General features: G+C 56.1%; 61 protein-coding genes and 2 pseudogenes (1 of these 63 cut by a window edge). 26 read left to right on the top strand and 37 right to left on the bottom strand.

The features are described from left to right. Both QMX91_RS01175 and QMX91_RS01170 read right to left on the bottom strand, forming a co-directional pair. A protein-coding gene (locus QMX91_RS01175; protein WP_047338274.1) for a heavy metal sensor histidine kinase crosses the window boundary here: on the bottom strand, nucleotides 1–484 show its 5' portion. It extends 899 nt beyond the left edge of the window; 484 of the gene's 1,383 nt are visible here — the first part of the coding sequence; the start codon lies at nucleotides 482–484; its stop codon lies beyond the left edge, outside the window. After that, complete coding sequence (locus QMX91_RS01170) at nucleotides 481–1,164, bottom strand: heavy metal response regulator transcription factor (RefSeq protein WP_032894827.1); 684 nt, start codon at nucleotides 1,162–1,164, stop codon at nucleotides 481–483. Before QMX91_RS01170 ends, QMX91_RS01175 begins: the two co-directional genes overlap by 4 nt. A gap of 288 nt (nucleotides 1,165–1,452) precedes the next feature. Between QMX91_RS01170 and QMX91_RS01165 the strand changes: the two genes are divergently transcribed. Continuing rightward, a complete protein-coding gene (locus QMX91_RS01165) occupies nucleotides 1,453–1,899 on the top strand; it encodes a DUF411 domain-containing protein (protein ID WP_205476290.1) in 447 nt (148 codons plus the stop codon). Between the two features lie 51 nt (nucleotides 1,900–1,950). On the opposite strand, the gene copD is transcribed toward QMX91_RS01165, so the two are convergent. The 5 genes from copD to QMX91_RS01140 form a co-directional block, all read right to left on the bottom strand. Further along, nucleotides 1,951–2,886 carry a copper homeostasis membrane protein CopD gene (copD, locus tag QMX91_RS01160; protein WP_205476289.1) on the bottom strand — a complete coding sequence of 312 codons (936 nt, stop codon included), beginning with the start codon at nucleotides 2,884–2,886 and terminating at the stop codon, nucleotides 1,951–1,953. 2 nt (nucleotides 2,887–2,888) lie between these two features. Continuing rightward, nucleotides 2,889–3,272, bottom strand: a complete 384-nt coding sequence (gene copC / locus QMX91_RS01155) for a copper homeostasis periplasmic binding protein CopC (RefSeq protein WP_205476288.1) — start codon at nucleotides 3,270–3,272, stop codon at nucleotides 2,889–2,891. Between the two features lie 68 nt (nucleotides 3,273–3,340). After that, complete coding sequence (locus QMX91_RS01150) at nucleotides 3,341–4,228, bottom strand: copper resistance protein B (RefSeq protein WP_240344225.1); 888 nt, start codon at nucleotides 4,226–4,228, stop codon at nucleotides 3,341–3,343. Between the two features lie 37 nt (nucleotides 4,229–4,265). Beyond that, nucleotides 4,266–6,128, bottom strand: a complete 1,863-nt coding sequence (locus QMX91_RS01145; protein ID WP_205476286.1) for a copper resistance system multicopper oxidase — start codon at nucleotides 6,126–6,128, stop codon at nucleotides 4,266–4,268. A 148-nt stretch (nucleotides 6,129–6,276) separates the two neighbouring features. Beyond that, nucleotides 6,277–6,486 carry a co-regulatory protein PtrA N-terminal domain-containing protein gene (locus QMX91_RS01140; RefSeq protein ID WP_205476285.1) on the bottom strand — a complete coding sequence of 70 codons (210 nt, stop codon included), beginning with the start codon at nucleotides 6,484–6,486 and terminating at the stop codon, nucleotides 6,277–6,279. A 285-nt stretch (nucleotides 6,487–6,771) separates the two neighbouring features. On the opposite strand from QMX91_RS01140, the gene QMX91_RS01135 reads away from it, so the two are divergent. The 6 genes and pseudogenes from QMX91_RS01135 to QMX91_RS01110 all read left to right on the top strand — a co-directional run. Further along, nucleotides 6,772–7,167, top strand: coding sequence for a hypothetical protein (locus tag QMX91_RS01135; protein ID WP_205476284.1), 396 nt, complete (start codon nucleotides 6,772–6,774; stop codon nucleotides 7,165–7,167). Nucleotides 7,168–7,266: 99 nt separating this feature from the next. Beyond that, a complete protein-coding gene (locus tag QMX91_RS01130; protein WP_205476283.1) occupies nucleotides 7,267–7,662 on the top strand; it encodes a hypothetical protein in 396 nt (131 codons plus the stop codon). A 122-nt stretch (nucleotides 7,663–7,784) separates the two neighbouring features. Continuing rightward, a complete protein-coding gene (locus QMX91_RS01125; protein ID WP_106117683.1) occupies nucleotides 7,785–8,036 on the top strand; it encodes a DUF2933 domain-containing protein in 252 nt (83 codons plus the stop codon). 3 nt (nucleotides 8,037–8,039) lie between these two features. After that, nucleotides 8,040–10,397, top strand: a complete 2,358-nt coding sequence (locus tag QMX91_RS01120) for a heavy metal translocating P-type ATPase (protein ID WP_258191650.1) — start codon at nucleotides 8,040–8,042, stop codon at nucleotides 10,395–10,397. 114 nt (nucleotides 10,398–10,511) lie between these two features. After that, nucleotides 10,512–10,784, top strand: a complete 273-nt coding sequence (locus tag QMX91_RS01115) for a heavy-metal-associated domain-containing protein (RefSeq protein ID WP_096143224.1) — start codon at nucleotides 10,512–10,514, stop codon at nucleotides 10,782–10,784. Between the two features lie 27 nt (nucleotides 10,785–10,811). Then, nucleotides 10,812–10,934, top strand: a pseudogene (locus tag QMX91_RS01110) (DUF411 domain-containing protein); the annotation flags it as partial. 97 nt (nucleotides 10,935–11,031) lie between these two features. Here the strand turns inward: QMX91_RS01110 and QMX91_RS01105 are convergent. The 4 genes from QMX91_RS01105 to QMX91_RS01090 all read right to left on the bottom strand — a co-directional run bounded on the left by QMX91_RS01105 (nucleotide 11,032) and on the right by QMX91_RS01090 (nucleotide 12,676). Continuing rightward, nucleotides 11,032–11,265 (bottom strand): hypothetical protein, encoded by a 234-nt coding sequence (locus tag QMX91_RS01105; RefSeq protein WP_096143223.1) that lies wholly within the window; start codon nucleotides 11,263–11,265, stop codon nucleotides 11,032–11,034. A 55-nt stretch (nucleotides 11,266–11,320) separates the two neighbouring features. Continuing rightward, entirely contained in the window at nucleotides 11,321–11,704 is a 384-nt protein-coding gene (locus QMX91_RS01100; protein ID WP_032894847.1) for a hypothetical protein, read from the bottom strand. A gap of 90 nt (nucleotides 11,705–11,794) precedes the next feature. Further along, nucleotides 11,795–12,241 (bottom strand): hypothetical protein, encoded by a 447-nt coding sequence (locus tag QMX91_RS01095; RefSeq protein WP_096143578.1) that lies wholly within the window; start codon nucleotides 12,239–12,241, stop codon nucleotides 11,795–11,797. A gap of 42 nt (nucleotides 12,242–12,283) precedes the next feature. Then, a complete protein-coding gene (locus QMX91_RS01090; protein WP_233101200.1) occupies nucleotides 12,284–12,676 on the bottom strand; it encodes a hypothetical protein in 393 nt (130 codons plus the stop codon). Nucleotides 12,677–12,869: 193 nt separating this feature from the next. On the opposite strand from QMX91_RS01090, the gene QMX91_RS01085 reads away from it, so the two are divergent. Then, nucleotides 12,870–13,388 (top strand): transcriptional regulator, encoded by a 519-nt coding sequence (locus QMX91_RS01085; protein ID WP_311136225.1) that lies wholly within the window; start codon nucleotides 12,870–12,872, stop codon nucleotides 13,386–13,388. 108 nt (nucleotides 13,389–13,496) lie between these two features. On the opposite strand, the gene QMX91_RS01080 is transcribed toward QMX91_RS01085, so the two are convergent. From QMX91_RS01080 to QMX91_RS01070, 3 genes are all read right to left on the bottom strand, one after another. Continuing rightward, complete coding sequence (locus tag QMX91_RS01080) at nucleotides 13,497–14,003, bottom strand: hypothetical protein (RefSeq protein ID WP_096143576.1); 507 nt, start codon at nucleotides 14,001–14,003, stop codon at nucleotides 13,497–13,499. Between the two features lie 35 nt (nucleotides 14,004–14,038). Further along, nucleotides 14,039–15,076, bottom strand: coding sequence for a hypothetical protein (locus tag QMX91_RS01075; RefSeq protein ID WP_096143575.1), 1,038 nt, complete (start codon nucleotides 15,074–15,076; stop codon nucleotides 14,039–14,041). A gap of 389 nt (nucleotides 15,077–15,465) precedes the next feature. After that, on the bottom strand, nucleotides 15,466–15,906 hold the full coding sequence (locus QMX91_RS01070) for a 3'-5' exoribonuclease (protein WP_096143218.1): 441 nt from the start codon (nucleotides 15,904–15,906) through the stop codon (nucleotides 15,466–15,468). Nucleotides 15,907–16,375: 469 nt separating this feature from the next. Between QMX91_RS01070 and QMX91_RS01065 the strand changes: the two genes are divergently transcribed. Both QMX91_RS01065 and QMX91_RS01060 read left to right on the top strand, forming a co-directional pair. Continuing rightward, nucleotides 16,376–16,711: a hypothetical protein gene (locus QMX91_RS01065; protein ID WP_096143216.1), complete on the top strand. Its 336-nt coding sequence runs from the start codon at nucleotides 16,376–16,378 to the stop codon at nucleotides 16,709–16,711. 117 nt (nucleotides 16,712–16,828) lie between these two features. After that, nucleotides 16,829–17,380: an arsinothricin resistance N-acetyltransferase ArsN1 family B gene (locus tag QMX91_RS01060; protein WP_096143215.1), complete on the top strand. Its 552-nt coding sequence runs from the start codon at nucleotides 16,829–16,831 to the stop codon at nucleotides 17,378–17,380. Nucleotides 17,381–17,406: 26 nt separating this feature from the next. Here QMX91_RS01060 and QMX91_RS01055 read toward each other — a convergent pair whose 3' ends face one another. The 11 genes and pseudogenes from QMX91_RS01055 to QMX91_RS01005 form a co-directional block, all read right to left on the bottom strand. Next, entirely contained in the window at nucleotides 17,407–18,480 is a 1,074-nt protein-coding gene (locus QMX91_RS01055) for an ArsO family NAD(P)H-dependent flavin-containing monooxygenase (protein WP_096143214.1), read from the bottom strand. Nucleotides 18,481–18,619: 139 nt separating this feature from the next. Continuing rightward, entirely contained in the window at nucleotides 18,620–18,802 is a 183-nt protein-coding gene (locus QMX91_RS01050) for a DUF1289 domain-containing protein (protein WP_096143213.1), read from the bottom strand. A gap of 2 nt (nucleotides 18,803–18,804) precedes the next feature. Beyond that, complete coding sequence (locus QMX91_RS01045; protein ID WP_096143212.1) at nucleotides 18,805–19,176, bottom strand: hypothetical protein; 372 nt, start codon at nucleotides 19,174–19,176, stop codon at nucleotides 18,805–18,807. Between the two features lie 39 nt (nucleotides 19,177–19,215). Then, a complete protein-coding gene (gene dmeF / locus QMX91_RS01040; protein WP_205476282.1) occupies nucleotides 19,216–20,139 on the bottom strand; it encodes a CDF family Co(II)/Ni(II) efflux transporter DmeF in 924 nt (307 codons plus the stop codon). A gap of 19 nt (nucleotides 20,140–20,158) precedes the next feature. Beyond that, complete coding sequence (locus QMX91_RS01035; RefSeq protein WP_084570950.1) at nucleotides 20,159–20,434, bottom strand: metal/formaldehyde-sensitive transcriptional repressor; 276 nt, start codon at nucleotides 20,432–20,434, stop codon at nucleotides 20,159–20,161. 286 nt (nucleotides 20,435–20,720) lie between these two features. After that, nucleotides 20,721–21,143 carry an arsenate reductase (glutaredoxin) gene (gene arsC / locus QMX91_RS01030; protein ID WP_096143210.1) on the bottom strand — a complete coding sequence of 141 codons (423 nt, stop codon included), beginning with the start codon at nucleotides 21,141–21,143 and terminating at the stop codon, nucleotides 20,721–20,723. Nucleotides 21,144–21,163: 20 nt separating this feature from the next. Further along, complete coding sequence (arsH, locus tag QMX91_RS01025) at nucleotides 21,164–21,877, bottom strand: arsenical resistance protein ArsH (RefSeq protein WP_096143209.1); 714 nt, start codon at nucleotides 21,875–21,877, stop codon at nucleotides 21,164–21,166. A gap of 47 nt (nucleotides 21,878–21,924) precedes the next feature. Continuing rightward, nucleotides 21,925–22,395, bottom strand: a complete 471-nt coding sequence (locus QMX91_RS01020; protein ID WP_096143208.1) for an arsenate reductase ArsC — start codon at nucleotides 22,393–22,395, stop codon at nucleotides 21,925–21,927. 16 nt (nucleotides 22,396–22,411) lie between these two features. After that, the gene (locus QMX91_RS01015) at nucleotides 22,412–23,695 is read right to left on the bottom strand and encodes an arsenic transporter (RefSeq protein ID WP_096143207.1); all 1,284 of its coding nucleotides are present in this window, start codon (nucleotides 23,693–23,695) and stop codon (nucleotides 22,412–22,414) included. Nucleotides 23,696–23,719: 24 nt separating this feature from the next. Next, entirely contained in the window at nucleotides 23,720–24,076 is a 357-nt protein-coding gene (locus QMX91_RS01010; RefSeq protein ID WP_096143206.1) for a metalloregulator ArsR/SmtB family transcription factor, read from the bottom strand. Continuing rightward, nucleotides 24,073–24,162 (bottom strand): annotated as a pseudogene (locus QMX91_RS01005) (arsenate reductase ArsC); the annotation flags it as partial. The pseudogene QMX91_RS01005 and the gene QMX91_RS01010, both read right to left, overlap by 4 nt. Nucleotides 24,163–24,780: 618 nt before the next feature. Here QMX91_RS01005 and QMX91_RS01000 point away from each other — a divergent pair. Next, nucleotides 24,781–25,533, top strand: a complete 753-nt coding sequence (locus QMX91_RS01000) for a hypothetical protein (RefSeq protein ID WP_096143205.1) — start codon at nucleotides 24,781–24,783, stop codon at nucleotides 25,531–25,533. 14 nt (nucleotides 25,534–25,547) lie between these two features. On the opposite strand, the gene QMX91_RS00995 is transcribed toward QMX91_RS01000, so the two are convergent. Then, nucleotides 25,548–25,817: a hypothetical protein gene (locus QMX91_RS00995; protein WP_096143204.1), complete on the bottom strand. Its 270-nt coding sequence runs from the start codon at nucleotides 25,815–25,817 to the stop codon at nucleotides 25,548–25,550. Then, nucleotides 25,795–26,616, bottom strand: coding sequence for a hypothetical protein (locus tag QMX91_RS00990; RefSeq protein WP_096143203.1), 822 nt, complete (start codon nucleotides 26,614–26,616; stop codon nucleotides 25,795–25,797). Before QMX91_RS00990 ends, QMX91_RS00995 begins: the two co-directional genes overlap by 23 nt. Before the next feature lie 773 nt (nucleotides 26,617–27,389). Between QMX91_RS00990 and QMX91_RS00985 the strand changes: the two genes are divergently transcribed. From QMX91_RS00985 to QMX91_RS00920, 14 genes are all read left to right on the top strand, one after another. Continuing rightward, nucleotides 27,390–27,644 carry a hypothetical protein gene (locus QMX91_RS00985; RefSeq protein WP_106117639.1) on the top strand — a complete coding sequence of 85 codons (255 nt, stop codon included), beginning with the start codon at nucleotides 27,390–27,392 and terminating at the stop codon, nucleotides 27,642–27,644. Between the two features lie 309 nt (nucleotides 27,645–27,953). Further along, nucleotides 27,954–28,598 (top strand): hypothetical protein, encoded by a 645-nt coding sequence (locus tag QMX91_RS00980; RefSeq protein ID WP_080394783.1) that lies wholly within the window; start codon nucleotides 27,954–27,956, stop codon nucleotides 28,596–28,598. Beyond that, entirely contained in the window at nucleotides 28,582–29,709 is a 1,128-nt protein-coding gene (locus QMX91_RS00975) for a hypothetical protein (RefSeq protein ID WP_096144790.1), read from the top strand. Before QMX91_RS00980 ends, QMX91_RS00975 begins: the two co-directional genes overlap by 17 nt. A 627-nt stretch (nucleotides 29,710–30,336) precedes the next feature. Continuing rightward, nucleotides 30,337–31,077, top strand: coding sequence for a hypothetical protein (locus tag QMX91_RS00970; RefSeq protein WP_134787475.1), 741 nt, complete (start codon nucleotides 30,337–30,339; stop codon nucleotides 31,075–31,077). Nucleotides 31,078–31,234: 157 nt separating this feature from the next. Beyond that, a complete protein-coding gene (locus QMX91_RS00965; protein ID WP_025108603.1) occupies nucleotides 31,235–31,696 on the top strand; it encodes an Lrp/AsnC family transcriptional regulator in 462 nt (153 codons plus the stop codon). 207 nt (nucleotides 31,697–31,903) lie between these two features. After that, the gene (locus tag QMX91_RS00960; RefSeq protein WP_282412134.1) at nucleotides 31,904–33,586 is read left to right on the top strand and encodes an NAD(P)/FAD-dependent oxidoreductase; all 1,683 of its coding nucleotides are present in this window, start codon (nucleotides 31,904–31,906) and stop codon (nucleotides 33,584–33,586) included. A gap of 12 nt (nucleotides 33,587–33,598) precedes the next feature. Next, nucleotides 33,599–34,393, top strand: a complete 795-nt coding sequence (locus QMX91_RS00955) for a carbon-nitrogen hydrolase family protein (RefSeq protein ID WP_282412133.1) — start codon at nucleotides 33,599–33,601, stop codon at nucleotides 34,391–34,393. A 48-nt stretch (nucleotides 34,394–34,441) separates the two neighbouring features. After that, nucleotides 34,442–36,859: a pyrroloquinoline quinone biosynthesis protein PqqF gene (pqqF, locus tag QMX91_RS00950; RefSeq protein ID WP_282412132.1), complete on the top strand. Its 2,418-nt coding sequence runs from the start codon at nucleotides 34,442–34,444 to the stop codon at nucleotides 36,857–36,859. Nucleotides 36,860–37,017: 158 nt separating this feature from the next. Further along, on the top strand, nucleotides 37,018–37,092 hold the full coding sequence (pqqA, locus tag QMX91_RS00945) for a pyrroloquinoline quinone precursor peptide PqqA (RefSeq protein WP_003422658.1): 75 nt from the start codon (nucleotides 37,018–37,020) through the stop codon (nucleotides 37,090–37,092). 81 nt (nucleotides 37,093–37,173) lie between these two features. Continuing rightward, nucleotides 37,174–38,085 carry a pyrroloquinoline quinone biosynthesis protein PqqB gene (gene pqqB / locus QMX91_RS00940; RefSeq protein ID WP_282412131.1) on the top strand — a complete coding sequence of 304 codons (912 nt, stop codon included), beginning with the start codon at nucleotides 37,174–37,176 and terminating at the stop codon, nucleotides 38,083–38,085. Nucleotides 38,086–38,222: 137 nt separating this feature from the next. Further along, nucleotides 38,223–38,975 carry a pyrroloquinoline-quinone synthase PqqC gene (gene pqqC, locus QMX91_RS00935; protein ID WP_096796665.1) on the top strand — a complete coding sequence of 251 codons (753 nt, stop codon included), beginning with the start codon at nucleotides 38,223–38,225 and terminating at the stop codon, nucleotides 38,973–38,975. After that, the gene (gene pqqD, locus QMX91_RS00930) at nucleotides 38,972–39,247 is read left to right on the top strand and encodes a pyrroloquinoline quinone biosynthesis peptide chaperone PqqD (protein WP_003228880.1); all 276 of its coding nucleotides are present in this window, start codon (nucleotides 38,972–38,974) and stop codon (nucleotides 39,245–39,247) included. Before pqqC ends, pqqD begins: the two co-directional genes overlap by 4 nt. Continuing rightward, on the top strand, nucleotides 39,219–40,391 hold the full coding sequence (gene pqqE, locus QMX91_RS00925; RefSeq protein ID WP_097089108.1) for a pyrroloquinoline quinone biosynthesis protein PqqE: 1,173 nt from the start codon (nucleotides 39,219–39,221) through the stop codon (nucleotides 40,389–40,391). The genes pqqD and pqqE overlap by 29 nt, the downstream gene beginning before the upstream one ends. Then, nucleotides 40,357–42,168: a S9 family peptidase gene (locus QMX91_RS00920; protein ID WP_282412130.1), complete on the top strand. Its 1,812-nt coding sequence runs from the start codon at nucleotides 40,357–40,359 to the stop codon at nucleotides 42,166–42,168. The genes pqqE and QMX91_RS00920 overlap by 35 nt, the downstream gene beginning before the upstream one ends. A 136-nt stretch (nucleotides 42,169–42,304) precedes the next feature. Here QMX91_RS00920 and QMX91_RS00915 read toward each other — a convergent pair whose 3' ends face one another. Next, complete coding sequence (locus QMX91_RS00915) at nucleotides 42,305–42,463, bottom strand: YqaE/Pmp3 family membrane protein (RefSeq protein ID WP_003228885.1); 159 nt, start codon at nucleotides 42,461–42,463, stop codon at nucleotides 42,305–42,307. Between the two features lie 196 nt (nucleotides 42,464–42,659). After that, nucleotides 42,660–43,943, bottom strand: a complete 1,284-nt coding sequence (locus QMX91_RS00910; protein ID WP_223006917.1) for an aminotransferase class III-fold pyridoxal phosphate-dependent enzyme — start codon at nucleotides 43,941–43,943, stop codon at nucleotides 42,660–42,662. A 169-nt stretch (nucleotides 43,944–44,112) separates the two neighbouring features. Between QMX91_RS00910 and QMX91_RS00905 the strand changes: the two genes are divergently transcribed. Further along, entirely contained in the window at nucleotides 44,113–45,042 is a 930-nt protein-coding gene (locus tag QMX91_RS00905; RefSeq protein WP_282412129.1) for a LysR family transcriptional regulator, read from the top strand. Between the two features lie 227 nt (nucleotides 45,043–45,269). Here the strand turns inward: QMX91_RS00905 and QMX91_RS00900 are convergent, their stop codons facing one another. From QMX91_RS00900 to bioF, 8 genes are all read right to left on the bottom strand, one after another. Beyond that, complete coding sequence (locus tag QMX91_RS00900) at nucleotides 45,270–47,048, bottom strand: acyl-CoA dehydrogenase C-terminal domain-containing protein (RefSeq protein ID WP_282412128.1); 1,779 nt, start codon at nucleotides 47,046–47,048, stop codon at nucleotides 45,270–45,272. Nucleotides 47,049–47,237: 189 nt separating this feature from the next. Further along, on the bottom strand, nucleotides 47,238–48,527 hold the full coding sequence (locus QMX91_RS00895; RefSeq protein WP_098965935.1) for a GGDEF domain-containing protein: 1,290 nt from the start codon (nucleotides 48,525–48,527) through the stop codon (nucleotides 47,238–47,240). 193 nt (nucleotides 48,528–48,720) lie between these two features. After that, the gene (locus QMX91_RS00890; RefSeq protein ID WP_027610694.1) at nucleotides 48,721–50,526 is read right to left on the bottom strand and encodes a phenylacyl-CoA dehydrogenase; all 1,806 of its coding nucleotides are present in this window, start codon (nucleotides 50,524–50,526) and stop codon (nucleotides 48,721–48,723) included. 276 nt (nucleotides 50,527–50,802) lie between these two features. Further along, nucleotides 50,803–51,099 carry a hypothetical protein gene (locus tag QMX91_RS00885; RefSeq protein ID WP_003228898.1) on the bottom strand — a complete coding sequence of 99 codons (297 nt, stop codon included), beginning with the start codon at nucleotides 51,097–51,099 and terminating at the stop codon, nucleotides 50,803–50,805. Between the two features lie 109 nt (nucleotides 51,100–51,208). Further along, the gene (bioD, locus tag QMX91_RS00880; protein WP_282412127.1) at nucleotides 51,209–51,889 is read right to left on the bottom strand and encodes a dethiobiotin synthase; all 681 of its coding nucleotides are present in this window, start codon (nucleotides 51,887–51,889) and stop codon (nucleotides 51,209–51,211) included. Next, entirely contained in the window at nucleotides 51,886–52,698 is an 813-nt protein-coding gene (gene bioC, locus QMX91_RS00875) for a malonyl-ACP O-methyltransferase BioC (protein ID WP_282412126.1), read from the bottom strand. Before bioC ends, bioD begins: the two co-directional genes overlap by 4 nt. Then, a complete protein-coding gene (locus QMX91_RS00870) occupies nucleotides 52,691–53,422 on the bottom strand; it encodes an alpha/beta fold hydrolase (protein ID WP_282412125.1) in 732 nt (243 codons plus the stop codon). The genes bioC and QMX91_RS00870 overlap by 8 nt, the downstream gene beginning before the upstream one ends. Further along, nucleotides 53,415–54,593: an 8-amino-7-oxononanoate synthase gene (gene bioF, locus QMX91_RS00865; protein WP_098968458.1), complete on the bottom strand. Its 1,179-nt coding sequence runs from the start codon at nucleotides 54,591–54,593 to the stop codon at nucleotides 53,415–53,417. The genes QMX91_RS00870 and bioF overlap by 8 nt, the downstream gene beginning before the upstream one ends. Nucleotides 54,594–54,706 lie beyond the last annotated feature (113 nt).

The following is a 54,706-nucleotide window of genomic DNA, read 5'->3' as shown; positions in this document are numbered from 1 at the left end:
ACCAACGCAAAGTTTCAACGAAGTGCATGTGACTGGTGATATCCATACTTAACCATGCGGTTAGTGGCTCAGCTTCATTCACTAAATGAACTTGGGCCTTCATGCCTCTATACGTATGGCCGCCAGCCGTCCACTCCAACAAACCTTCCCCAGCCTCATGAACCGCAGCGGTAGGCTGTGCAGTTCCGTTGGGAGTAGCGAAGATCGTCCTCCCTCCGTTGGTGACAATCGATGCTGAAAGCTCCTGATGGGCGCCCAGCAGGGCTTGCAGTTGTAACACCACTTCTGAAGAGTCTACGGAGCCGGCCTCGCCATCCATGATTTGCCGAATGGATACGAGCTTTTCCGTCATCGCTTGACGGTCGAGCGCTTTGAAGTGATGTCTACTAAAAGCATCGAAGGTAAAGCCTGCTACAACCAGCACGGCTACCACGGCACAGACAAACATCATGCTCAAACGGAAGGTAAGAGATACACGCTTCATTCAGTATCCGGCGCATCTAGCATGTAGCCCATTCCCCTGGTGGTCTGAATCAGCTTAGTGTCGAAATCATCATCGATTTTGGCCCGGAGCCGGCGAATTGCTACTTCGATCACGTTGGTATCACTGTCGAAGTTCATATCCCAAACCTGCGATGCGATCAGTGATTTTGGCAGGACTTCCCCTCTACGGCGCATAAGGAGTTCTAGGAGGGAGAATTCTTTGGCGGTGAGGTCAATGCGTCGACCTGAGCGGGAGGCACGTCGTTTCAGAAGATCGACCTCCAGATCGCCGATTTTGATAGATGTTTGGTTGGGTACGGCGGAACCACGGCGGAGCAAGCTTCTGACGCGAGCAAGCAATTCGGAAAATGCAAAGGGTTTGACTAGGTAATCGTCCGCTCCTAGTTCCAACCCTTTGACCCGGTCATCAACCCCGTCCCTGGCTGTCAGAAACAAAACAGGAACTGAGTTCCCGGCTATGCGGACAGATTGAATGACCTCCCAGCCGTCCAGGCCGGGCATCATTACGTCCAGGATCAGAAGGTCATAGGTCTCATTTAACGCATGGTGCAACGCCTCTGTTCCCGTAACAACTCGGTCGACAGTGAAGCCAGCCTCCACAAGACCCTGCTGTAGGTACATTCCGATTTTGGGTTCGTCTTCTGCGACCAAGAGTTTCATGCACGGGCTCCGGTTTGCGGTGTTCTAGTGTGCTACCAATCTGACATCTGTGCGCAAGCTTACGTAAATGTAATTGCCTCAACAGCCCACGGATCGCCCGATGCCACGACAGGTCGGTGTGTGATGGGTTGGATGGAGTGAATTGGCAGGCGGCTTACAAAAATGTAATCAGCGATTTGAGCTTTTTGCGCTTAACCTAATTCCAACCACTGTGGAAGCATGACGGCTGGCCCAAGGCTAGGGGGCTTGCAGAGCAACCGCATACTAAAACGCTACGAGGTGCATCGAATGTTCAAACGAAAGCTATCGCTCGCCGTGGGCTTGATGATTTGTGCTGTCGCGCAGGCGGCTGAGCCGCTCACAATCGATGTGCATCGTGACGCGAACTGCGGATGCTGCAAGGAGTGGGTCAAGCACCTTGAATCGAATGGATTCAAGGTGGTCGACCATGTTGAAAGCAATATGAGCGCTATTAAGCAGAGCTTAGGAGTGCCGCAGGGACTCGCGTCATGCCATACGGCTGTTATTGACGGCAAGTTCGTAGAGGGGCATGTCCCAGCCGAAGAAATCAAGAAGCTGAGTAGTCGCTCCGACCTCGCAGGAATTGCAGTACCGGGCATGCCCGCAGGCTCTCCCGGCATGGACTACGGCCAGAGCCATCAGTCTTATCAAGTGCTGGGCCTCACCAAGGCAGGTGCGCAAGAAAAAGTCGCTCAGTACCCTGCGAGCCAATAGTTGTTACCTAGCTCTGAGCACCCATATGGACGCTCAGATTTGGCTACTGGATCAACCTTGAGCCATCTCGATTGAAGGGCTCAGTGTTCCTAGCCACGCCACCAAACAGACGATGACAACAGCACAGGTTGACTCAATCACTATGCTTTTTCTCAAAACCGAGGCTGCAAGGGAATAATCACCGGCTTTCACAGAGCGCTCGAGTGAAGGACTCAGGTAAAAACGATTGAGACTAGCAAGCCCGATCATGCATGCAAAAAGCAGGATTTTCACGAGAAGAAGCACGCCATAGGTGCTGGTTACAACTTCTAGCAACGTCGGCCCGACAATGAAGAGATAATTAGCGACGCCTGTGACTATGATCGTACCCACAATGAATGCGCCTGCTGTCTCGAAGCCAGTGAGTGCTCGTGACAGCACTCGTACGAGTTGCTCCGAATTAGACCTCCTGATACTCAACATCAAACCAAACGCCGCGAGAGCTCCGATCCAGCCGCCAGCGGCAAGTAGGTGCAGAATATCAGCCGCAAAGTGCCAGAACCGCTGAGTGCCTTCATCCATCGCTCCATGACCTGTCCACGCGAGCGTGGATAAGGCGATACAGCCTGCCAAGGTAGCAACCCAGAGACTTCCTGTTGGCCATCGCTTGCTCTGACTTGCGACAGAAATCACCACTACTAATGAAATCATGCGCGTCACCCAGCTATAGCCCACCTCAGTTTCGTACACCATCATTTCCAGATGGGGTAGCAGCTCCGCCCAGTCGGATGCGCCGCTCATATTTTTTGCCATGACGACGAAGGAGGCTATCGACAAAAACACACCAAAGGCAGCGATGCCAGGTAGCAGCGACTCAAAATGCAACATTGCGCCTGATACGCGCTCTTTTCCCCGAAAGCTGTAAAGCCCGAAGACTGCTAGGCCGAACAGGAGCATCAGATCTAAGTAGAGCGCGAATCGCAGCACTACATTTAAAGAGTCGCTCATACTTATTTCACTTTGAAAGTGACGCTACCGGTAATCGGATGAGTATCTGACGATACCGCTCGCCACTCTATTTTATAAGTTCCTGTTGTAAGTGGCGATGTCGGAGTTATAATCATTGTTTTTGGATCACTTCCGCCCGCCACGCTGGCCTTAACACCCATGGGTGAGTTCGGCATGCCAGGCATGTCAGTCATAATTAACTTAGCTCCGGAAAATTGAGTAACTAAGCTCTCTGAAAAATACAGCTCAATTTTTGCCGGGGCTTGGCCGTTCTCACCTTCAGCAGGAGTTGAAGACAGCAGCTTCGGGTGGGCTTGGGCAACTGCACTGAGCAGTAAGCTGGATGAAAGAGCAACGGCCACGACACAGGATTTGAAAACGGACATGCAAGGCTCCTCACAGCACGAAGCTGTTGTAATGAGGTGAGATAATTATTGGGTGACGCTAACTTCGATTAGAACCAAACTCGGACGCCGACCACTAGGCGTGCTTCGCTATTGTCTTCACCTTCCTCGCGGGCATAGTCTGCGGTTTTTCCATAAGACCGATTCCAAGTTACACCTACGTAAGGTGCAAACTCTCGACGGACTTCGTACCGAAGCCGCAAACCAACCTCACTTTCAGACAGCCCTGAACCAACCCCGCGTTGAGGATCGTTTTTGCCATAGAAATTGAATTCTGCCGTCGGTTGCAGAATCAGCTTATTAGTTAAGAGAATGTCGTAATTCCCTTCTAAACGCGCTGCGGTCTGGCCATCTTCACCCAAATAAGCAGTAGCTTGGGCCTCGAAATTGTAGAGCGCCAAGCCTTGGATACCGAAAGCCGCCCACGTCTGAGGGTCGCCTGGCTTGAAATCTTGACGCACCCCACTGACTAGATCCCACCAAGGGCTAATGGCGTGTCCCCATAAAGCTTGAACTTCAGCCTTTTTAGTCTTCCCATTAGTGCGCTCGCCTTCGGAACGTAGCCATAGACGGTCAACATCTCCCCCTATCCAACCTTGTGCTTCCCAGTTAAGCGCGCTTCCATCGTCCGCATCCTGCCATTCCAACTTCTCAAATATAAAAAGTGAGTTGAGAGCACTGTCATGGACTTCGTGACCACCAGGGGCATTATAAACTGCGGCTCTGTCAGCATCGGTAAGTGGTGGTATCGGAGTCCGACTTTGAGTTTGTGGCTGCTTGGCGGGCTGCATACCCTCCATTTTGCTATGATCCATGCCCTGCATCTGGCTGTGATCCATACCCTGCATTTGGCTGTGATCCATGCCCTGGCTAGACTCAGCAGCTGCCGGCAAGGCAACACCAGCAGTGAGAGCGACCGTGAGTACAGCTGAGTGCATGCGAGTCCCGCTTAAGAAATTACTCATAGCCATCTCCTTATTCCTCCACGCGCACTTCACGGAACATGCCCATTTCCATGTGGTATAGGAGATGGCAGTGATAGGCCCAGCGTCCCAACGCATCAGCAGTCACTCGGTAGCTACGCTTTGATCCTGGCGGCATATCGATGGTGTGTTTGCGAACGAGGAATTGCCCGTTTTCATCTTCAAGGTCGCTCCACATCCCATGCAGGTGGATGGGGTGAGTCATCATGGTGTCGTTCACGAGAACGAACCGAACTCGCTCGCCGTACTTCAGTTTTACCGGCTCGGCGTCTGAAAATTTTACGCCGTTGAAAGACCAGGAAAATTTCTCCATATGACCGGTCAAGTGCAGTTCAATAGTGCGACTTGGCTCACGGCCATCTGGATCCTCAAACGTGCTTTTTAGATCAGAGTACGTCAGCACCTTTCGACCATTGTCGCGAAGGCCCATGCCAGGATCATCGAGCTTCGCAGAGGTCGACATTGCTTGCATGTCGACGAGGGGATTGTTGGACTCTGTGGCTGGGTGCGACTGCATTTCTCCCATACCACTAATGCCGCCCATGGACATATTGCTGTGATCCATTCCCTGCATGCTGTTCATACCGGACATGCCTTGCATAGAGCCAGAGCTATCTTTCATGGCTCCGCCGTCCATACCCGACATACCCTGCATCGAGTCGTCTCCCATACCGGCCATTTTGCTGTGATCCATTCCAGCCATATCGCCCATACCAGGCATCGCACCGTGATCCATACCGGCCATACCCATGTCTGCCATGGTGACTAGAGGACGAGGATCTAGCGCTGGGACTGGAGCAGTCATGCCTGACCGGACGGCCAAGGTGCCTCGGGCGTATCCCGACCGATCCATCGACTGAGCAAACAGCGTGTAGGCATCCTGAGTTGGCTCGACAATCACATCGAAGGTCTCAGCAGTGGCGATCCTGAACTCGTCTACGCTCACCGGCTTAACATATTGGCCATCAGCAGCCACAACAGTCATTTTCAAACCCGGAATACGGACATCAAAATAGCTCATGGCTGAACCATTGATGAACCTCAATCTGAGCTTTTCGCCGGGTTTGAATGTGCCTGTCCAGTTGGAGTTCGGAGCATGGCCGTTCATCAGGTAGGTGTATGTCGCACCACTGACGTCTGCAATGTCAGTGGGATTCATCTTCATTTCTGCCCACATTTTGCGATCAGCGACGGTTGCTGACCAACCCTTGTCAGCAACGTCATTGATAAAGTCACTGACTGTTCGCTTGTGGGTGTTGTAGTAATCAGACTGCTTCTTCAGCGTTTTCATCAGCGAAGCAGGATCTTCATCCGTCCAATCGGTGAGCATCACCACATAGTCACGGTCATACTCAAAAGGCTCGGGCTCTTTTGCGTCGATTACCAGCGGGCCGTACACACCAACCTGTTCTTGGAAGCCGGAGTGGCTGTGATACCAGTACGTTCCGTTCTGCTTGACCTTGAATTGATAGACGTACGTGCCATCAGGCTCAATTCCATGGAAGCTAAGGCCTGGCACACCGTCCATGTTCGCCGGAAGGATAATTCCGTGCCAGTGGATAGAAGTCATATCCTTGAGGCGGTTCTTGACCCGCAAGGTCACGGTATCGCCCTCACGCCAGCGCAGCTGGGGCCCAGGAATCCCGCCATTTATGGTCATGGCCGTCCGGGAGTTCCCAGTGATATTTACCGGTGTTTCTCCGATGAAGAGGTCAAACTCTGTACCTGACAAGACATTGGTCTCACCCACTTTAGGGGCGGCCCAGATAGGGGTTTGCCAGAGGCCTAGACAACCGAGAATCCCGCCTGCGGTGAGTCCTTTCACAAAGGTGCGCCGAGAGGTTTTGGCTTGCATACCGATTCATGTCCCGTCAGGCGGATGTTAGATGTGCGCACTGGGCGTGCCCCCGAGGGCTAACGCTAGACGAGCTAGTGCGCTTGATGTATCGGAAGATGCCATAAGCTAGCAAACGGGGTGATTACATTTCAGTAAGCTGGGCGGCTCAGCATTGATGCTTCTGCTCTTCAGCCGTGGGCTTTTCCTGTGCAATATCCTCTTGCGCTTTCGCTTGTGGGACGGGCTTGGTGGTGACCATTGCCGTCTCGCGAGCTCGTTCCATGCGCTCAACCGCACGGTCGCCACCACCTTCGGCAAAGGCCAGCGACGATATAGCCAAACTGAGCGTAAGAATCACAACGTTGGTTGCTTTCATAATGCATCTCCTCCAAGGAATTGACTCTCGTTGAAACCAGAGAGTTTGAGCGTCAGCTCGATGAGGATGATGAGGGGACGCACCTGTCAGCACGCTTAGCCGGTGATTACACTTTCGACAGCACACGGAGAAACTCAACATCTGAAAGATCGGCGGGTGTTGTAAAATTTGACCGAACCACAGAACCGACAGCCGGTTGCATAAATTGATGTAGATCAACCGTGGCACTTCAATGTGGCGTATGTTGGAAAATCAAAATCCGCTAATCAGTACCGGAGATTCTCCATGTTCTGGTTTCGCCATCGTCAACCAACGTTCATACGCCTCGCCATCGTGCTGTGGGTGTTAGCGTTTGGTCTGGCAGCGACCCAGGGATGCCTGGCACAGCCCAGCCACAATCCGGCTATAACTCATGTCTCGCTGATCACTACGCAAGATCACGATAGCCATGACGCCCATGCCCTCGGTTGCCTTCAGCACTGCGCCGATGCGGCAATAGCTGTAAGTCCTTCGCTCCATCTTCAAATATTTGACCTGTTCAGTTGGACGCTTCTGCTCCTTATCCCAGCGTTGCTGATTTTGTATCCCGCCAATCCCTCCGCTTTTGCCTTTCTTGCATTACGGCGCCCTGTACCGGCCAGACCTCCTGCCCGCCTGATTTTCGTCCGTTTCAACGATTAATCCGACCTTCTGCGCGCCGAGCTTCGGCGCACTGTCCGACTGCGCCAACCTGGCGCGGCTTGGTATTACCTGAGCTGTACTCACCCTTTGGAGATTGCCATGAATATTTCATTGAAACTTATTCTCGCAGCCCTGCTCATGAGCAGCCCATTCGTCGCTTCGGCAGTCGATGAGCACCACCCGGAGGGGCAGACGGCGCCAGCCCAGACAAGCGCTGCAGCCACGTCGATGCAAAACAACGTCATGACCGAGCAAATGCAAAAAATGCAGGCTGCACACGACAAGGCAGCCGCCGCCAAGACCCCTGCCGAGCGACACGCCGCCATGCAGGAGAGCATGAAGACGATGAAGGACAGCATGGCCTTGATGCACAAGAACTGTCATGGCATGGGCATGGGCGGCAACAAAGACGGCACGGAGATGGGAATGATGAACATGATGATGAAAATGATGGATCAGCAATCGAGCATGATGAACATGCCGATGAGCAAGTGACGCGCACAAGCCTTTAGGTAATGCAGCGACGGTTTTACCTTAGCCAATATGCCAAAGGTAAAACTGCCGTTCGCCGCAACTATATGACGTATCACTAAACAGCTCCCTCAGGAGTACAGACCATGACGAATTCACCACATTCCGCTAACACCTCTCCAACATTTTTGAGGAGCAAACCCGGCATAGCGCTGGGCATGTTGCTGGTGATCGTGCTGTTCTATCTAGCAAGAGAACACTACGGCCATATGCTGGGCTTACTGCCTTATATGATTTTGCTGTTGTGCCCGCTGATGCATTTTTTCGGGCACCACCACGGTGGTCACAGGCATCACGGCGAAACCTCAGTCTCAACCAAGAATGCGAATAGGATTTAGCTCATGCACAACCCTGAGGTTCGTCAAGAGCACGGCCTAATACAGAAGTCTGAACCCCAACTTACCGGCTCCCATGACCCGGTATGTGGCATGATCGTCAGTAACGACAGCCAGTTCAGCACGGAGTACGAGGGGCAAAACTACCGGTTCTGCAGCCAGAAATGCCAAACGACCTTCAGGGCAGCACCCGAGCGTTATCGAATATCTCAACTGAAAATCGAACAAGTCCATCAGAAAACAGCAGAACCGGTAACGGGTGCCGCTGTATACACATGTCCCATGCATCCGGAAATTCGCCAGATCGGCCCCGGCGTCTGCCCTAAGTGCGGCATGACCTTAGAGCCGGTGATTCCCGAATTAGAGGAGGATGAGAATCCCGAACTTAAGGACTTCACACGGCGCTTCTGGTGGACATTGCCACTGACAGTGATCGTAACCGTGCTGGCTATGGGGGGACATGCCCTGGTGCTGTTCCATGGCACCACGCAAAATTGGGTCGAGCTGGGATTGGCTACGCCCGTCGTGCTGTGGGCTGGCTGGCCGTTTTATGTGCGTGGTGTGCGTTCGGTGATTCAGCGAAGTCCGAACATGTGGACGCTAATCGGCCTCGGCACGGCGGCGGCCTTCCTTTACAGCGTCGTGGCCACCCTGACCCCCGATGTATTCCCCAGCAACTTCATGATGGAGGGCCGCATCGGTGTGTACTTCGAAGCGGCGGCTGTAATCATCTCACTGACCCTTCTCGGCCAGATGCTTGAACTCAAGGCTCGCTCGCAAACCTCGGCTGCCATCAAGTCGCTGCTTGGACTGGCACCCAAAACTGCCCGACGGATCAATGCCGATGGCACGGAAGAAGACATCCCTCTGACACACGTACACAGCGGCGACACGTTACGTGTGCGACCGGGCGAAAAAGTGCCTGTCGACGGTCAGGTGTTGCAAGGCGAAAGCGCTGTAGATGAGTCGATGCTCACCGGCGAACCGATACCGATCATGAAGAGAGCCGGCGACGCGCTGATTGGCGCCACTCTCAACATCCACGGCAGTCTGGTGATGCAAGCGCAGAAGATAGGGTCGGCGACCCTGCTCGCACAGATTGTGCAGATGGTTGTGCAGGCACAACGCTCAAAAGCGCCGATGCAACGGCTGGCAGACGTGATTGCCAGTTACTTCGTGGTTGTGGTGATTACTATCGCCGCGCTTACTCTACTCGGCTGGGGGCTGTGGGGGCCCGAGCCAAGTTGGGTGTTCGGACTCATCAACGCTGTTGCGGTCATGATCATCGCCTGTCCCTGTGCCCTTGGCCTAGCGACACCGATGTCAGTCATGGTTGCCACCGGCAAGGCTGCTGGCAGCGGCGTATTGTTTCGCGATGCCGCCGCCATCGAAAACCTGCGCAAGATAGACATCTTGATAGTCGACAAAACTGGCACCCTCACTGAAGGTCGACCAGCGTTCCATAGCGTCGAGGCCGTACTCGGTTTTACTCAGGATGAAGTGTTGCGCCTGGCCGCAAGTCTCGATCAGGGCAGTGAGCATCCATTGGCCCGCGCCATCGTCGAGCAGGCTCGTGCCGCAGGGCTAAAACTGGTGACACCTGAAACCTTTGAGTCAGCCTCAGGTATTGGTGTAAGCGGGCAGGTCGAGGGTCGCCGCCTGATGCTAGGCAATACCGCGTTGATGCAGGAGGCCGGCGTTTCCACAGAGAGCTTGCAAGAACATGCCGAGAAGCTACGCGGCGACGGTACGAGCATCATGTACCTGGCAGTCGATGGCGCCCTGGCGGGTTTGCTGGCTGTTGCCGACCCCATCAAACCCACCACGAAGCTGGCCGTCGAGCGTCTGCAGGCGGATGGCGTCAAGGTCATCATGGCCACTGGCGATGGCCTTACGACTGCTCGCTCGGTAGCTCGCCAATTGGGCATCGAGGAGGTTCACGGCGAGGTCAAACCGCAAGATAAAGAACGTCTGGTGGCATCTCTGCAACAAGCCGGACACCGGGTGGCGATGGCCGGCGACGGCATTAATGATGCCCCCGCACTGGCTCGCGCTGATGTAGGTATCGCCATGGGCACTGGCACTGACGTGGCGATGAACAGCGCTCAGGTCACCCTGGTCAAGGGGGATCTCCTCGGTATCCTGCGTGCTCGCAGCCTGTCAGTCGCAACGGTGAGAAATATGCACCAGAACCTGACCTTCGCCTTCCTTTACAACGCCATGGGTATCCCACTGGCTGCCGGCTTGTTCTTTCCACTTACCGGTCACCTTCTGTCACCGCTCATTGCCGCACTGGCCATGAGCGTGAGCTCGGCGTCGGTGGTATTCAACGCCTTGCGTCTGCGCCAGGCTTCCATTGATTGAGTGAAAACGACCGCTTGACCTTGCCATGGCAGCAAGGTTGAGGATAAGCCAACGCCGCAAAAAAGCCTCATGCGTCAGTCTTTCCATGATCAACTTTGTTGTGAGGAGTCACCAATGAAAACTGTTGAACTGCAAGTCCAAGGCATGAGCTGTGGTTCATGTGTCAAACATGTCACCGAAGCGCTGCGCCCAGTTGAAGGCGTGAGTGACGTAGCAGTGGATTTACAAGCCGGACGGGTGAAGGTCAGCGGCGATTCGGACAGCCATGCGCTGCTTGCAGCCCTGGAGAACGCGGGCTATCCAGCACAGCTGGCGACAGTGGAAAGCGTAGAAAGTAAGAAATCCTCCGGTTGTGGCGGGAACGGCGGCGGTTGCTGCTGTCGGTAAGCCTTATTTATAAACAGGAGAACTTCCATGAATGCCAGTCTGCGAATCGCTGCGTTCACGACACTACTCATGACCGGAGCGGCACAAGCCGCTGAAGTCATCGACGTTTACCGCGATCCTAACTGCGGCTACTGCAAGGCAAACCATCTCAGCTCTATCGCTACCATCATGACGCTTTAGTAAAATGCTTGAAGCGTCGTCATCAAAGGTCATCCTGCTCTTCCCGAATGTCGACTTCGCCCATCGCTCATAGGTAAATTTTGCGACAAGGAAGCTTGGTGATAAGCCCGTTTTCGAAAAGCACCCTGGGTATATCGCCAAACAAACTCGACACTTCCCATTTCTCTGTGAGCGGCTTCACTGCCTCTGCTATTAATGAATCGAGGTCGAAGTCCTGCGTTGCAACAAAGGGCCCAGCGCGGTCGTAATTCTCAAAAATGCCCGAGGCAATGCAGATGACTTCGCCTGCCTTGACGATCATGACACCACCTCGAAGCCATTCAGGAGGGTTCGCCAGTGGAAGAAGACCACGACCATTACTGTAACCCTCGCGGGGTGAAGTGGTGCATCCCCCGTGAAAGCCGCAGAAACTCACGCAGGCTTGCACGTCCATTACCCCTCTGGAACGTCGCCAAGACGTAACGACTATTCTCCGTCGTCATCACCCAAAACCTGCCTTCACGCTCGACTTTGATCACATCAGAAGTGCGGATCAAATGGCCGTCGCCGAACCGCCCATACTGGTCTTTACGGTTGTGACCAAACACTACGCCTATGCCCGTTCGGGCTTTGATGGAGGCGCTGCAAAGATACGCTGTGATCGGTCTATCGAAGCCTTGCGCCTGGGCTTTTTTGATTCGTATTAGGTCGAATTCTGTGTGGCGCTTCCCATAAAAATCCAAGCCAATCATGTTCAGCATTGTTGCACTCCGTTGGCGGTATATACGGCCTAACCAGGAATTCCACACGCAACCATCTGTGCTGGTATCGTGCAGAAATCTTGGTAAATCTCAGGCTGTACGAATCATGTTTGCGTGATAGATCGGACGAAGGTTGCTCAGCACATCAGTGTTGAAGCTAGGTTGGTGAGAGCTGTGGTATTTGGAGCCGGTCTCCACCTCTAGCAGGCACACAACACACTCGTTTTGGTCTTCACCAAGCGTCACTTTGGTCAGTTTCTCCATTCGCCAAACTCCCGTCCCATTCATGTGGGCAGGTGTGACTACTTGCACCTCTGTGATGATCGTCTCAGCGTCTTGGGAAATCAGGAGTTGCTGAAGCCGAGGTTCGCTGCCGACCATCAGAACCGCCTCTGAAATTCGACCCTTGGTCTTGGCCTGAACTGTTACGTGATACCAGTGATTACGAAGCACTTTGGATACCTGATGCCATTGGTACTGACCCTCACCGAACATGCCCGGTAGGCCCAGCATGTCGGCGTCGTGTGTTCTAAACATCGTGTGTCCTTGGCCTGAAGGGGCTCCGATATAGAGCGCAGGTTAGAAGAGGGAGAAAACGTCTTTCAGGCTCGCGAGCTGTTCATGACCAGGGCCAATCAACACGTAAACCGTGTTTCTGGTTTCGAATGCAACACCGTCGTGGAAACCGGTGCACATGCTTGAACGAGCCCAATCGCCCCGTTCGAAACGGCCTTGGCTGTCCTCGGCCACGTTGTGAGCAAACAGGATCATCGGGAGCTGGCCCGCTGCATGGCATTTGAAGAGTTCGTCGCGAGTGACTTCAATGCGAAATATTGTCCAATCTCGAACCAAGCAGTAAGGCTTTTCGGGAAAACGTTGGTTCGCTAGCGCTCGTGCATCAGAGCTGCTGGACAGGCCTTCCAGTGGTGTACGTGGCCCTTTCATGAAATCGGGTTCTTCGATGCTAGCCATACGGCTTCCTTTTTCATTAATAACCAGGAAATTGACAATTCAATCTCTGGACTTGTCGCTCGTCTTGGCCTGAATTTCCCGATCCAGTGCACCCTTTGCGCAGCTCTGCCTGAGGACGCGCCGGCATCGAAATCATGCCGAGAATTCAAACCAGTCACAATGAGGATGATAAGGCGTGTTATGACGGAGCGCAATGTGGCCTTATCCTCGATTTGCTGGAGGGAAATCGATGGAGGCAGCAGAAGCGCTAGCTGTGGTGGTACGAGCAGTGCGCAGAGGACAAGGTCTGTCTCAGGAGGACTTGAACAGCATTGACCGATCCCATCTCAGTCGGATTGAGCGGGGAGAAGTAAGCATCACCATTGATATGCTGGTAAGACTGGCATCCATCTTGGAGCTTGATGCCGCTGCGTTGATTCTCATGGCGACCTCCTTGCAGGCGAGTGAGCCCTTTGGAGAGGGTCTAAGACGTGTTTCGAGGCAATTGAACAGGATCAGAAAGGACGGCATTGATATCGAAATTGAGTCGTTAGCACGGACTGGGAAGTTGTTTCCTGGTAGACCCTCCAGATCTGGGGCGGCACATAAGACGATAGAGGCTCAACGACTGAGGAAAGAAGGAGTGCCTGTTGTCGAGATTGCGGAAGCGTTAGAACTCTCTGAAGCCACTGTACGTAGATATCTGAAAACAACGGCTCCTTCACAGGAGTGACTTCTTCAAAACTTGTGCCGCGTCACTCGATCTATAGTCCCGCTAGCGGCACTTAGGTGCAGATTTTATGGTGCTTTTCATCATCAGCAAGGCAAGAGAAAGTCAAAATCAAGATTTGCTTTTTGGTTTCGGCCTTTCTACGTATTCGGCGGGTTTGCTGCGAACCAGAGGAGGGTTATGATCTTTGCAGATTCGGATATTTTTATCTAGTTCCTTTCTCTGCTTCCTCTTCAAGTACCAAAATTTTCCAAGCGAATCTTTTGCAAATAAGTCTTTTATTTTGTAATTGTACTCCATGATAGGAGTTGGACAGATAATGAATTCAGAGGGCTCCAGTTTCTTTGGCAATGTATCGTCATCCATAAACTTAACAACCTTTTTTTCACCGTCTTCAAAAAGCAGCCCGCCCGAAACTATCCATATCGGCTTTTCGCCTTTGTTAGTTATGCAAAGATAGATAAAATGTATATTTCCATTTTCTGTTCTTAGATTAGTGTCGAGGACAACCTTGCGCCTGTTTAAAAATGGTTGATAGAACAGGGCGACTAGAACTGCCAGAAATGTAGATATAGCGCTAATGGCATTCCAGTCAATCTTCGATAACTCAAAAGACATAGATTTCTCCATGGGTAAAATAAGAAACTTAATTATTAGCGGGCGGTAGGATCATGCTGGTCAAACATCCATTGATATTGGTCGCATCGCTCACACGATGTTCCGTGCTCGGCCTCATGAGACTCAAGAATAGTATGGCAGTGCTCACACCGCTTATATTCAGTTTTGGTTTCACACCAATGGCAAATATCATGATGGGTGTGGAACATGTGAACGAAACATACAGGACACTCCTCTACAACCTGCTCTGTATCAAAGGCAGATTCATATTTGAGCAGGAATTCCGCTTCCAACACGTCGAGCATACCGGCCCGGTGATGACAGACTAAGCATTCATACCTGAATTCAGGCGTATCAACAGGAAGACTCGCTGCAGCATCTTCTTCAAAAGGCTGCAGAAGAGGAGACCCACAACTCCCGCGCTGGCAGCCTTTAAGAAGTTTCAGGGCGTTGGCGGGCAAACCTATTTTTTTCCATTCAGCTCGTGCCCTCAGTCTGTTTTTTTCGAAGAAGTCGTGTGTTTGGAGCATAGTTTCCCAGGCTTTTCCTAAAAGTGCGCCTGGGCTGTCGAATAATTCGCTACTTATGAAGTTCTGAAGAAGTGGGAAAAGAGCGGCTAGGAATTTTTGTATTTCACTTGTTTGATGAGTAGGATGGAGATGCTCGAGGTTATTGCGGCAGTCCCTCAGCGTTTTAACCACCTCCCAATCATGCTCTACATTTAAACTATCTAGTCGAGCGTGGATCGCGTCGGTATCGATTGAGCGAGGATTTTTCTGTTCGAAAATGGGACGCCATTCGATCCCGCCTTCCTCAGTCAAGTAAGGGAGTATGACTTTAGGCTCATAAAGGAGCTGCTCGGCCTCCTCCGGAGTTTTCGCGAGGGACGCAAGCTTGTATTTGAACAGCAAAATCACACCGGCGAATAGGTTGCGCGATGATGAAATGGCTCTGGTCGTGTCTCCGCCTGGTGCTGTACTGATCGCGTAGTCTTCAATCCCTAGTTGTATTGAGAAAATGGCGTTCTGAAGGATTTTGCCAAGCTCAAACTGCTGCCGCTTATTTGCAGACATCACGATTCTCCATTCCGAACACATTCAAGCGGATTCTATGCTGCCTAAAATGATTGTATGTGCGATTGCCCACAATCTGATAGGCGCTTTTTCTGCGGCAGCTGAGGCTGCCGACTTTGAGCTCGGTAGACGAGGTTTTTTGCAGAACTTCCGCGACACAGAATCGACGCATGGGGCGTCGTGGACAGTTTCACTATCGGCATCCCTAAAAAAGCGACCAGATTCGGGCTTGGGGTAGTGGAAAGAGCCTTCAGGGTTGTCACCACAGCTCAACTCCGCGAGTGGCTCCTACGTGCGGGCCTTCCAGTTCATACTTAGCTCCACCTGATTGGCCAATATAGAATACTGATCCATACGCCTTCTCAGGGTAGCCCTTTCTTCGGATTGCTTTAGGTGAACATGCTGGCGATGATACGGGCATCAAGGAGAGCGTGATGCGGAAGCGGAACTCCGTCACTTGTGGCATCAAGAGTGGTGGCGTCAGTGGGGTAATTCCGGACGTTCCTTGGCCATTTACCATCGTCATATGCGAGTTCGCAGAAAAGCTCCCAGTCGTACTGTGGAGCGTCTGTGACAATCTCCAGAACTTCGTCGAACGAGGCTAGGAAATCGAGCAGTGCAGTTCTTGCCCCGATAATAGGTTGTGCATTGCCACCACCCCAGAGCTGCGGAAGAACGATCTCTAAGACGAAGTCGCTGCAATCTTCCTCTCGCCATGTGTCGATCAATTCCACGTAGAATTCGCGTCCATCCTCAGCTACCAGTGCGAGTGATATCAGCTCCGCTGTGGCTGAGAGCCGGGTGAACTCGCAATCAAGAAAGAGCCTCATGTTGCAGGAACTCCGTTATGACTAGGGCTCGCCTGGATATGGCGCAGGAGGGTGAGTTATGGGAGATGGCCCTCGAGCATCTCGGCTCAGACGGACTCCTCCAAGCGGTCATAGAAATGTGGAGCCGCGCCGGGTGCCCGCCCAGACCAGTCGTTGAGCATCTATCCCACGACAAGGTTAGCCAAGAAGTCTTGAATATACTGAAAATTGCCCAGGAACGAGTCGGTGCCTTCGTACCGGGTCGAATTCGGGCTGCAGGCACAGTCACCTTATACGCTCGTCACGCCAGCAGCTTGGTTGATGGGCTCATCACATTGCTACCAAAGGCGCAGCTTTCGCGTGCCCTGCGAGGCTCATGTATTGAAATCGAACTGGGGATTTAACGTCCAAGCAGTTTCCCGATGGACGCCGGTCAGCAGCAATCCTTGTAGAATTTCACCAGTGAAGTGCCACCCCTTTGAGATGCTCTATGAACTCTGAATTAACCGAAGAAGAAATGCGTCGTGCCCTTTTTGGTGCGCCTCAGCCAGAGGAGCAAGTTTCTACTCCGCTAGTGCAGGAGCCTGTGCCAGAGATCGTTTTCACGAAGCCCGCAGAGGCTCGACTAGCCAAGAAGAAAGTGACGAAAGCGTTCACGCCCAGGCTGCGGGTCACGCTCCGGGTTGGGAACGAGTTTGAGGGGAAAATGACCGAGTTGATTCACGAGGCCGACACGTTGAGCTCGTTGCTTGCCGAGCAAGACGCCGTTAGGGCTGCAAGGAAGAAGTACAAATATGTTGAGGTCGTATCAGTCAGATCGATGTAGAGGCCTAGTTGAACTACTCAGGCGAATAGTAGAGCTCATAACATCTTCATATTTCGACCATGTCCAAGGCTGATCTAAAAAGGGTAATGTTCAGCTTTCGAATCAAGGACGACTTGCATGGCTTTGAAAATCCGTACGGCGACGGTAGCAGATGCTGTAGCCATCCAGCGCATTTACGCCCCCATCGTTTCAACAACGGCCATCTCGTTCGAAGAGATTCCGCCGAGCGCTGAGGAAATAGCTCAGCGGATAGCGACGACACTTCAGACATATCCCTACCTGGTGGCCGAAGAAGGTGGGGAGATCAAGGGCTACGCCTATGCCAGCCAGCACCGCGCACGTGCGGCCTACCGGTGGGCGGTGGACGTGACGGTGTACATAGCTGAATCTGCTCGCCGTCAGGGAGTTGGCCGTGAACTCTATGAGACCTTGCTTCCGATTCTTGAAAAGCAAAGGTTTCGTGCAGCTTATGCCGGAATCGCGCAGCCCAATGAAGGAAGCGTGGGCTTGCATGAGTCTCTGGGGTTCGTCCACATCGGCACATATCCGGAGGTAGGCTTCAAGCTTGGAAAATGGCACGACGTCGGTTACTGGCGGCTAGGGCTGTGCCAGGCAACCCCTCCGTTGGAACCTATTCTTTTCCCCAAGCTTGAGGTCGCATCGCAGTAGGTTCACTCGATTTGCGTCGCGAGCCATCAGGATTCGCTAGTGAGATAGCTTTGGACTTGGTTGACTACATCTCGAGCGGTGCGGGTTACTCCGATCAATGTTGCAGAGGCAAGCCCCGTCCAATCGCCGTAACCCACCAGCCACAGATTAGGTGAAGCAACACTCCGGTTTTTATTCACGGCGACTTTACCGCCATCGTCAACGATAGCTAGGTTGCCCAGGTGGTTGAGCGCTGGAGAAAATCCAGTACACCAGATGACGGCATCGATCTTCGTCTCGGCCCCCGATGGCCACACAACGCCCGTTGAGGTGAAATGCGTAAATGGCCGCACCGTGTTAAGCACGCCGCGTTCGCGAGCTTCCTTTACCGATGGCACCATCACAATGTCTCCCAGCCCTCCAACGGGCTGTTGAGGCTCCATCCCATCTTGTTGCGCCTTCAATCTAGCAGTGGCTCGTTCGAACAGGACGCGCCCATCAACTTCATCAGGTAAAAACTTTGGGGCATCTTGAGTTACCCAGGTTGCCTGAGCCACTTTGGAAACCTCGGCGTAAATCTGGGCTCCCGAGTTTCCACCACCCACGACAAGGACGGTTTTCCCCTCAAACTCGTTCGGCCCAACGTAATGAGCGGAATGAAGCTGCTGCCCTACAAATAACTCCTGTCCGGGAGAGCTCGGGGTAAATGGGCGGCTCCAGGTGCCTGTTGCACTGATAACCGCTTTGGCATCCCAGCGTCTATCCCCGGAGATAACCCGTAATCCATCTTCGGTTTTCTCGACACGGGTCACCCGCGTGGAGCGGACAATGGGAAAATCATATCTGCGCTCGTATTGAGTCAGATAGTCGATAACATCGTCCCGTCCAGGAGTCCCCTCGGAGACAGCTGGCATGGGCCAGCCGGCGATTGAGCTCCAAGCAGACGGCGAGAATAGTCGGAGAGAATCCCATCCATGCCGCCAGGCTCCTCCCGGTGCCGACTCGGCGTCGAGCAATACGTAGGAATGACCCGAGCGCTTTAGAAAATAGGCGACGGTGAGCGCGGATTGACCACCGCCAATGACCACTACATCAAGTTTCGAATTTTGATTCACCATCATCCCTCCAGGTGAGTAATTGCACGGACTTGCCCACCCGTTTGCATTCGACCTAGCAAGTCATTTGCGTCGAATTTGACCAGCAAAATTCGTGGACATGATCGGCAAAGAACGACTCGCAGCCGTCATCCAATGCAAGTTGCTATCCGTACGCTTTCTTGAGCCCTTTCAATCGCACATTCGCCCGTTTTACAGCGGCCATTTTTTCAGGCCGCTTCATGCGTTTCCACTTTCTGATGTCTTCCTTACTTCTCCCGCAACTCACACACAGATCACCATTCAGCTGGCAAGTCGAGATACAGGGATTTTCGATTTCTTTAGCCATTGTCAGCCCCTTTTGGTCGCGGCTGATTGAACCAGACGATTTTTCCAGTTTCCGCCATGCGTGCGCTGGCACTCCTCCTCAGAGTCGAAGCAGACATTGTGATCTGAAAGGTTCAGATCGATGTCGGCCTCGTTCAACGCGATGGTAGTCAACTCAACAATGCGTGCCTTCGCTTTAGCCTGGGCGAGCTTCTTGTCAGCCAGTGTTTCGAACACCCAGACAACCTTGAGGGTTTCACTCAGCGCATTCAGGTCGGCGATGTGAGTGAGCCACGTAAATCCTTCGATCTCCCCTTTTGCTGTTTCGCACGCTTTGGTGAGGGTGGTAATTAATCGACGCTCGATACGCGCAAGCTCACGTTTCCCTAGTGGCATTCGGAGTTCCCATGAAGTCGAGGTTAGGGAGCCGGTAAATCAAACTAATCGAAACTCGACCGTAAGGTGGCTGACTTCGTGGACAGGCTTCAGTCGTTCACGAATGCTTTCAGCGTTCACGGTGGATTCGCCGATGACGCTGACAATAGCCGCATGCGCTTCTGGCCCCACCCTCCAGACATGTAGGTCTGTAATGGTTGCATCCCCCGGCGTCTCAACCAGCTCTCGAATTTCCTCTGCAACGTGCTCATCAGTTTGATCCAGCAGTACAGCAGAGGTTACACCCATCAAACTCCATGCCCAACGCGCAATAACTATGGCACCTACAATGCCCATTACCGGATCCAGCCACACCCACCCCAGATATCGGCCAGCGAGCAGTGCTGCAATTGCCAGGACGGAAGTCAGAGCGTCCGCTATCACATGGACATAAGCTGATTTCAGGTTGTTATCGCCATGCCCATGCCCATGCCCATGATGATCATCGTGCCCATGACTGTGACCGTGGCCAAGCAGAAGCGCGCTCACAATGTTTACGATCAAACCCACAATCGCAATGAGCGTAGCGGTTCCGAATTGAACCTCCGTTGGCTGCAAAAGGCGCATGACCGACTCTACGGCGATTACCAAGGACACCATGCCGAGAATGAGCGCCGATGCAAATCCACCTAGGTCTCCAACCTTGCCCGTACCGAAGCTATAACGACTGCTGGAAGCGTGGCGTTTTGCGTAACCGTAGGCAGCTGCAGCGATGCCCAAAGCGCCTGCATGGGTTGCCATGTGAAAGCCGTCGGCAAGTAAAGCCATTGAGCCAGTGAGATAGCCGGCGACGATTTCGCCAACCATCATCACCACCGTAAGCGCCACAACCCAAAGGGTACGCTTGGCATTTTCTTCGCGTGCTGACCCAAGGAACACATGGTCATGTATGTGGCTAATCTCGATATTGGGGCTGCTACTCATGGACATGTACCTGGATTCTTCACTTGGAGTAGCGGCGAATGGCTTCAAGAAGCTCTTCGACACCCTTGTTGCGCTCTTCATCGCTAAGCGTTGGGCTCGCTACATGTTCTCTGGCGTGATCCTCAATAATTTCGTCCATCAAGCCGTTGATAGCTCCACGTGTGGCAGCTACGAGATGCAATGTTTTCGCGCAATCGGCATCCGACTCCAGTGCACGCTCAACGGCCTGGATTTGCCCCGCGATGCGTTTCACGCGTTTGAGAAGATCGTCTTTGTTTGAAGCTGTATGGCCCATGAGAGAAACCTTTTTAACTGTGAATACACGCATCATAGGTATACCCCCTATACCTATACAAGCGCCGTTTGACGGAAAACTCATAAACAGCTCTTTGCTGAAACTGAGGCTTCAAATAGGAGGAAGGGCGGAACAGGATGACCAGAACTCTGCTATTGGCCGCTCGTTGCTATGATGTTGACAACGCGAGCAGGTCAAACGAGATGCAATTGCTGGTTAGGTCGAATGCAAACGGTGGCCAAGTGGAGTGCGAATGGCACTCCAAGGCCACGTACTTCGGGTGGGATCAAACCCTGTTGCCATTCTCATCAATGACGACTTGTCCGTCTTCCTTGACGAAACTCCCACGCTGCTCTTGCGGTAACAAATCGAGCACAGCTTCTGATGGACGACACAAACGCGTCCCCAAAGGCGTCACGACGATGGGGCGATTGATCAGGATAGGATGGGCCATCATGGCATCGATGAGCTGTTCGTCCGTCAGCGATGCATCGCCCAATCTCAGCTCCTCGTATGGAGTGCCTTTGATACGCAAAAGAGCCCGTACCCCGATACCCATATCCCCAATGAGTCTGACAAGTGTGGTGCGATCAGGCGGGGTCTTCAGATACTCGATAACCGTCGGTTCTTCCCCGCTGTTACGGATCAACTCCAAGGTGTTGCGAGAGGTGCCGCATTCGGGATTGTGGTAGATCGTGATCTGGCTCATATCGCTTCCTCGTGCTGACGTTAGATGGAGCGCTGGTTGACGCGTTTGGACAGTTCTTCGGCGGACTCTTTACGCTCGGAGTACCGATCAACCAAATAATCCTGGCGATCCCGCAACAGCAACGTGAACTTCATCAACTCCTCCATCACGTCCACCAGTCGGTCGTAGTACGAGGACGGTTTCATACGACCTGCCTCGTCGAACTCGGTGAACGCCTTTGCCACCGAAGATTGGTTTGGGATGGTGAACATCCGCATCCATCGACCCAGTACGCGCAGCTGATTGACCACGTTGAAAGATTGCGAGCCGCCGCAGACCTGCATCACAGCAAGGGTTTTGCCTTGCGTAGGTCGTACAGCGCCAATCGCCAGCGGAACCCAGTCGATCTGGGCCTTGAAAACTGCGCTCATGGAGCCGTGCCGCTCAGGCGAACACCACACCTGTCCTTCAGACCATTGCATGAGTTCGCGTAATTCCGCGACCTTGGGGTGTGTATCCGGAGCGTCGTCCGGCAACGGCAAACCCGAGGGGTCGAATATCTTGGTCTCAGCGCCGAACTCATTCAGCAGGCGCGCCGCCTCTTGCGTGACTAACCGGCTGAATGAGCGCTCTCGCGTTGATCCATATAGCAGAAGAATGCGAGGTTTATGGAGCGAAGGCGTACGAGGCGACAGCTGCTCCAACGAAGGAATGTCGATCAGGTCGGCGTGTACGTTCGGCAGTGTGTCTTGCATATAAACTCCTTCGCCGGCACCAGCTGGGGCGCCGCCTCGGTTGATCTTTAAAGCGAACCGATCCGGTTCAGTTCAACTTTCAGTTGGTCAGCGCTCATGGTCTTCAGCGGCAGGGCCAAAAACGCACTCACGCGTTCGTGAATTTTGGCCAGTGTCGTTTCGAACGCTGCGCTAATGTCTGCTTCCGACCCGATGGCTTCGGACGGATCAGCCAGCCCCCAATGCGCCTTTAAGGCTGGGCCGAAGAAGATGGGGCATGCTTCTCCTGCAGCCCGATCACAGACGGTAATCACGATGTCAGGAGGCGAACCCTCAAACGCATCTGAGGCCTTGCTGCTCAAGCCCGCCGTGGAGATACGCGCCGCCTCCAGCGTTTGCAATGCGCGTTGATTCACCCGGCCACTGGGAAAGCTTCCTGAGCTGACGGCTTCTACACCCTCGGGCGCCAGGTGGTTGAAAAGCGCCTCGGACAGAATGCTGCGGCAGCTATTGTGGGTGCACATGAACAAGACTTTCATCAGACGATTCCTTGATTCAGAAACTGAGGCGCAGTGCCAGGGCTGACAATGTGGCGACGAGGATGGGCACGGTCAGCACGATCCCGGTCTTGAAGTAGTAACCCCAGCTGATCGTTATGTTTTTCCGGGCGAGCACGTGCAGCCACAACAGAGTTGCCAAGCTCCCAATTGGGGTGATCTTCGGGCCCAAGTCGCAGCCGATGATGTTTGCGTAAACCATCGCTTGCTGGACTACACCATCGACTTCAGCAGCATGAATGGATAAGGCGCCTACCAGAACGGTGGGCATGTTGTTCATGATCGATGACAGCAACGCTGTTAGCAGCCCTGTACCTAGGGACGCACCCCAAACGCCATAACCGGCGAACACGTTCAGGATCTGCGCGATGTGGTCGGTCAGGCCGGCGTTCTTCAGGCCATAAACAACCAGATACATACCCAAAGAAAAAATCACCACCTGCCATGGCGCCTCTTTGAGCACCTTGCTTGTGTTGATGGCATGACCACGAGCCGCGATGACATAGAGGATGAATGCACAGACCGCTGCAATGGCGCTGATTGGCACACCCAACGGCTCAATGACAAAGAAGCCGATCAGGAGTAGCGCCAGCACCCACCAGCCGGCTACAAAAGTGGCCCGGTCGTGGATAGCCTCGTCCGGATTGTCCAGCTGGTTGAGGTCATAAGTTTTGGGCAGATCTTTGCGGAAAAACCACAGCAGCATGGCTAATGTTGCCGCCACGCTGACGATGTTTACCGGCACCATGATCGAAGCATATTCGTTGAAGCCGATATCGAAGTAGTCGGCAGAAACGATGTTGACCAGGTTGGAAACCACCAGCGGCAAGCTCGCCGTATCGGCGATAAAACCGGCTGCCATGACGAATGCCAAGGTAGCAGCAGGAGAAAAACGCAACGCCAGCAACATTGCGATCACAATGGGTGTGAGGATCAATGCTGCTCCGTCATTGGCGAACAGGGCCGACACCGCTGCGCCCAGCAGGACGATAAATGCGAACAGCTTGCGGGTGCTCCCGCCTCCCCATCGGGCCACGTGCAATGCAGCCCACTTGAAAAACCCTGCTTCATCAAGCAGCAAACTGATGATGATGACCGCAATGAAAGTCCCGGTAGCATTCCAGACGATGTGCCAGACCTCGGGTATGTCTGCAAGAGTAACGACGCCTGCCAGCAACGCCACGATGGCACCGAACATCGCACTCCAGCCAACCCCTAGCCCCTTGGGTTGCCAGATGACAAGGACGATGGTTGCGATAAAGATCAATACGGCAATCAGCATTTCATTAATCCGGTTGGGCGTGAATCAGCTACACATGGCTTGGTTGATCGGGCGGTCGTTCATGCCGCAGAGGCGCTTAGCCTCGGTTTCCAGCCATTGCTGATTGGCGTCGACCACTTCCTTCAAAACTGCAGTCACCCACGCAGGCAAATCGGGATTCAGGCGGTAGTACACCCATTGGCCTTGGCGACGATCCAACAGCAAACCGGCAGAGCGCAGCAGGGCCAAATGACGAGAAATCTTCGGCTGGTTCAGGTCGAGTGCCGCCGTCAGCTCGCATACACACAGCTCACCTTCACTCACGACAAGCATCGAAATTTTTGCTCGGGTGTCATCCGCCAGGCACTTGAATAAGGTGGTGGGGTTCATGGGTTCTGTCATAGATCCTCCAGGTGCTTGGTCTTGACCAAAACGAAGAGCTTGATGCGCTCGTGGATGTCGTGGAGCGTGTGGCGAAATGCGCCGGGGTCGTCGGTAGCTAATACATGCACAAAATCGAATATACGCTTTGGCGAATATTCGGTAAAGCGAATATGATGACTGCTGCTTCGGCTTGAGCCGTAACAGTCCATGCGGGCGGCACAAAGGAGATAACGGGGTGGCGAGGGAGATGATGAGCCGAGACCTAGTGGTAGGTTGCTATGAGATGCAAATTTAATGTCCCTAATACGGCACATTAACCATCACTTTTAGGCTTAAAGACCCCATTTGGGAGCGTTACGCTCAGCGACGGACTGCAGCCTGCAGTGACGGTAGCCCTACTGCGGCCAAGTAATCGACTGATAATTGCAGCGAGTTCCGGACTTACCAATCGAGAGGTAGACTTCACATTCCTCACCAACGGCGAGACCTGCGCGCCATAAGTGCTTATGTAGCACCTCAGCTAACCAAACGACACTAGGTCGATGTCTGGCTTAGAGGTGCGCGGTTAGATAGCTCGTATCCGATCCAGCTTGCTTCGGAAAACGGGGTACTCTTGATCAATCATGTCCGGTTGCCAGCCACGGATAACCTCGGGAGCCCAAAGGGCCCGTCACTGACTGACTTTTTTGCTAGCATCTGGATCTCAAGTTTGGAGGGATCTGATGCATATGCAAAGTGATTGGGAAGTGTTGCTCAACGGCAACCCGCAGGAGATCAGGCAGCTTTGCACATGGGGGCACAGCATCAATTACTTCAGGCTCTGGGGGGGAGTAGATGACCGGAACGATTGCCCTAACGACGACTTCCGATTTAATTCAAATCTGTTCGAGGGTCAAACTCAGGAAGGAGTCTGGCAGATCACCTACGAGCTTTTGAATCTGTTCAATGGTGCATCGGCGCTGTTGGAGCGCGAGCCATACAAGCTGAGTATCTACAAGATCCTGCTTGAGGGGGGCGAGCTCTCAAGGCAGGAAAAAAGAAATATTCCGGGGATGCTTACCAAGCCTGCTATCTCCAGGCAAGCTTGGAGCGATGATCTCAGGAAAGCGCTTGGCACCTCACAGAAGATCAGCCTAATGATGCTGGCCGCTGAGCATGAGGATATCTACCTCTTCCTAAAATTTCTCGACCAAGACAGCAGCTGGATCACCTACTACAAGATACTGGACACTCTTGAGACATGGGAAAGACGGAAGGGTCTCAAGGCTTTTAGAAGCAAGCGAAAAGAGAAGAAATTCACCTGTTCAGCCAACAATTTCAGCTTGAACGGCTTCGATGCTAGGCACGGCTTTCAAGAAATGATGCAACAGCCCGCGCAGGTTTCAATGACGATTGATGAAGGCCACCAGTTCATCACGGGGCTTGTCAAAGACTACCTTCAGCAAGCTCATCCCCAGTTCGTAAAGTTTAGATGACTCAGAAAGCCAGTCTACCGGGCGGTATCTGATGCGTCGCTGGTGTGCCAGTTGACAGCATCGAAGCGCTCACACTGCTCTTCAGCGCATCCTTGAATAAGAATGCCGCTTTCCGCCGGTGCGCCGGCGCCGCTGAAGACATCAACGGCCAAGCCGCCCGCATTTTTTGAGCAAGGGTAGTGGAAGCCGTAGGCATGCTGCTCCGGGCAGAGTCTATCCCAATAGGTGCTCACCGTGAGGTCGACCACCACCTCATCAATCTCAGAAATCGTGCTCAACATCATCGAAGAAGTTTGGGTTCAGCTCGTACTCCAGAGAGCCGAATCGCGCCAGCAGGTCTGCTCTCAGTTCGCCTTCAGCTTCCGGCTCAAAATTGATCCAGTAGCTGTACACGAGCCCATCATCCGACTCGTTGGTCGTGATCTCTGATCCGGCCAAGAGCTCGCCATCTTCAACCGATATCCCTAGCTCGCTCGCGAGTGCTTGCGCCATCGACATGCGGTTGCTGTTTCGAGCATCTTCCACCTGAGCCCAATACTCGTGCTCAGACTTACGATCTCGATCAGCATCCGACTCGATACTGGAGATAGATACGCCGTCTTCTGCAAGCAACCACATACCCTCGCGGCGAAGCAAATCGACCGTGGAAGTAAGGAAGAACGCGGCACCGTGATACACCCGCTCCTGATCTTGCTGCCCCTGGTAGGTCAGGGAGACTTTTAAAGTCAGCTTCCCGGTTGCGTCGCTATAGTCAGCGGTTCCAACTTCAAGAGCATCAATCCTGAATCCACTCGCATTGGTATTCGCAATCGCGCCGGAGAGCTGGTCTTCCAGTTCCAGATCCAAGTCGGCGTAGACATCGTCCTCATGGATCGCTTGGGTAAACTCTTTGATCCCAAATACAGCCACCATCAGACGCGGATCCTTGGGGTTCCGTTGGGCGATTACAGAGAGCTCATGGTAATCAGCGAAACCTGCTTTCTGCGCCAGGGTTTCTTGAGCGCCAGAAAGCTTCAAGCCCTGATCACGAGCAAGCTGTTTAGCTTGGGATTTGAAGATGTTTAGCCGGGAAAAATCAGACATGGCAAAGGTTCCTAAATCTACGACGCTTAGGTGTCCGATTGCCTGTTCACCGGGCAGCGTCTGGTTAGGGACATGCCGATGTAAAACTGAAGGGTGTCACAGATGGGCTATTGCTTCGCGAAACAGGCGCCAGGCGACCATCACCACCTGGCGTGATCATAGATCAGAGTAAATAGCCCCGCAATACCCCGCCCGAATGTTTTCAGTCGAGGTTTTTAGCGTCATCCACTGACCGTGGAAAGAGTTCAGGAACAGCACCTGACGGAAAAAACCAAACCAGATTTAACGAAGTAATGACGCCACTGAATTGTCACTTTTAAACGCAGAGGGTTGCTGTTCTAGAAGGAAAAGGGGCATGCGAAAGGAGTGTGTTTCAAAATATTTCAACGGCGAAACGTTGTACCCCGCGATTTAGAAGGGCTGGGCATACATACAGGAAAAAAAATGGATCCAACCACTCATTTGCGCACAAGTTATCCACAGGCTGTTGCCTTGCAATGTCATTTCGGCCCCATTATCTTGTAGGTCATCTCGAAAACAGCACTACATGTTGTGTTTTTGGCGAGGGGCTGAGGTTTCAGTGAACACAGCGGGTATGCGTGCAAAGTTTGGACGCCGAGCACACATACCCGCCAATCCCTGAACCAATGCGGACACTGGTGGGACGCGCATTAGAGAAAAACCGACTTTGGATGTCAACCATTCAGCCCGGTTTTCCGCTCAAGGGTTGCTCCTGCCTATTCGATTTTTTATAGATACAGGAGCACCTAATCGTGCCGAAAAATCCTAAACAAACTTCGTCTCCCGTGGCCAGCTTGGCCTCCAAAATTCTGCGTAGTGATAGCTCCTCGGCCATCCAGAAGGAATTGGCAGGGTCGGCAATGGCTCAAGCGTCGACCGGCAAGCAAACCGGTGCCGATATGGAGACTAAAGCCAGTCATGTCCTCGACAGCAACAAGTACAGCGCCACCACCAAGACCTTAGCAGCCTCGGTGCTCGCCCAATCGAACAAAGAGCGGGGTGAGTAAAAATGGCTCAGTATTTCGTGAACCGTAATGCACAGACCAATGGTGACCACGAGGTGCATACCAGTACGTGCATCTATTTGCCGGCACTCCATAACCGCCTTGATCTTGGCTATCACACCTCCTGTGTGACCGCTGTTCGCCAGGCTCGCAACACCTACCAGCAGTCGAACGGTTGCCGGACGTGTTCCTCGGTATGCCATACCCAGTAGTTTTGAAGTTTCATCGGAAGCTCTGGGCGGCATTGCTGCTGCCCATCTTCTGCAGGTAAATGGGCTTCCGGGACATTAAGTCTATTGAAGGTTGCGTCTGATGATTCACGATCATGAATACAGCCTATTGGGCGGGGTAAATCGAGCTCTGATTGGTAGGTATTTGACACTACTGGCAAGCGCGATTTCCGGCATTGCGGTTTTTTTGCTGCTGTCAGCTGAAGATTTGGCTAAAAAGTATGACCTGCCTGTAAATCTTCCACCGACAGCCCTGTCACTAATTGGCGCAGGTATAGTTTTTGCTCTGCTGTACGCTCTATTCAATAAGACAGTTTGGAAATGGCGCTGGGCAGTTAAATATCTAAAAGTTCCTGATCTGTCGGGAGAGTGGCAGTGCACTGGAACAACACTGGACACCGAAGGAAATCCGATTCGCTCTTGGCAAGCCGATGTATATATTTGTCAAACTTGGGACAAGATTAGAGTGCGATTGAAGACACATCAATCAGGCTCCAACAGTATCACTGCGGCGTTGGTTCACGATGAAGCTGACGGATACCGCCTTCTTTATAACTACCGGAATGATCCTAATCCCGGCGAACCTGAGCTTCGGGGACATGTTGGCAGCGCAAACCTTTTGTTTACTAAATCACTAGATTGCGCACAGGGTGACTATTTTAACGGTTACGGTCGGCCCACCTATGGGCGAATGGAGCTGAGGAGAAAAAATGAACACACCAATTAACGAGCGAATCAATCGTCTGCGCTCCAGACGCTCGGGCCTTGATAGATCCTCTGTAATCGCGATGGATGCGAAGGATTTCATCGTGAACCGAAGCCTTACAAAAGAGGCGTGGGAACATAGGGTCAAAGACAAGCCGAATACAACTTTTGCTTTAGGCGCTATGCAAGAGGTAGATCCTACCTACACCCGCATCAGCATCGAAACCGCAGAACGGGTTAGCAACCAGTTGTCGAAGAGGACAAGCGGCAGTCTTGAATTCGAGCTACAGGGCTCAGTACCGCTGAATGTCCATATTCGAGGGTTCAGTGATGTCGACCTTTTAGCGATAGAAGCTGACTTTCATACCTATGATGCCCGTGGGTACATGAGTACATCGGGTCAGTACCGTTCACCGACCTCACGCACCTCAGTTGGGGTGTTAACTGATCGCAGGGGGGAAATTAGTAAAGCTCTTCGCGATGCGTTTCCCGCTGCGACAATTGACACCTCTGGCTCCAAGGCCATTAAATTGCAAGGAGGGTCATTAGCGCGTCCAGTTGATGTCGTGCCTTCCCACTGGCATGACACTATTAGTTATCAAGCATCTGGTCAGAAACATGACCGTGCTGTCACCATCCTAGATTCGCATAAAAACACCACGATTGAAAACTGGCCTTTCCTGCACATCAAAAAAATACGAGAACGATGTGAAACCACGATTGGTGGGCTCCGCAAATCAATAAGATTATGTAAAAACATAAAGGCAGATCTCGAGGCGGAAGGAAAAGCTGTAACGATCTCCAGCTTTGATATTGCCTCAATAATGTACCACGCCAACATGCATAGTCTCTCCGTTGGCGCCTACTATGAATTAGCGATATTAGCTGAGACCCAAAGATATTTGGATTACTTGTGGAACAACAAGGAAGAAGCGAGGCGACTGATAGTACCAGATGGATCTCGCTTTATATTTAACACGGAAGACAAGTTTAACGGCTTGATGCATCTCTCCGTGGCCATGGACAGTCTCCTTCGGGAGGTCGCTAAAGAGCAAAGCTTCCTGCTGAGCTTATCCGAGAAGCCTATGCTCGATGCCAGCAGGGTAGCTGTGACCAACGCGATCATTTTGTAGATCGCGTGCAGCGTTTGGAGACCCGTGCAGAGATCCACCGAGCTGGATGCAGACTGCCATGCAGATGAGTTATCCGCTGGCTACCAGTCATTGGTTAAGGTCGGTTTTTTTGTGACCACTTGAATTCTAGTGCATGGTTGGCGACATCGGCGATGAAGTGCGGGGTTCCATTCCGCTGCATCTGAGAAATGTCAGGCAGCGGCTCACCTGACAATACTAGGATATTCCGAGCATGCACCGGAGGGCGCCTGCTGGGCAAGATCGGATGTCTTGCGTTGTCGGAAGCAATAGATATCTAAAAACTGGGATGAGGTGACATTTATTCAAATGCCACACCGAGGTTATATTTGGAAAACGTTGCCACTGAATCTTCTGATTACCAAAATTGCCCATTCCCTCTAGAGATTACAGGCCACAAGACCGGACGGACAGTATCTAAACAGGATATTTACGCACCACATAATGGTTCAAGTCCGTGTGGGCCCACCAAACATACAAAGGCTTATGCTTGATGGCATAGGCCTTTTTTGTTTTTGTGTCTCGTCAGCCACTCAGTCGACCCCATCCACCTGGATGTGAGTGGTGCCTGCGGGTCATACGTAAAATCAAATCGCAACGGAGCATGCAATGAGCGTAATGGAAAAGGAACTTCCAGAAATACACATCGACGATACCATCAAAGTTCTTGAACACTTGAGTACATGCAGACCCCTGAAGGCATCTGCACGGCGTAGCAGACTCGAAGTGAATGCGGAGAAATTTGCCAATTGGTGTCTCATTCTCGGCGGTGCCGGGATGGCCGTCGCGGCCTGCATGGCCTACTGGCATACGTCGCAGACTCCGTTGCCGGAAGAGGCCAAATATCTGGCTCTCTATCTTGTGTTCTTCTCGACAATATCTACTTTGCTGTCACTGCTTACACCCATGGCGGCACTGGTCTACGCGCTTTTCCGATGGGAGACCATCACCTTGAAAAGCATGATTGCCGATGTCAGACACGAGAATGCGTTGGTAGATTCACTTGAACCTCATTCGGAAGTGGCACTTCTAGATGCAAAGTATTGGCTCGAACTCAGAATCAATCGAGCAGAAGCGCGTGTCGCCCTGTTTTTTGGAGAAAAAGCTGCAGCCCTTGCTCTGCTGGGAACGGCCTACGTCTGCGCGGAAAAATTCGGCGGTTTCCCCTGGATCAGTAAGACCTTGTTGGCCGGACCTGTGAGCGGAAACTGGGGTGATAGCGCCTTATTGATGATCATTGCCTTGGTACTCGGTCTTTCAATAGGAGCGGTATTGCTCAAACGCGTAAATCTCCGATACCGCTTCCAGATCGAACTTATCGATCAAGCCTTACGCAGAATGGCCAGATAACGGTCAATCCAACGCATAAAAATCCGCGCAATTACGCGGATTTTTCTGTCCACTCTTCGCGCCCCGTTGGCCAATCATTCGATTACCGCCCACAAGCGTCTCGTCGGTTGAGCCTGTAACATGCTCGCTCCAAGATCCGCGCCCTATGGAGCCGTCCTTGCCCGACATCCGCCCGCCCGTGCTCGATGAAATCGACCGGCAGCTAATCGCCGCCCTGCAAATCAACGCTCGCGAGAGCGTGGCCATGCTTGCCCGCCAATTGGGCATTGCGCGCACCACAGTGACGTCGCGACTGGCGCGGCTGGAAAAAGCCAAAGTGATCACCGGTTACGGCGTGCGTCTGGGGCAGCGCGTGGTCGATGGCGGGTTGCAGGCGTATGTCGGGATCAAGGTGCAGCCGCGTTCCGGCAAAGAGGTATTGCGCCGGTTGAGCGCGATGGCGCAGGTGCAGCAGTTGTGTGCGGTGAGTGGCGAATTTGATTATGTGGCGTGGCTGCGCACCGACTCGCCGGAGCAACTGGATCAATTGCTGGATCAGATTGGCGGGGTGGATGGGGTTGAGAAGACCACGACTTCGATCATTTTGAGCAGCAAGATTGATCGGGGGCAGCCGGTTTGAGCGCTGGTGAGCTTGATGGCCTCATCGCGAGCAGGCTCACTCCTACATTTGGTCGGAATGCAGTCATTAATCGTCATATTGATCAATTAACTGGCAAAACGACGACACTTTGCGTCTTATTAACGTGTTCTACGCTCCCTAGAATGGCTGGCATCTTTTCCTATACTCAGACGCGCATCCTGCGTCGGGTCGCCAGCAAGGTCAGCCATGAACAAGAACAATCGCCATCCTGCAGACGGTAAGAAACCCGTCACCATTTTCGGCCCGGACTTTCCGTTCGCCTTCGACGACTGGATCGAACACCCGGCCGGTCTCGGCAGCATTCCGGAACACCAGCACGGCGCTGAAGTGGCGATTGTCGGCGCCGGTATCGCAGGTCTGGTGGCCGCCTATGAACTGATGAAGCTCGGCTTGAAACCAGTGGTGTACGAGGCCTCGAAATTGGGTGGCCGCCTGCGTTCGCAAGCGTTCAACGGCACCGATGGCATCGTCGCGGAGCTGGGCGGCATGCGTTTCCCGGTGTCCTCTACTGCGTTCTACCACTACGTCGACAAGCTCGGTCTTGAGACAAAACCTTTCCCGAACCCGCTGACGCCGGCTTCCGGCAGCACCGTGATCGACCTCGAAGGCAAAACCCATTACGCACAAAGCCTGAAGGATCTTCCTGCACTGTTCCAGGAAGTGGCTGACGCCTGGGCGGATGCACTGGAGGCTGGCTCGCAGTTCGCTGATATCCAGCAAGCGATCCGTGAGCGCGACGTACCACGCCTCAAAGAACTGTGGAATAAACTCGTTCCACTGTGGGACGACCGCACGTTCTACGACTTCGTGGCCACTTCCAAAGCCTTCGCCAAACTGTCATTCCATCACCGCGAAGTGTTCGGTCAGGTCGGCTTCGGTACCGGCGGCTGGGACTCGGACTTCCCCAATTCGATGCTGGAAATCTTCCGCGTGGTGATGACCAACTGCGACGATCACCAGCATCTGGTGGTTGGCGGTGTGGAACAAGTGCCGCAAGGCATCTGGCGGCATGTGCCGGAGCGCTGCGTGCACTGGCCTGAAGGCACCAGTCTGAAATCCCTGCACCGTGGCGCGCCACGTTCCGGCGTGAAGAAAATCGCTCACGCCCCGGACGGCCGTTTCGCCGTCACCGACAACAACGGCGACACCCGCGAATACGCCGCCGTGCTGACCACCTGCCAGAGCTGGCTACTGACCACGCAGATCGAATGCGACGAAACCCTGTTCTCGCAGAAGATGTGGATGGCGCTGGATCGCACGCGCTACATGCAGTCGTCGAAGACCTTCGTGATGGTCGACCGGCCATTCTGGAAGGACAAGGACCCGGAAACCGGTCGCGACCTGATGAGCATGACCCTCACCGATCGCCTGACCCGCGGCACCTATCTGTTCGACAACGGTGACGATAAGCCGGGGGTGATCTGCCTGTCCTACTCGTGGATGAGCGATGCACTGAAGATGCTGCCGCACCCGGTGGAAAAACGCGTAGAGCTGGCGTTGAACGCGCTGAAGAAGATCTATCCGAAAGTCGATATCGCCGCGCGGATCATCGGCGATCCGATCACCGTGTCGTGGGAAGCCGACCCGTACTTCCTCGGTGCATTCAAAGGCGCCCTGCCCGGCCACTATCGCTACAACCAGCGCATGTACGCGCACTTCATGCAGGACGACATGCCCGCGGAGCAGCGGGGGATTTTCATCGCCGGTGACGACGTATCGTGGACCCCGGCGTGGGTCGAAGGCGCGGTGCAGACGTCGCTCAACGCCGTGTGGGGGATCATGAAGCATTTCGGCGGTTCGACACATAAAGAGAACCCGGGCCCGGGTGATGTGTTCAAAGACATCGGCCCTATCGCCCTGCCCGAGTAAGAGGAATCCCCGATGCGTGTAGCCCTTTACCAATGTCCACCGCTGCCCCTGGAACCCGCCGCCAACCTGCATCGCCTGCAGCAACTGGCAATGGAGGCCAAGGGTGCCGACCTGCTGGTGCTGCCGGAGATGTTCCTGACCGGCTACAACATCGGCGCCGAGGCAGTCAGTACACTGGCCGAGGTCTACAACGGTGAATGGGCGCAACAGATCGGTCGAATCGCCAAAGCCGCCGGGCTGGCAATTGCTTACGGTTACCCCGAGCGCACGGCCGACGGGCAGATCTACAACGCCGTGCAATTGATCGACGCGCACGGCGAGCGCCTGTGCAATTACCGCAAGACTCATCTGTTCGGCGATCTCGATCGATCGATGTTCAGCCCCGGCGAAGATGATTTTCCGGTGGTTGAACTCAACGGCTGGAAGCTCGGTTTTCTGATCTGCTACGACCTGGAGTTTCCGGAGAACGCGCGACGTCTGGCCCTGGCCGGTGCCGAGCTGATTCTGGTGCCGACGGCAAACATGATTCCGTTCGATTTCGTCGCTGACGTTACCGTGCGTTCCCGTGCCTTCGAAAACCAGTGTTACGTGGCGTACGCCAATTATTGCGGGCAGGAAGGCGAGATCCACTATTGCGGACAAAGCAGCATCGCCGCGCCGGACGGCAGCCGTATCGCCCAGGCCGGAATTGATGAAGCGTTGATCGTCGGTGAGCTGGATCGACAGTTGATGGCCGATTCCCGCGCCGCCAATCGCTACCTCAACGACCGTCGTCCCGAGCTTTACCATGCGTTGAACAAGCGCTGACCCCACCCAATCCGCTAGCATTGGCACTTCACTGTTCTGGAAGTGCCCATGCCTGCGCCGACTCACCCCCGCCCCCACACTGAAACCCTGCCAAACGGCTTGCGCGTGACCCTGCGTCAGGTGCCCGGCTTGAAGCGCAGCGCCGCTGCGTTGCGGGTGGCGGCCGGTAGCCATGATGTGCCACTGGAGTGGCCGGGGCTGGCGCATTTTCTTGAGCATTTGCTGTTTCTCGGCACTGAGCGTTTTCCTGCGAGTCAGGCGCTGATGGCCTACGTGCAAAGTCACGGTGGCCAAGTGAATGCCAGTACCCGTGAACGCACCACCGACTTTTTCTTCGAACTGCCGACCTCGGCCTTCAGTGCCGGGCTCGAGCGCCTGTCAGACATGCTCGCCCAGCCGCGTATGAATCCGCACGATCAGTTGCGCGAACGCGAAGTGCTGGACGCAGAATTTGTCGCGTGGTCGCAAGATCCCACGGCTCAGCAGGAACTGGCGCTGTACGAGGGATTGCCGGCCACACATCCGCTGCGCGGGTTTCATGCGGGAAATCGCGACAGCCTGAAAGTTGAGTTACCAGCGTTTCAACAGGCGCTGAAAGATTTCCACCGGCAGTTTTATCGCACCGGACAAATGACGCTGAGCCTGGTCGGGCCGCAGAGCATCGAGGAATTGCGCGTACTGGCGCAGCAGTTCGCCGCCACGCTGCCGGTTGGGAATAAGGTCGAGCAAACAGCGCCGCTGCCATTGGCGGTAAAAAGTTATCAACAGGTCGGCGAGCGAAGCGGCAATCTGTTGTTCGCTTTCGAAGCGCTGCCCGACTCGTCCGCCGAAGCGCTGGCGTTTCTCTGCCATTGGCTGAACATCGCCAAGCCCGGCGGGCTGCTCGCCCATTTGCAGCAACAACGCCTCGCGGACGGTTTGAAAGCCGTGCCGCTGTATCAGTTCGCCGGACAAGCGCTGCTGCATCTGCAATTCACCACCCCAGCCGAATCCTTCAGCGCCATTCGTGAACAGTTTCTGGACTGGTTGAGCTTCTTTGCCGCGCAACAGGACTGGGCAGCGTTGCGCGAGGAATACACCAAGCTGCGTGAGCGTCAGCAGCAAATCAGCGGCGCCCTGCAACTGGCGCGGCTCGACAGTGAACAACGCGAAAACGGTCTGTCGGAAAACGGCGTGGTCGCGCTCAAACAGATCCTGCGCGAAATCGGTGTTGTGGATAACTTCAGCGACCATTGGCACCTGCCTGCCGCCAATCCTTTTCTAGGCTCCAACGAGCCGCTGGCCAACGCCGGCCTGATTCGCGGCCAGACCAGCGCCCATCGTGGCTTGCGGACTTTCGCTCAGGATCGCTCGCGCGGTCGGCGTGAGCGTTCGCCGATGCAGTTCAGCCAGGCGTTGCCGGATCATAGCGACCACGGCGCGATTTACTTGCGTTGGCAAACGCAGGCGGCGGCCGGCACAGATCTGCAAGGCAAGCTGCGACGCAGTCTGCGGGAAACGCAGGAAGACGCGCGGCAGGCCGGCGTCGAGTTGGCGTTCAGTGCCACCGGCACTCAGTGGCTGCTGAAACTGACGGGCTTGCAGGAGCCGATGCCCAGTGTCCTGGAGCACGCGCTGAAATGTCTGACGCAAATTGACGCCGATTCAGCGAGCGCAGAGGCAGAAACACCGTTGATACCGATCCGCCAGTTGCTCAAGGCGTTGCCTGAATATTGTCTGTCATCGGCCGTCGAGTCGCACGACGTCAAACAGCTGTGGACAACTTCGCGCTGGGACGGACTGGCCCTTGGCCTCAACACACAGACGCAATCGGCCATGGGCCTGGCCCTGAGCCGCATCCCCGGCACACCGGACAATCAATTGCCGGCAGCGCCGACGATCAATACGCAACATCTGTGGAGCCACATCGATAGCGTGTCCAGCGAACACGCCTTGCTGCTGTTCTGCCCGACCGCCAGCCGCGAGATCGCCGACGAAGCCGCCTGGCGCTTGCTCGCGCAGCTGTGTCAGACACCGTTCTATCAACGCCTGCGAGTCGAATTGCAATTGGGCTACGCGGTGTTCAGCGCCCTGCGGCAGATGCATGGCCAGAGTGGATTGCTGTTTGGTGTGCAGTCGCCAAATACTGCGCCCGTTGAACTGCTTGGGCATATCCAGCAGTTCCTCGAGGGCATTCCTGCGCTGATCGAAAACCTCGATGAAGAGGACTTCAACCAGCAACGCCAGTCACTCACAGATCAGTTCGCTGAGAATCATCTGTCCGACAAGGACGCCGCCGAGCTGCTGTGGCAGGCCAAGCTCGCCGGCCACTCGTCGGATTATCTGGCGCAACTGCACACAGCCATTGGTCAACTGAAACGCTCAACATTGCTGGAGGCAGCGCAGCGCTTGCTCAACGCCAAGGGCGGCTGGCGCTGCCTGGCCAGCGAATCGTCACCCGGCGCGCCGTGGCAAGCGACAAAATGATCATTACCCAGGCTGCAAGGAGCTTTCTCAAAGATTCACGGGCAATACCGTTGAAATTTTGAGTAACATAGCAGCCTAACTATTTGGAACATCCCTGCGCTGCCGTGGACTATAACTATGGACAGCGCTATCCCACCCACCCAATGAGGAGTCACCCTATGTCCTGGACAAAACCGGCTTACACCGACCTGCGTATCGGCTTCGAAGTCACCATGTACTTCGCCAGCCGCTGAGTTCTGCCTACGCAGACTTGCAGTGCAACGCCTCGGCTCGCCGGGGCGTTTTATTTTCAGCGTTGAAAGATGGGAGCGTTCATGTTCGTCCAGATTCTGGGTTCGGCCGCCGGTGGCGGATTTCCGCAGTGGAACTGCAACTGCGTCAATTGCGCAGGCTTTCGCGACGGCAGCCTGAATGCCAAGGCCCGCACCCAATCGTCCATCGCAATTTCCGATGATGGCGTGAACTGGGTGCTGTGCAATGCTTCGCCGGACATCCGCGCGCAACTGCAGAGCTTCGCCCCGATGCAACCGGGCCGTGCACTGCGCGACACCGGCATCAGCGCGATCATCCTGATGGACAGCCAGATCGACCACACCACCGGCCTGCTCAGCCTGCGCGAAGGCTGCCCGCATCAGGTCTGGTGCACGGACATGGTTCACGAAGATTTGAGCACCGGTTTCCCGCTGTTCAAGATGCTTACCCACTGGAACGGCGGTTTGAGCTGGAATCGCATCGAGCTCGACCAGAGCTTCACTGTCGCTGCCTGCCCGAACCTGCGCTTCACCCCGCTGCCGTTGCGCAGCGCCGCGCCACCGTATTCGCCGCACCGTTTCGACCCGCACCCGGGCGACAACATCGGCCTGATCGTCGAAGACATGAACACCGGCGGCAAACTGTTCTATGCACCGGGGCTGGGCAAAGTCGACGCATCGCTGCTGGAAATCATGGCCGCCAGTGATTGCCTGCTGGTGGACGGAACGCTGTGGGATGACGATGAAATGCAGCGCCGCGGCGTCGGCACCCGCACCGGTCGCGAGATGGGCCACCTGGCGCAGAACGGCCCCGGCGGCATGCTCGAAGTGCTGGAGCAGTTGCCCGAGCAGCGCAAGGTGCTTATCCACATCAACAACACCAACCCGATTCTCGATGAAGATTCGCCGGAGCGCGCGGAGCTGGCGCGGCGTAATGTTGAAGTGGCTTATGACGGCATGAGTATTGTGCTGTAGCGGATGGCCTCTTCGCGAGCAAGCCCGCTCCCACATTGGATCTGTGGCGTTCACAAACCCTGTGGGAGCGGGCTTGCTCGCGAAGACGTCCGAACAGACACCCAGAATTCCAACGGTTGTTCCCCCGGAGAACCGCAATGACCGACACCCCGCTGTCCCCCAGCGAATTCGAAGCCGCCCTGCGCGCCAAAGGCGCCTACTACCACATCTACCACCCGTATCACGTGGCGATGTACGAAGGCCGGGCCACCCGCGAGCAGATTCAGGGCTGGGTCGCCAACCGCTTCTACTATCAGGTGAACATCCCCCTGAAAGACGCGGCGATCCTCGCTAATTGCCCGGATCGCGAGATCCGTCGCGAGTGGATTCAACGCCTGCTCGACCACGACGGCGCCCCCGGTGAAGACGGTGGCATTGAAGCCTGGCTGCGTCTCGGTCAGGCGGTCGGCCTCGACCCGGATCAGCTGCGCTCCCAGGAACTGGTGCTGCCCGGCGTGCGTTTCGCCGTCGACGCTTACGTCAACTTCGCCCGCCGCGCCAGTTGGCAGGAAGCCGCCAGCAGCTCGCTGACCGAACTGTTCGCGCCGCAGATCCACCAGTCGCGTCTCGACAGCTGGCCGCAGCATTACCCGTGGATCGACCCGGCCGGTTACGAATATTTCCGCACTCGCCTGGGTCAAGCGCGGCGCGATGTCGAGCACGGTCTGGCGATCACGCTCGAGCACTACAAGACCCGCGAGGGTCAGGAGCGCATGCTGGAAATTCTCCAGTTCAAACTGGACATTCTTTGGAGCATGCTCGATGCCATGAGCATGGCTTACGAACTGAACCGCCCGCCGTATCACAGCGTCACCGAGCAGCGGGTCTGGCACAAAGGAATCACCCTATGAGTTTTGATCGCAGCAAGATCCCGACCTGGCGTCCCGGCTACCGTTTCCAGTACGAACCGGCGCAAAAAGGTCACGTGCTGCTCTACCCCGAGGGCATGATCAAGCTCAACGACAGCGCCGCGCTGATCGGCGGTTTGATCGACGGTGAACGCGATGTCGCGGCGATCATCGCCAAACTCGACGAGCAGTTCCCCGGCGTGCCCGAGCTCGGTGAAGACATCGAGCAATTCATGGAGGTTGCCCGTGCGCAGCACTGGATCGAACTTGCCTGAGGCATCGGTGCAAGTACCGCCAAAACCTGAAGTCGGCCTGCCGCTGTGGTTGCTCGCCGAGCTGACTTACCGCTGCCCGCTGCAATGCCCGTACTGCTCCAATCCGCTGGATTTCGCCGAGCAGGGCAAAGAGCTGAGCACCGAGCAGTGGATCAAGGTGTTCCGCGAAGCGCGGGAGATGGGCGCGGCGCAACTGGGCTTTTCCGGTGGCGAACCGCTGGTACGTCAAGACCTCGCCGAACTGATCCGTGAAGCGCGACAGTTGGGTTTCTACACCAACCTGATCACTTCCGGCATCGGCCTCACCGAGCAGAAGATCAGCGACTTCAAAAAGGCTGGTCTCGATCACATCCAGATCAGTTTCCAGGCCAGCGACGAGCAAGTGAACAACCTGCTCGCCGGCTCGAAAAAAGCCTTCGCGCAGAAACTGGAAATGGCTCGTGCAGTGAAGGCCCACGGCTATCCGATGGTGCTGAACTTCGTCACCCACCGGCACAACATCGACAAGATCGACCGCATCATCGAGCTGTGTATTGCGCTCGAAGCGGACTTCGTCGAACTCGCCACCTGCCAGTTCTACGGCTGGGCACAGCTCAACCGTGTCGGCCTGTTGCCGACCAAAGAGCAACTGGTGCGCGCCGAACGCATCACCAACGAATACCGCGCCAAACTGGAAGCCGAAGGGCATCCGTGCAAGCTGATTTTCGTCACCCCGGACTACTACGAAGAACGCCCGAAAGCCTGCATGAACGGCTGGGGCAGCATCTTTCTGACGGTTACCCCGGACGGCACTGCCCTGCCCTGTCATGGCGCCCGACAGCTGCCGGTACAATTTCCCAACGTGCGCGACCACAGCATGCAGCATATCTGGTACGACTCGTTCGGCTTCAACCGCTTTCGCGGTTACGACTGGATGCCCGAGCCATGCCGCTCCTGCGACGAGAAGGAACAGGACTTCGGCGGCTGCCGCTGTCAGGCGTTCATGCTCACGGGGGACGCGAGCAATGCCGACCCGGTGTGCAGCAAGTCCGACCATCACGGCGTGATTCTCAAGGCCCGCGAAGAAGCCGAGACCGCCACTCAGACCATCGAACAACTGGCCTTCCGTAATGAACGAAACTCACGCCTCATCGCCAAGGGCTGAGCCTTTCAGCGCCGCCCAGGCTGTCGCCGCCGGAATGGATTTCGCCGAACTGCAACTCGGTGCCCACGGTTTGTTCTGGAATGAATATCGCCCCGAAGATGCTGCGTGCCGGATCTGGCACTGGCGCGACGGCGCGGCGAAATGTCTGACGCCGGATGGCTTCAGCGTGCGTAGCCGGGTGTACGAATATGGCGGTGGCGCGTTTTGTCTGACGCCGGACGGGGTGGTTTTCGTCAATGAGGCGGATCAGCAGTTGTATCGGCAGGCGCTGGATGGCGCGCCCGAGGTGCTGACTTCTGGCGAGTGTCGTTATGGCGATCTGCATTTTGCGTTCGGCCAAGTGCTGGCGGTCGAGGAACTGCGCGACCAGCATCGGCTGGTAGCGATTGATCTGGCTGATGGCACGCGGCATTTGCTGGCGGAAGGTGCTGACTTTTACGCTGCGCCGACCATCAGCCCGGACGGTTCGCGACTGGCCTGGATCGAGTGGAGTCGGCCGCATCAGCCTTGGACATCCACCCGATTGATGGTTGCCGAGCGTCTGGCTGAGGGTGGCTTCGGCGCACCGCATTGCGTGGCGGGGGCTGACCTTGAAGAGTCGATCCAGCAACCGCGATTTGACGCGAAAGGACGCCTGTTGTGCCTGACTGATCGCGGCGGATTCTGGCAGCCGTGGGGCGAAACGTCCGACGGTTTGCAGCGACTGCCCTGTGCCGAAGCCGATCATGCGCCCGCCCCGTGGCAGATGGGTGGCAGTACCTGGTTGCCGGTAGGCGATTCGTTTCTGGCAAGTTGGAGCGAAGGCGGTTTTGGTCGCCTGGCGCTCGACGGCGAAGACTTTACCGGCGACTACAGCCGCTTTCGGCATCTGGCGCTGGATCAGCAATTCATCTACTGCATCGCCGCCTCGCCCATCAGTCCTTCGGCCGTGATCGCTATTGATCGCACCACCCACTCGGTGCAAGTGCTGGCCGGGGGTGTTGCACCTTTGCCAGCGGAGCGCATCAGCCGTCCGCAGACCTTGCGCTACCCGAGCGGCAGCGGTGAGGCTCACGGCTTCTTTTATCCGGCGATGAACGATGAAGTGCGACCGCCACTGATGGTGTTCATCCACGGCGGTCCGACCTCGGCCTGCTACCCGATGCTCGACCCGCGCATTCAGTACTGGACGCAACGCGGCTTCGCCGTCGCCGATCTCAACTATCGCGGCAGCAGCGGTTATGGCCGCGAATACCGTCAGGCGTTGCATCTGGGTTGGGGTGAGGTGGATGTCGAGGACGCCTGCGCAGTGGTGGCATATCTGGCCGAGCAAGGTCTGATCGACGGCGAGCGCGCGTTTATCCGCGGCGGCAGCGCCGGGGGTTACACCACGTTATGCGCGTTGGCGTTTCAGCAGGTGTTCCGCGCGGGCGCCAGCCTCTATGGCGTCAGCGACCCGGTGGCACTCGCCCGGGCGACCCACAAGTTTGAAGGTGATTATCTCGACTGGCTGATCGGCGATCCCGGACAGGATGCCGAGCGCTACGCCGCCCGCACGCCGCTACTGCATGCGAGCAACATCCGTGTGCCGGTGATTTTCTTCCAGGGTGAACTGGATGCGGTGGTGGTGCCGCAACAGACCCGCGACATGGTCGCGGCGCTGGAGCAAAACGGCATCCCGGTCGAGGCGCATTACTACGCCGAGGAGCGCCATGGCTTTCGCCGCGCGGTGAATCAAGCGCATGCGCTGGAGCAGGAGTGGAAGTTTTATCGGCGGGTGATGGGGTTGGCGGACTAAGCGCCGCATTTACATTTCAAAATAGCGGTGCCCCTATCGCGAGCAGGCTCACTCCTACAGTTGACCGTGTTCACAACACAAATCCCCTGTGGGAGCGAGCCTGCTCGCGAAAGCTATCTATCTGGTGCCGCTGAACTCAGCGCTTGGCGATGATGTACACCGCATGCACGATCCCCGGAATGTAACCGCACAGCGTCAGCAGAATGTTCAGCCAGAACGCCCCGCCGAACCCGACCTGCAGAAACACACCCAGTGGCGGCAACAGAATAGCGATGATGATACGAATGAAGTCCATGGGTCAGCTCCTGAATGGGGGTTGGCTCACATGAGCCATACAAGCTAATCGACCTGCGCCGTTCTTCAGGGTTCAGTGCAAACGCCATTTGATCGCCACCATCGGGCACAAAAAAACGCCCCACGCCAAAAGAATCAGGCGTGGGGCGTGCGTTATACCGCGAGACGGTTCTTCAAATCGGGTAGGAAACTTCAGCTCAGACGGCAATCCCTTTGCGGCATTGCAGTTGCGCGGTACGCACTCGCGAGAAGGCGCGGGCCAGGCGAAGGAGCATTTCGTCGATGTTGGCCTTGCTGACGCTGAGTGCCGGGGTGAAACGCAGGCAGTTGGCTTGCGGCGCGTTGAGCAGCAGGCCTTCGTGCAAGGCGGCATTGACTACGGCATCAGCGGAATCCTCTGACAGGCTCAATCCCCAGAACAGACCTTGACCACGCAGTTCGCCATGCCCGTAGCGGTGTGCCAATCGAGCTAGACCTTCGCGCAGGTGCTGGCCGAGGTCTTTGACCTGCTCGAGAAATACCCGATCCTGCACGCTATCAAGCACCACCAGACCGGCCGCTGTCATCAGCGCGTTGCCGTGATGAGTGCCGCCCAGTTCACCGGCGTCAAAACAGCAGGCCTTGCCACGGGCCAATAACGCCGCCAGAGGAACACCGCCGCCGAGGCCTTTGCCGAGCACAACGATATCGGCGCGCACGCCGTAGGACTGTTCGGCGAGCAATGTGCCGCAGCGCCCGATGCCGGTCTGCACTTCGTCGAGGATCAGCAAAATGCCCAATTCTCGGCACAGACGCTCGACGCCTTTGAGGTAATGCTCGGTGGCCGGAATCACCCCGGCATCGCTCTGGATCGGTTCGAGCATGATCGCCACGGTTTGCGCATCGACAGCCGCATGCAGCGCCGGCAAATCGTTGAACGGCACCAGATCGAAACCCGGCAGCAACGGTGCGAAGCGGTTGTGCAGGTTGCAACTGTCCGAGGCGGAAATCGTTGCCAGGCTGCGGCCATGGCAACCCTGCTTCGCAACAATGATCCGCGAGGCGCCGCCACGATGCAGTTGGCCCCATTTGCGCGCCAGTTTGATCGCTGCCTCACAGGCCTCGCTGCCGCTGTTGAGCAGGTAAGCCTGATCGCTGGAGGTGCTGGCGCACAGGCGTTCGGCAAGGCTGAGCATGCCGCGGTTGTGCAGATTGAAACCGGGATTGATCAGCGCCTGGGCCTGACTGGCGATGGCTTTGACCAGCGCCGAAGGGCTGTGGCCGAGGCTGTTGGCGCCGCCGGCCTGGGAGAAGTCGAGATAAGCGCGGTCGTTGCTGTCCCACAACCAGGATCCCTGGCCACGCACGAAGACCTGCGCCGGTCGCTCGACGCTGGGCATCAGTCGCTCGGCATTCAGGCTATCGCCTGCCTGGGGTGGACCGGCCTCGAAAGCGAGGTCATCGAGACTCGGCGCCTGACGCCGCAGACTGAACAGATTCATTGCAAAAAACCTCGCTTGAGGTTTTTTGAACCGCCTATGCAAACATTGTCGAAGCAAACGCTATTCATCGCGCTCTCTGGCCCTGTAAGCCTTGTGATTGCGGTTAGACTAGGCTCACTGACGGCTTCGGGCCATTTCGATTTACCAGCATTTTCGATAAGTATTACTTATGGATTTCAAACAACTGCGTTATTTCGTCGCGGTCTACGAAGAGGGCCATGTCGGTCGGGCCGCCGAACGCCTGTCGATTTCGCAACCGGCGCTGTCGCAGCAGATTCGCCAGCTCGAACAGAACCTCGACGTCACGCTGTTCGAACGCAGCAGCAAACGCCTGTTGCCGACCCTTGCCGCGCACACGCTGTACAACCACGCCCTGCCGCTGCTCGACGGTTTGCAGCGGGCGCGGGAAGCGCTGGGCAACTTCAAGGGGCAGGCCTTGCGCACGCTGGCGATCGGCGTACTGCAAACCGTGCACACCAGCCTTGTGCCGCAAATGCTCGAACGGGTGCGCAAGGCGCAGCCGCATCTTGTGGTGCAGATCTATGAACTGACGGGGCTGGAGATCGAGCGCCGTTTGCTCAACGGCTCACTGGACATCGGCATCAGCTACCTGCCGCCGCGCCAACCGGGGCTGCATGGCGTGATGCTGTACGAGGACGAACTGACGCTGGTCATCCCGGCGGATCACCCGCTGCGTGAATTCAAGAAGGTCTCGATGCGGCAGGCAGCGGAATTGCCGATGTTGCTGCTGGGCGAAGAGTTTCAGATCCGACAGATCTGGCAGGCTCAGTTGACCAGCCTGGGTAGGCGCCCGCAAGTACAGGCCGAGCTGAACAATATGCTGGGGATTCTCGACAGTCTGCCGCACACCAAACTGGCGACGGTGCTGCCCGGGCGTTCACAGAAGGAATACGACGATGAGGATCTGTTGTGGAAGCCGTTGAGCGAACCACGGGTGCCGCTGAAGGTTGGGCTGGTGTGCCGCGATGTGCAACGCCAGCAGGCGTCTTTGGCGTTACTGCGCACATTGCTGGAAGAAGTGATTCAGCGTGAGGACAAACCGCTTAAAGTCGCGCCGCCACTGGATCCGCTGGCCTGAAAACTTTTCTGCAGGCAAAAGAAAACCCCGCCGAAGCGGGGCTTTGCAGACTGTTTCCCTGACATCCATTTCACTCCGCCACCCTGGCAGAATCCTACGTGTCCGTGTTGTTGCTTTGCGCTTCCTGCGCGACGTCCATGAGTTGTAGATTAGCTGTGGATCCAATCTACGCCTATGGGAGAACAGCAGCACGTCATGTAAGAGAATGCTTACATGACGTTACATCATCAGAACTGCTCAGCATTCAGCAGGAACAGCGATTCGCTACCCGCCTTCACCGACGCGCTCAGCGAGTGGATACGCGGCAGCAGACGGGCGAAATAGAAGCGTGCGGTACCCAGCTTGCTGGCGTAGAAATCCTCCTGGGCTTCTTTGCCCAGCGCGGCTTTCGCCATCAGTGCCCACATGTAGGCATAAGCGGTGTAGCCGAACGCTTGCAGATATTCGACCGAGGCTGCGCCGATTTCGTTCGGATTGGTTTTCGCCCGATCCAGCAGCCACGCCGTCAGCTCGTCGAGGGTGCTGACGGCATCGTTGAGCGGCTTGGTGAATTCGCCGAGGTCAGTGCTGGCGGTTGCGGTGAAGTGGCGGATCTCGTCAGCGAACAGCTTGTAGAACGCGCCGCCGCTGCCGACGATCTTGCGCCCGACCAGGTCCAGCGCCTGAATGCCGTTGGTGCCTTCGTAAATCTGGGTGATTCGCACGTCACGCACCAGTTGCTCCTGGCCCCACTCGCGGATGTAGCCGTGGCCGCCAAAAATCTGCTGGCCGTGCACGGTGGTTTCCAGGCCCAGGTCGGTGAGGAATGCCTTGGCCACCGGAGTCAACAGTGCGACCAGGTCTTCTGCGCGCTTGCGAGTGGTCGAGTCTTCGCTGAACTTGGCGGTGTCGAGTTGCATCGCCACGTAAGTGGAGAAGGCGCGACCGCCCTCGTTCGAGGCTTTCATGGTCAGCAGCATGCGACGCACGTCCGGGTGGACGATGATCGGGTCGGCGACCTTGTCCTTGTTCTGCGCGCCGGTCGGCGAACGGCTCTGCAGACGATCGCGCGCATATTCGACGGCGTTCTGATAGGAACGCTCACCGCTGGCCAGACCTTGAATACCGACGCCCAGACGCTCGTAGTTCATCATGGTGAACATCGCCGCCAGGCCCTTGTTCGGCTCGCCGACCAGATAGCCCACAGCTTCGTCGAAGTTCATCACGCAGGTCGCGGATGCCTGGATGCCCATCTTGTGTTCGATCGAACCGCAGTTGGCCGGGTTGCGCGCGCCCAGGCTGCCATCGGCGTTGACCATGAACTTCGGCACCAGGAACAGCGAGATGCCCTTCGGGCCAGCCGGTGCGTCGGGCAGTTTCGCCAGCACCAGGTGGATGATGTTCTCGGTCAGGTCGTGCTCACCGCCGGTGATGAAGATCTTGGTGCCGCTGACCTTGTAGGAACCGTCGGCCTGCGGTTCGGCCTTGGTGCGGATGATGCCTAGGTCGGTGCCGGCGTGCGGCTCGGTCAAGCACATGGAACCGGCCCAGATGCCGGCGTACATGTTCGGCAGGTAGGCGGCCTTCAGCTCTTCGCTGGCGTGGGCGTTGATCGACAGGCAGGCGCCGGCGGTCAGCATCGGATACAGACCGAACGACAGGCTGGCGGAGTTGACCATCTCTTCTACTTGAGCCGAAACGGCCTTGGGCATGCCCATGCCGCCGTAGGCCGGATCGCCACCGACACCGACCCAGCCGCCTTCAGCGTAAGTCTGATAGGCCTGTGGGAAACCGGCCGGGGTGCTGACGGCACCGTCCTTCCAGTGGCAGCCTTCTTCGTCGGCCGCACGGCTCAGGGGGGCGATGCTTTTGCTGGTGACCTTGCCGGCTTCTTCGAGAATGGCTTCTACGGTTTCTGCATCGACAGTCTCGGCCAAGGCCGGCAGTTCGGCCCAGAGTTTGGCGACTTCGAATACTTCATTGAGGACGAAGCGCATATCGCGCAGCGGCGCTTTGTAGTCAGCCATGGCAAACCTCGCAAGATCTAAACAGGTGATTCGTGGAAGAGTGTTTTCGTTGAGGCCGAGTGTACCTCAACAACTTTTGCGACACATAGGGTCAACCGGTGACTGATTTGTTATTTTTGGTCACCAGCATTCAGAGATAAAACAAAGCCCGCAATCAGCGGGCTTTTGAGTGATGACGTGTGGCTTGAGTCAGCCAGCGGCGCTGTCCATCCGCACCGCGCCGCGACGGTTCTGTCCGAACGCCATGACGCAGTTACGCCCGGCGCCCTTAGCGCTGTACAACGCCTGGTCGGCAGACTTGAGGACTTCTTCCGGCGTCCGTTGCTCGACGCGCTCGGCGACGCCGATACTGACCGTGACCGAAACACTGGAAGCACCGCTGCCGCTACGACGCTGACGACCTTGCTGATCGTCCTGCGGACGGCTCTCCTGGTTGCGCAACTGGATGTTGTAGGAGGCAATCGACTCGCGAATCACCTCCAGGTGCGGCATGCACTCCTCGAGGGTTTTGCCCGCAAACACCAAGGCGAATTCCTCACCTCCATAACGATACGCCCTACCGCCGCCGCTGATTTTCGACAGCTTGCTGGCGACCAGTCGCAGTACTTGGTCACCGACATCATGACCGTGGGTGTCGTTGAATTTCTTGAAGTGATCAACGTCGCTCATCGCCAGCACATAGTTGCGGCCCAGACGCTGCATTCGCTCATTGAGCGCGCGCCGCCCCGGCAGACCGGTGAGTTCATCGCGGAAGGCCATTTGATAGGCCTCATGCGCCACGGCAGCGGCAATCATCAGCATCACCTGACTGCACATGATGTTCAGGGTGAACGGCAGGATGAAGGTTTTCGGCAGCATCCAGAACACCCCGAGCAGGCCGACCAATTGCGCCGCGTGCAGTGGACGCGGATTGCGCCAGTATTGCCAGGCCAGCAACAGGAACGCCGAGAGGAATACCGGATAGGACATCTGGATCAGGCTCATCCAGGCGCCGTGCAGCGCCGGCCAGCGGATTTCCGAGAGCCACATCAGCAGCGCCTGCGGATAACTCTGTTCAAGGCCTAGAGCAACGCTACCAAAGGCCAGCAACACGGCGAACCGCGCGACCATGTCCTGGAACAGATGCGTGCGTTCCTGCCACGCCGCGAACAGCCCGAACAGCAACGGCAACAGCAGACAGACCAGGTGAAACACCACGGCGGCGTCTTCGCGCACTTTGCCATTGTCGCGGTAATAGTCGGTCTGGGTGTCGAGCAAAAAGTAGGCGATGTACACCGTGAGCATCAGAAACAGCTCGCGCTGACGTCGGTAAACCGCACAGTAAGCGCCGCCCAACAGCAGCACCAGGGTCGGCAACACGTTGAACAGCGAAGTGAAGAATACGTTGAGGTCTTTGACGTACGCAGCCGCCAACCCCGCGAGCAACAACAGCAGTGAAGGTAGGAAATGGCTGAAACGTACAGCAGAAGAACGCGGCAAGGGTAAAGCTCCGACCCGTCATATCAAAGAGATGGCATTGTGCCTGCAATGTGGCCAGTTAAGCACACACAATGTGATCCAGATCACACGCAGTCTCTTTAACGGCAGAAAACCCGGGTTGCTGAGCGATTCAGCAACAAAAAAACCGCTGCCCCCCGAGGGAGCAACGGTTTTCGTCAGACCGCGTTGAGGCTTAGTAGCCCAGTGCGAAGTCTTCTTCTTTCATGTCCATCAGGTTGTTGGCGCCCGACAGCATGGTGGCCACGTGGGTACGGGTACGTGGCAGGATGCGCTGGAAGTAGAAGCGCGCGGTTTGCAGCTTGGCGGTGTAGAACGCAGCGTCGCCGGTGCCTTCTGCCAGCTTCTCGGCGGCCAGACGTGCCATGTCGGCCCAGAAGTAGGCCAGGCAGGCGTAACCGGAGTACATCAGGTAGTCCACGGAGGCCGCGCCGACTTCTTCGCGATCTTTCATGGCAGCCATACCGACCTTCATGGTCAGCTCGCCCCATTCCTTATTCAGTGCAGCCAGCGGCGCAACGAATTCTTTGACGGCTTCGTTGCCTTCGTTGTTCTGGCAGAACTTGTGGACGATCTTGGTGAAGCCTTTCAGGGCCTCGCCTTGAGTCATCAGCACTTTACGGCCCAGCAGGTCGAGTGCCTGGATACCGGTGGTGCCTTCGTACAGCATCGAAATGCGGCTGTCGCGAACGTTCTGCTCCATGCCCCACTCGGCGATGAAGCCGTGGCCACCGTAGATCTGCACGCCGTGGTTGGCGGCTTCGAAACCGACTTCGGTCATGAACGCCTTGGCGATCGGCGTCATGAACGCCAGCAGTGCGTCGGCTTTCTTCTTCTCTTCTTCGTCGACGCCGTATTTGACGATGTCGACCTGCTTGGCAGTGAAGTACACCATCGCGCGATTGCCTTCGGCGAAGGCCTTCATGGTCAACAGCATGCGACGTACGTCAGGGTGCACGATGATCGGGTCAGCGGCCTTGTCCGGCGCTTTCGGGCCAGTCAGGGAGCGCATTTGCAGACGATCGCGAGCGTATTTCAGGCCACCCTGGAAGCCGATTTCGGCGTGGGCCAGACCTTGCAGCGCGGTACCCAGACGTGCGGTGTTCATGAAAGTGAACATGCAGTTCAGGCCTTTGTTCGCCGGGCCGATCAGGAAACCGGTGGCACCGTCGAAGTTCATCACGCAGGTGGCGTTGCCGTGGATGCCCATCTTGTGTTCCAGCGAACCGCAGCTCACTGCGTTGCGCGCACCGAGGGTGCCATCGGCGTTCGGCAGGAATTTTGGAACGATGAACAGGGAAATGCCTTTGGTGCCAGCCGGAGCGTCCGGCAGGCGGGCCAGTACGATGTGGACGATGTTGTCGGCCATGTCGTGTTCACCGGCCGAGATGAAGATCTTGGTCCCGGAAACCTTGTAGGAACCATCGGCCTGAGGCTCGGCCTTGGTGCGCAGCATGCCCAGGTCGGTGCCGCAGTGCGGTTCGGTCAGGCACATGGTGCCGGTCCACTCGCCGGAAACCAGTTTGGTCAAATAGGCTTCTTGCTGCTCAGGGGTACCGTGCTCGGAGATGGTGTTCATCGCGCCGTGGGACAAGCCTGGGTACATGCCCCACGACCAGTTGGCTTCACCGACCATTTCGCTTACGGCCAGACCCAGCGACTCCGGCAGGCCTTGACCGCCGTGCTCGACGTCGTGCGCCAGGCTTGGCCAGCCGCCTTCGACGAATTGCTTGTAGGCTTCTTTGAAGCCAGTCGGGGTTTTCACGCCGGACTCGCTCCAGGTGCAGCCTTCGAGGTCGCCCACGCGGTTCAGCGGTGCCAGTACCTGCTCACAAAACTTGGCGCCTTCTTCAAGAATGGCGTCAACCATGTCCGGCGTTGCTTCGGAGCAAGCTGGAAGGCTTTGATAGTGCGCTTCGTAACCGAGCAGTTCGTCACGAACGAAGCGAATATCACGCAAGGGGGCCTTGTAGTCAGGCATAGCGATAAACCTCTGCTGATGTAACCGGGAATGAACGACCGCGTTGATTTGTTGTGACGGTCAAACAGTTGTTTGAAACATACGTTTACGCCGAAATCTTGTCAAGCGTCGATCTTTTGCCGTTCGTCATGACTTTTTTCAAATGCCGGACACGGCAAACCGCCATGGACTGCAAAGCGCCACGGGCAATGAAAAAAGATTAGTTGAGGGAGAAGGACTTACAACGAAAAACGCCGCGACAAGGCGCGGCGTTCAACAGGCAGAAGACGCAAAAAATCAGGCAAACGTATCGATGATCGTACCGAGCATTTCATCGGAAGCCTTGGCGACCTTGGTGCCCAGCTCTACCTGAAACTTGCCCTGGGCCATTTCGGCCATGGCGCTGCCCGGATCCATTTGCTGACTGCGGTCGATACCGCGCAGACGATCGACCTGCGCCTCGGAAGACTGGCTGGTGACCGAGCGCTCGATGGTGTTGTTGGCGATCTGGCTGGCCGCCTGATCAACACGGTTCTGACCGGTCTGAATCGTGCTCAAACCCGCATAAAAAGCTGTGTTACCGGAGATTTCCATGGGAGTTCTCATCCTTGGGAAGGATCAATGGTTGCCATTGAAGCAGAGGCGCCAGAAAAACACCCGTCAAAAATACTGATGGCACAGTGCCTTGTCATAGCCAAAAACATTAATCGAGCAGATCAAGTTGCAGATAATCAGCTACCGCCTCGGCGCTAAGCGACTTCAGTTTCGGTACCCGCCCCAGACACGGCGCGGGAATCCGCTCGGCCAGCGTCGCCAGATTCTCTTCCAGACGCGAGGTTTTCGGATCGATGATATTGGCCACCCAACCCGCCAGTTGCAGGCCATCGCGAGCAATTGCCTCGGCCGTCAGCAACGCATGGCTGATGCAGCCCAGGCGCACACCCACCACCAGAATCACCGGTAGCTTCAACGCGATGGCCAGATCCGACAGATTGTCCTGATCGGCCAACGGCACCCGCCAGCCACCCGCCCCTTCGATCAACGTGAAATCGGCATTCAGCGCCAGGATTTCGCGCATCGGCGCCAGCAGCGATTGCACGGTCAGCGCGACACCGGCCTCACGCGCGGCCAGATGCGGCGCGATGGCCGGCTCGAATGCCACCGGATTGACCTGTTGATAAGTCAACGGCACCGAACATTCCGCCAGCAGCGCCAGCGCATCGGCATTCCGCAAACCCCTGGGCGTTACCTCGCAACCCGAAGCCACCGGTTTCCCCGCCGCCGTACTCAGCCCTGCCGAGCGCGCAGCATGCAGCAACCCGGCAGCCACGGTGGTCTTGCCGACATCGGTGTCAGTCCCGGTGATGAAATAGGCTGCGCTCATAAGGGTTTCTCCAACACGGCGTAGACCACCTGGTAAGTCGCCGGCAATCCCTGTGCCTGACGGAACTGCTCGTAAGCCTCGATCAACCCAAGAATCCGCGCGCGTCCGGTCAAGCCACCCGGCCGACCGGGGTTCAGATTGTGCGCGCCGAGTGCCTTGAGTTCGTGAGTCAGGCTGCGCACATCCGGGTAGTGCAACACATGCGCCTGATTCTGCAGACTCACCGTACGCAAGCCGCTGGCGGCACACAACTGCTCATAACGGGCGAATTCGCGGAAGCGGTTGACGTGCACCAGACCATCGACCTGCCGCCAGCTGTCGCGCAACTCGTACAACGTCCCTACACAAAGACTAGCAAACGCAAAAATCCCACCGGGTTTCAGTACGCGAAAAGCCTCACTGAGCACCGATTCGAAGTCCGCACACCACTGCACCGCAAGGCTGGAAAAGATCAGCTCACAGGTCGAATCCTGCAACGGCAGACGTTCCGCATCGCCAGCGATGAAATGCTGCGCACCACCCAAAGGACGGGCGTGATTGAGCATGCCCTCGGCGATATCCAGTGCCAAACCATGATCCTCGACAAATCGCTCGGCCATTGCGCGAGTGAAATAGCCGGTGCCGCAGCCCAGATCCAGCCAAGTTGACGGCAGAAAACTTGCCGGCAAACGCTGCAGCAACTGTGAACCGACGTCGCGCTGCAACTCGGCAACGCTGTCGTAGCTGGCCGCCGCACGAGAAAAAGACGCCGCGACCTGGCGCTTGTCAGGCAAGCCGCCAGGCAGCGCAACAAGAGACAAATCAGTCATCACCGCACTCGTGTAGAAAAGCCTGGATCGCACCCGCCACGCCATGGGGGTCTTCCAGAAGAAATGCATGACTGGCCTGTTCGATCAGACCAATTTCGATATCCGGCAACAGGGCGAACAACGCCCCCGCCGCTTCCGCAGGCACCAGGCCGTCCTGCCCGGCGAACAGGTGCAATTGCGGGCCGCGAAACGCCTGCAACGCTTCCCGGGTATCCAGCTGTGCGAGCAATTCCAGCCCGGCCATCAAGATCTCGGCCGCCGCATTCGGCGCACCGCCGAGCAGCAGCCGCGACATGCCGCGCGGGTCCGGCGCGCCCTGAGCACACAACAACGAGAACCGTTTGAGGGTCATCCGCGGGTCGGTCTGGCAACTGGCGAGAAATGCATCGAACGTCTCGCCCGGCATCGCACTCGGCCAATGCTCATGGGCGACAAATGAAGGATTGCTCGCCAGCGTCAGCAGACCGCAGCAACGCTCGCCGCGCCGTGCTGCCAGTTCAGAGGCAAGCATGCCGCCCAGCGACCAACCGCCCAGCCACACGTCCTGAGGAATACGTTCATCGAGTTCGTCGAGCCAGTCCTGCAGGTCGCTGGAATCGAGCTCCGGCAACGGCTCGATCTCGACATGCAGATGCTCGTCAAGCCCTTGCAAAGCGGCGGCCAGAGGCTCCAGCGGCGAAACACCGAGGCCCCAGCCGGGCAGCAGAATCAGGCGATCACGCATGGCTTGGCTCCGGCGGCAGTTGGGCAAAGCAATCGGCCAGTCCTTCTAACAATAGCTGCACCTGCGCCTCGCTGTGAGCGGCGGTCAGGGTCACGCGCAGGCGTGCACTTCCTGCCGGGACGGTAGGCGGACGGATTGCCGTGACCATCAAGCCGCGTTCGCGCAGCATCTGCGACAGGCGCACGGCTCGACCGGCGTCGCCGATCAGGATCGGCTGGATCGGGGTGAAGCTGTCCATCAGTTGCAGACCGATCTGCTCGGCCCCTCGACGAAATTGGCGGATCAGCAGGTTAAGGTGCTCACGCCGCCAATGCTCGGTGCGCAGTAATTCCAGACTTTTCAGCGTCGCACAGGCCAGCGCCGGTGGCTGGCTGGTGGTGTAGATGTAGGGCCGGGCGAACTGGATCAGGCTTTCGATCAGCTCTTCACTGCCGGCGACGAAAGCACCCGCCGTACCGAACGCCTTGCCGAGGGTGCCAACCAACACCGGCACATCGTCCTGACTCAAACCGAAATGCTCGACGATCCCGCCGCCATTGGCACCGAGCGGGCCGAAGCCATGGGCATCATCAACCATCAGCCACGCGCCCTTGGCCTTGGCCTCGCGGGCCAGCGCCGGCAGATCGGCGAGATCGCCGTCCATGCTGAACACGCCGTCGGTGACCACCAGCGTGTTGCCGGTGGCTTTCTCCAGGCGCTTGGCCAGGCTGTCGGCGTCGTTGTGCAGATAACGATTGAAACGCGCGCCGGACAACAGACCGGCATCCAGCAACGAGGCGTGATTGAGGCGATCTTCCAGCACCGTATCGCCCTGCCCGACCAGCGCCGTGACCGCGCCGAGATTGGCCATGTAGCCGGTGGTGAACAGCAACGCACGCGGCCGGCCGGTGAGATCGGCGAGGGCTTCTTCCAGTGCGTGATGCGGGCCGCTGTGGCCGATCACCAGATGCGACGCTCCGCCACCGACGCCCCAGCGCTCGGCACCGGCGCGCCAGGCTTCGATCACCTGCGGGTGATTTGCCAGACCGAGGTAGTCATTGTTACAGAACGCCAGCAACGGCTGCCCGTCAACCACCACTTCAGGCCCCTGCGGGGACTCGAGCAACGGACGCTGGCGATAAAGATTTTCGGCACGGCGGGCAGCAAGGCGTGCGGCGAGATCGAAAGACATGCAGGCCTCGACTTTCAAGTGACACAGATTCCCTGTGGAAGCGGGCTTGCTCGCGAAGGCGGTCTGACATTCAACGTAATGTCGACCGCACTGACGCTTTCGCGAGCAAGCCC

It is taken from the genome of Pseudomonas sp. PS01299 (assembly GCF_029960145.1).
Classification (GTDB): Bacteria; Pseudomonadota; Gammaproteobacteria; order Pseudomonadales; family Pseudomonadaceae; genus Aquipseudomonas; species Aquipseudomonas putida_A.
The sequence above is the reverse complement of the archived record's forward strand: the minus strand, read 5'-3'. Positions and strand labels throughout refer to the sequence as shown.

Excerpts from the sequence above, each read along its gene's own strand:
- QMX91_RS00990 (WP_096143203.1), bottom strand. The coding sequence starts at position 26,616 with ATGTCTGATTTTTCCCGGCTAAACATCTTCAAATCCCAAGCTAAACAG.
- copD (WP_205476289.1), bottom strand. The coding sequence starts at position 2,886 with ATGAGCGACTCTTTAAATGTAGTGCTGCGATTCGCGCTCTACTTAGAT.
- arsC (WP_096143210.1), bottom strand. The coding sequence starts at position 21,143 with ATGAGCCAGATCACGATCTACCACAATCCCGAATGCGGCACCTCTCGC.
- arsH (WP_096143209.1), bottom strand. The coding sequence starts at position 21,877 with ATGCAAGACACACTGCCGAACGTACACGCCGACCTGATCGACATTCCT.
- QMX91_RS01050 (WP_096143213.1), bottom strand. The coding sequence starts at position 18,802 with ATGGCTAAAGAAATCGAAAATCCCTGTATCTCGACTTGCCAGCTGAAT.
- QMX91_RS01075 (WP_096143575.1), bottom strand. The coding sequence starts at position 15,076 with ATGTCTGCAAATAAGCGGCAGCAGTTTGAGCTTGGCAAAATCCTTCAG.
- QMX91_RS01135 (WP_205476284.1), top strand. The coding sequence starts at position 6,772 with ATGTTCTGGTTTCGCCATCGTCAACCAACGTTCATACGCCTCGCCATC.
- bioD (WP_282412127.1), bottom strand. The coding sequence starts at position 51,889 with ATGAGCGCAGCCTATTTCATCACCGGGACTGACACCGATGTCGGCAAG.
- QMX91_RS00920 (WP_282412130.1), top strand. The coding sequence starts at position 40,357 with ATGAACGAAACTCACGCCTCATCGCCAAGGGCTGAGCCTTTCAGCGCC.
- QMX91_RS01120 (WP_258191650.1), top strand. The coding sequence starts at position 8,040 with ATGCACAACCCTGAGGTTCGTCAAGAGCACGGCCTAATACAGAAGTCT.
- QMX91_RS01170 (WP_032894827.1), bottom strand. The coding sequence starts at position 1,164 with ATGAAACTCTTGGTCGCAGAAGACGAACCCAAAATCGGAATGTACCTA.
- QMX91_RS01140 (WP_205476285.1), bottom strand. The coding sequence starts at position 6,486 with ATGAAAGCAACCAACGTTGTGATTCTTACGCTCAGTTTGGCTATATCG.
- QMX91_RS01065 (WP_096143216.1), top strand. The coding sequence starts at position 16,376 with ATGAACTCTGAATTAACCGAAGAAGAAATGCGTCGTGCCCTTTTTGGT.
- QMX91_RS00900 (WP_282412128.1), bottom strand. The coding sequence starts at position 47,048 with ATGGCTGACTACAAAGCGCCGCTGCGCGATATGCGCTTCGTCCTCAAT.
- QMX91_RS01105 (WP_096143223.1), bottom strand. The coding sequence starts at position 11,265 with ATGATCGTCAAGGCAGGCGAAGTCATCTGCATTGCCTCGGGCATTTTT.
- QMX91_RS01085 (WP_311136225.1), top strand. The coding sequence starts at position 12,870 with ATGTGGCCTTATCCTCGATTTGCTGGAGGGAAATCGATGGAGGCAGCA.
- QMX91_RS01010 (WP_096143206.1), bottom strand. The coding sequence starts at position 24,076 with ATGACAGAACCCATGAACCCCACCACCTTATTCAAGTGCCTGGCGGAT.
- QMX91_RS01100 (WP_032894847.1), bottom strand. The coding sequence starts at position 11,704 with ATGCTGAACATGATTGGCTTGGATTTTTATGGGAAGCGCCACACAGAA.
- QMX91_RS01130 (WP_205476283.1), top strand. The coding sequence starts at position 7,267 with ATGAATATTTCATTGAAACTTATTCTCGCAGCCCTGCTCATGAGCAGC.
- QMX91_RS01055 (WP_096143214.1), bottom strand. The coding sequence starts at position 18,480 with ATGATGGTGAATCAAAATTCGAAACTTGATGTAGTGGTCATTGGCGGT.
- QMX91_RS01145 (WP_205476286.1), bottom strand. The coding sequence starts at position 6,128 with ATGCAAGCCAAAACCTCTCGGCGCACCTTTGTGAAAGGACTCACCGCA.
- pqqB (WP_282412131.1), top strand. The coding sequence starts at position 37,174 with ATGTTCGTCCAGATTCTGGGTTCGGCCGCCGGTGGCGGATTTCCGCAG.
- QMX91_RS01095 (WP_096143578.1), bottom strand. The coding sequence starts at position 12,241 with ATGTTTAGAACACACGACGCCGACATGCTGGGCCTACCGGGCATGTTC.
- QMX91_RS01150 (WP_240344225.1), bottom strand. The coding sequence starts at position 4,228 with ATGCACTCAGCTGTACTCACGGTCGCTCTCACTGCTGGTGTTGCCTTG.
- QMX91_RS00955 (WP_282412133.1), top strand. The coding sequence starts at position 33,599 with ATGCGTGTAGCCCTTTACCAATGTCCACCGCTGCCCCTGGAACCCGCC.
- pqqC (WP_096796665.1), top strand. The coding sequence starts at position 38,223 with ATGACCGACACCCCGCTGTCCCCCAGCGAATTCGAAGCCGCCCTGCGC.
- QMX91_RS00910 (WP_223006917.1), bottom strand. The coding sequence starts at position 43,943 with ATGAATCTGTTCAGTCTGCGGCGTCAGGCGCCGAGTCTCGATGACCTC.
- QMX91_RS00870 (WP_282412125.1), bottom strand. The coding sequence starts at position 53,422 with ATGCGTGATCGCCTGATTCTGCTGCCCGGCTGGGGCCTCGGTGTTTCG.
- QMX91_RS01015 (WP_096143207.1), bottom strand. The coding sequence starts at position 23,695 with ATGCTGATTGCCGTATTGATCTTTATCGCAACCATCGTCCTTGTCATC.
- QMX91_RS00980 (WP_080394783.1), top strand. The coding sequence starts at position 27,954 with ATGATTCACGATCATGAATACAGCCTATTGGGCGGGGTAAATCGAGCT.
- QMX91_RS00890 (WP_027610694.1), bottom strand. The coding sequence starts at position 50,526 with ATGCCTGACTACAAGGCCCCCTTGCGTGATATTCGCTTCGTTCGTGAC.
- QMX91_RS00960 (WP_282412134.1), top strand. The coding sequence starts at position 31,904 with ATGAACAAGAACAATCGCCATCCTGCAGACGGTAAGAAACCCGTCACC.
- pqqD (WP_003228880.1), top strand. The coding sequence starts at position 38,972 with ATGAGTTTTGATCGCAGCAAGATCCCGACCTGGCGTCCCGGCTACCGT.
- QMX91_RS01115 (WP_096143224.1), top strand. The coding sequence starts at position 10,512 with ATGAAAACTGTTGAACTGCAAGTCCAAGGCATGAGCTGTGGTTCATGT.
- QMX91_RS00885 (WP_003228898.1), bottom strand. The coding sequence starts at position 51,099 with ATGGAAATCTCCGGTAACACAGCTTTTTATGCGGGTTTGAGCACGATT.
- QMX91_RS01000 (WP_096143205.1), top strand. The coding sequence starts at position 24,781 with ATGCATATGCAAAGTGATTGGGAAGTGTTGCTCAACGGCAACCCGCAG.
- QMX91_RS00975 (WP_096144790.1), top strand. The coding sequence starts at position 28,582 with ATGAACACACCAATTAACGAGCGAATCAATCGTCTGCGCTCCAGACGC.
- bioF (WP_098968458.1), bottom strand. The coding sequence starts at position 54,593 with ATGTCTTTCGATCTCGCCGCACGCCTTGCTGCCCGCCGTGCCGAAAAT.
- QMX91_RS00970 (WP_134787475.1), top strand. The coding sequence starts at position 30,337 with ATGAGCGTAATGGAAAAGGAACTTCCAGAAATACACATCGACGATACC.
- QMX91_RS00995 (WP_096143204.1), bottom strand. The coding sequence starts at position 25,817 with ATGATGTTGAGCACGATTTCTGAGATTGATGAGGTGGTGGTCGACCTC.
- copC (WP_205476288.1), bottom strand. The coding sequence starts at position 3,272 with ATGTCCGTTTTCAAATCCTGTGTCGTGGCCGTTGCTCTTTCATCCAGC.
- QMX91_RS01035 (WP_084570950.1), bottom strand. The coding sequence starts at position 20,434 with ATGGGCCATACAGCTTCAAACAAAGACGATCTTCTCAAACGCGTGAAA.
- dmeF (WP_205476282.1), bottom strand. The coding sequence starts at position 20,139 with ATGAGTAGCAGCCCCAATATCGAGATTAGCCACATACATGACCATGTG.
- QMX91_RS01070 (WP_096143218.1), bottom strand. The coding sequence starts at position 15,906 with ATGAGGCTCTTTCTTGATTGCGAGTTCACCCGGCTCTCAGCCACAGCG.
- QMX91_RS01060 (WP_096143215.1), top strand. The coding sequence starts at position 16,829 with ATGGCTTTGAAAATCCGTACGGCGACGGTAGCAGATGCTGTAGCCATC.
- QMX91_RS01020 (WP_096143208.1), bottom strand. The coding sequence starts at position 22,395 with ATGAAAGTCTTGTTCATGTGCACCCACAATAGCTGCCGCAGCATTCTG.
- QMX91_RS00915 (WP_003228885.1), bottom strand. The coding sequence starts at position 42,463 with ATGGACTTCATTCGTATCATCATCGCTATTCTGTTGCCGCCACTGGGT.
- bioC (WP_282412126.1), bottom strand. The coding sequence starts at position 52,698 with ATGACTGATTTGTCTCTTGTTGCGCTGCCTGGCGGCTTGCCTGACAAG.
- QMX91_RS01090 (WP_233101200.1), bottom strand. The coding sequence starts at position 12,676 with ATGGCTAGCATCGAAGAACCCGATTTCATGAAAGGGCCACGTACACCA.
- QMX91_RS00905 (WP_282412129.1), top strand. The coding sequence starts at position 44,113 with ATGGATTTCAAACAACTGCGTTATTTCGTCGCGGTCTACGAAGAGGGC.
- pqqF (WP_282412132.1), top strand. The coding sequence starts at position 34,442 with ATGCCTGCGCCGACTCACCCCCGCCCCCACACTGAAACCCTGCCAAAC.
- QMX91_RS01045 (WP_096143212.1), bottom strand. The coding sequence starts at position 19,176 with ATGCCACTAGGGAAACGTGAGCTTGCGCGTATCGAGCGTCGATTAATT.
- QMX91_RS01125 (WP_106117683.1), top strand. The coding sequence starts at position 7,785 with ATGACGAATTCACCACATTCCGCTAACACCTCTCCAACATTTTTGAGG.
- QMX91_RS01080 (WP_096143576.1), bottom strand. The coding sequence starts at position 14,003 with ATGTCTTTTGAGTTATCGAAGATTGACTGGAATGCCATTAGCGCTATA.
- QMX91_RS01165 (WP_205476290.1), top strand. The coding sequence starts at position 1,453 with ATGTTCAAACGAAAGCTATCGCTCGCCGTGGGCTTGATGATTTGTGCT.